The sequence below is a fragment of the Streptomyces sp. NPDC050548 genome (assembly GCF_044457385.1).
GTDB lineage: Bacteria > Actinomycetota > Actinomycetes > Streptomycetales > Streptomycetaceae > Streptomyces.
Genome location: NZ_JBITGV010000014.1, coordinates 170,304 through 225,751, shown reverse-complemented (window position 1 = coordinate 225,751; position 55,448 = coordinate 170,304). Strand labels below are relative to the sequence as shown.

Below are 55,448 nucleotides of genomic sequence, written 5' to 3'. Positions count from 1 at the left end.
CCCGCGGACTGCCACTGCAGCGCGTCCAGCACCATCTGACGCGCTACGGGGTCAAGGTCGGCGTCACCAGCCTGAGTTACTGGCAGCAGGGCGCCCGCCGCCCGCAGCGCCCCGAGTCGCTGCGGGCCGTACGGGCGCTGGAGGAGATCCTCCAGCTCCCGGAGGAGTCCCTGATCCGGCTGCTCGCGGAGGCCGAGGAACGCGCGGTCGCCGCCCGCCCCGCGGCCCGCTCCTACCGCTCCTTCGTCGAGGCCTCGGGCGTCCTGGAACAGCTCCTGGCCGAACTGGAGTCCACGCCCGACAGCGGGCTGCACACCTTCGGGCACCACGAACGGGTGCGCGTCGGCCCGCGCCGCGAGCTGGCGAGCCGTGAGTCGCACCACATCGTGCGCGCCCACCGGGACGGCGTCGACCGCTTCATCGCCGTCCACTACGGCGACCCGGGCTGCACCCCGGAGCACATGACCGTGCACGCCCTGGAGAACTGCCGCACGGGCCGCGTCCGCCGCCACCACGACACCGGCATGCTGGTCGCCGAGTTCCTCTTCGGCACCCGGTTGCGCTCGGGAGATACGTTCCTCTTCCGCTACGGCGTCGAGGACGGCACCGCCGGTGTCTCCCGCGAGTACGTCCGCGACTTCGGTTCCGCGGGCGGCCAGTACGCGCTTCAGGTGAGCTTCGACGAGAGCGCTCTGCCGACGCGCTGCCACCGGTTCACCCAGCACTCGGCGGCGGCCCCGCGCAGTGGTCGTCAGGAGCTGCGCCCGACCGGACACCACTCGGTGCACCTCGTGGAGCCGCGGATGCGGTCGGGGATCGTGGGCATCGGCTGGGACTGGGAGTGAGCCGCCGCGGCCCGGACGCCCCAGGGGTCAGGCGCCCGGTCCCGCGACGATCCTGCCGTTCTCGGCCGTCACCTTCAGCTCCGTCAGCGGCTCGGTGGCCGGGGACTGGAGCACCTTGCCCGTGGTGGCGTCGAACTGGCTGCCGTGGCACGGGCAGATGAGAGTCGTGCCGTCCAGCTTGTTGATGGGGCACTGCGCGTGCGTGCAGATCGTGCTGTACGCCTTGAGGGTGCCGTTCGCGGCCCGGCTGACGACCACGTTCTGATCGCGGTACAGCTTGGCGCTCCCCTTCGCGACCTCGCTCTCCGCGCCGAGGTCCACGGGCGCGGTCGGCGTCGTGGAGGCCCCTGAGCCGCCGCCCGAGCAGGCGGCGAGCCCGAGCCCGGCGACGGGTGCGAGGGCCGCTCCGCGCAGGACGGTACGACGGCTCGGGACGGGGCGGCCGGGCATGCGGGTCTCCAGTTGTTCGGGCTGCGTTCGGGCTGTTCAGAGGTCGTGCAGGCCGACCATACCGGTGGAGTTCCGCCCGCTTTGAGTCGGGTTCACCCCATGAGTGCTCACAGTACGTAAACGTTTGCGCAAGCGTTTACGTCGGGCACCGGATGAGATAGGTTCCCGGCCGGAAGACCTGCCGTGCTGCAGACAGGGGGACTCACGGTGGCCACCATGGTGGACGTCGCACGCAGCGCCGGTGTGTCCGTCGCGACCGTCTCGCACGTCCTGAACGACACGCGCCCGGTGCTGCCCGGCACCCGGCAGGCCGTGCTGAGCGCGATCGAGGAACTGGGCTACACCCCCAACACCCTCGCCCGCTCCCTGGTGACGTCCCGCACCCGCTCCATCGGCCTCGCGGTGGCGGCGATCAGCAACCCGTACTTCACGGAGATCCTCCAGGGCGTCGAGGCCGGCGCCCTGGAGCACGGCTACAGCCTGCTCATCGCCGACCCGCACGACGACCCGGAGCACGAACTCAAGGTCGGCCGACTCCTGCACGAGCGCCGGGTGGACGGCATGATCGTCGCACCGTCGGCAGACCCCGACGCCCTGGTCGCCTACCTCGGGCGGCACGCCGTACCGACGGTGTTCCTGGACCGGGTGGTCGAGACGCCCCCGGACGCCCCGTCCCCCTCCGGCCGGGCGAGCGCCTCCGACCGAGCGGGCGCCTTCGACCAGGTGTGCGCCGAGAACATCGAACCGACGGCGCAGCTGGTCACCCATCTCGCCGGACTCGGCCACCGCCGCATCGGCCTGGTCGCGGGCCTGCCCGGGCTCAGCACCACCGGCGAGCGGATCGCCGGATACCGGCACGGCCTCGCCGCCGCCGGACTCCCTTACGACGAGCGGCTGTTGGCGCACGGCGACTCCGAGTCGGCCGCCGCCGAGCGGGCCACCGCGACCCTGCTCTCCCTCGCCGCCCCGCCGACGGCCCTGGTCACCGCCAACAACGCGATGACCATCGGCGCACTGCGCGCCCTGCGCGAGCGCGGTCTGTCCGTCCCCGGCGACCTGGCGCTGTGCTGCTTCGACGACTTCGCCTGGGCCGACCTGTTCGAGCCCCGGCTCACCGCGATCGCCCAGCCCAGCAAGGAGATCGGCGCCGAGGCCGTACGGCTGCTGCTGGACCGGCTCGCCGCGCCGGACCGGCCCGGCCGGGTGCTGCGGCTCCCCTGCGCGTTCGTCCACCGCACCTCGTGCGGCTGCCCCGACCAGCCCGAGAAGTCCACGAAGGGAAACGTCTCGTGATCGTCGTCGCCGGTGAGGCCCTGATCGATCTGGTACCGCAGGGCCCGGGCGCCCTCGCGGTCCTCAAGCCGGCGCTCGGCGGCGGCCCCTACAACACCGCCGTCGCCCTCGGCCGGCTCGGCTCCGCCACCGCCTTCTGCTCGCGCGTCTCCCAGGACGCCTTCGGCGAGGCCCTGCTCACCGGGCTGCGCCAGGCCGACGTGGACGTCCTGGACGTACAGCGCGGCCCGGAGCCGACCACGCTCGCGGCGGCCACCCTGGACGCGAACGGCTCGGCCACCTACTCCTTCTACGTCGACGGCACCGCCGACCGGCTCTTCGTGATGCCCTACACGCTCCCCGCCGAGACCGAGGCGGTGTCCTTCGGCACCTGCTCGCTCGTCCTGGAGCCGGGCGCGAGCGCCTACGAGGAGCTGATGCGGACCGCCGCCGCACAGGGCGTGTTCACCGCGCTCGACCCGAACATCCGGGCCGGCTTGATCCCCGACGCCGATGCCTACCGGGCGCGCTTCAAGAGCTGGCTGCCGCATGTGTCGCTGCTGAAGCTCTCCGAGGAGGACGCGCTGTGGCTCGGGGGCAATCCCGTCGAGTGGCTGGACGCCGGTCCCTCGGCCGTCGTGATCACCCAGGGCGGCGACGGTCTCACCGCGTTCACCCGGGACGGCAAGGTGTATCCGGTGCCGGGCGAGAAGGTCGACGTCGTGGACACGATCGGGGCCGGCGACACCGTCAACGCGGCGCTGCTGCACGGTCTGTCCGCCCGGAACGCGCTGTCCCCGGACGGGCTGGCCGGCCTCGGCCGCGACGGCTGGACCCGGCTGCTGCGGTACGCGGCGCGGGCGGCGGCGATCACCTGTTCCCGGGCGGGGGCGGAACCGCCGTACGCCTCCGAACTGGGCGATCTGTAGCGGGTGTTGAGCGAGTGCGGCGCCCTACGGGAGTTCCCGTGGGGCGCCGCATCCGTGTAGCCGCTCCGCGATGGTCAGGCCTTGCGGGCCCGCGTCGTCTTCTTCGCGGGCGCGGCCTTCTTGGCGGGCGCGGCGGTCTTCTTCGCGACTGCGGCGGTCTTCTTGGCGGCGACCTTGCGCGGGGCCTTCACAGGGGCTCCGTCGCTGATCCGGTCGGCGTCGAGGATCTCGCGCAGGAACTTGCCGGTGTGGCTGGCTCCTACCGCGGCGACCTGCTCCGGGGTGCCCTCGGCGATGACGAGTCCGCCGCCCGCGCCGCCCTCGGGACCCATGTCGACGACCCAGTCGGCCACCTTGATCACGTCGAGGTTGTGCTCGATGACGATGACCGTGTTGCCCTTGTCGACCAGTCCGCCGAGCACGGTGAGGAGCTTGCTGATGTCCTCGAAGTGCAGGCCGGTGGTGGGCTCGTCCAGGACGTAGACCGTACGGCCGGTGGAGCGCCGCTGCAGCTCGCTGGCGAGCTTGACGCGCTGGGCCTCACCGCCGGACAGGGTGGTCGCGGACTGGCCGAGCCGGACGTAGCCGAGACCGACGTCCTTGAGGGTGTTGAGGTGACGGGCGATACCGGGGACCGCCTCGAAGAACTCCGTGGCCTCCTCGATCGGCATGTTCAGGACGTCGGCGATGGACTTGCCCTTGTAGTGGACGTCCAGCGTCTCCCGGTTGTAGCGGGCGCCGTGGCACACCTCGCACGGGACGTAGACGTCCGGCAGGAAGTTCATCTCGATCTTGATGGTGCCGTCGCCCGCGCAGTTCTCGCAGCGACCGCCCTTGACGTTGAAGGAGAAGCGGCCGGGCAGATAGCCCCGCACCTTCGCCTCGGTCGTCTCCGCGAACAGCTTGCGGACGTGGTCGAAGACTCCGGTGTACGTCGCCGGGTTGGACCGGGGGGTGCGGCCGATGGGCGACTGGTCGACGTGCACGACCTTGTCGACGAGGTCGTCGCCGTCCACGCGCGTGTGCCGTCCCGGTACGTTCCTCGCGCCGTTCAGCTCGCGGGCCAGGTGCGTGTACAGGATGTCGTTGACCAGGGTCGACTTGCCGGAGCCGGAGACGCCGGTGACCGCGGTGAACACGCCCAGGGGGAACGAGACGTCGATGTCCTGGAGGTTGTTCTCCCGGGCGCCGTGCACCGTGAGCCGGCGCGAGGGGTCGAGCGGGCGCCGGATCTCGGGCAGCGGGATGGCCTTCTTGCCGGACAGGTACTGCCCGGTCATCGACTCGTCGTTGGCGAGCAGTTCCTTCAGGGAGCCGCTGTGCACGACCTTGCCGCCGTGCTCGCCCGCGCCGGGGCCGATGTCGACGATCCAGTCGGCGACCTTGATGGTGTCCTCGTCGTGCTCGACGACGATGAGCGTGTTGCCCATGTCGCGGAGCCGGACCAGGGTCTCGATCAGCCGGTGGTTGTCGCGCTGGTGCAGGCCGATGGACGGCTCGTCGAGGACGTACAGGACGCCGACGAGTCCGGAGCCGATCTGGGTGGCCAGGCGGATGCGCTGGGCCTCGCCGCCGGAGAGGGTGCCGGCCGCGCGGTTCAGGGAGAGGTAGTCGAGGCCTACGTCGACCAGGAAGCGCAGCCTCTCGTTGCACTCCTTCAGCACTCGCTCGGCGATCTTCTTGTCGCGGGCGTCGAGTTTCATCCCGCCCAGGAACTCCGCGCAGTCGCTGATGGACATGCCGGAGATCTCGGCGATCGACTTGTCCATGATCGTGACCGCGAGGACGACGGGCTTCAGGCGGGTGCCGTGGCAGGTGGGGCAGGGCACCTCGCGCATATAGCCCTCGAAGCGCTCCCTGCTGGCGTCGCTCTCCGCCTCGCCGTGCCGGCGCTTGACGAAGGGGACGGCGCCTTCGAAGGGCGTCGTGTAGACCCGCTCGCGGCCGTACCGGTTGCGGTACCGCACCTCGATCTGCGTCTTGTGGCCGTAGAGCAGGGCCTTCTTGGCGCGCTGCGGGAGGCCCGCGAAGGGGATGTCGGTGCGGAAGCCCAGCGCGTCCGCGAGGGCGCCGATGAGGCGGCCGAAGTAGTCCTTGGTGTGGCCGTGCGACCACGGGTGGATGGCGCCCTCGTCCAGGGACTTGTCCTCGTCCGGGACGATCAGCTCGGCGTCGACCTCCATGCGGGTGCCGATGCCGGAACACTCGGGGCAGGCGCCGAAGGGCGAGTTGAAGGAGAAGGAGCGGGGCTCCAGCTCCTCGAAGGACAGGTCGTCGTACGGGCAGTACAGGTGCTCCGAGTACATGCGCTCGCGCTCGGGGTCGTCCTCGGGGAGGTCGACGAAGTCGAGCACGACCATGCCGCCGGAGAGCCCGAGGGCGGTCTCCACGGAGTCGGTGAGGCGGCGCTTGGCGGAGTCCTTCACCGTGAGGCGGTCGATGACCACCTCGATGGTGTGCTTCTCCTGCTTCTTCAGGACGGGCGGTTCGGAGAGCTGGATGGTCTCGCCGTCCACACGCGCGCGGCTGTAGCCCTTGGTCTGGAGGTCCGCGAACAGGTCGACGAACTCGCCCTTGCGCTCGCGCACCAGCGGCGACAGGACCTGGAAGCGGCTCCCCTCCGGCAGCGCCAGGACCTTGTCGACGACGGCCTGCGGCGACTGGCGCGTGATCGGCCGGCCGCACTCCGGGCAGTGCGGCTTGCCGATGCGCGCGAAGAGCAGACGCAGATAGTCGTAGACCTCGGTGATGGTGCCGACCGTCGAGCGCGGGTTGCGCGAGGTCGACTTCTGGTCGATGGAGACCGCCGGGGAGAGACCTTCGATGAAGTCGACGTCCGGCTTGTCCATCTGGCCGAGGAACTGGCGGGCGTACGAGGAGAGCGATTCCACGTAGCGCCGCTGGCCCTCGGCGAAGATCGTGTCGAAGGCCAGGGAGGACTTGCCCGACCCGGACAGGCCCGTGAAAACGATGAGCGAGTCACGTGGCAGATCGAGCGAGACATTCTTCAGGTTGTGCTCGCGCGCGCCACGGACGATGAGACGGTCGGCCACGCCGGTCCGCACCTTTCTTGAGAGAAGTGACAGGGGCGGGGCCCCCGTCGTTCTCAGACTAGGGGGAGCCACTGACAACGCCGGTCGGAATCCCGGCCGAGGCATAACAACCTCCGGCCTTCCAGCATGCCCGACGCCGCACCCGACGATATAGCACGCGCATTCGATTTACGGCACTGCTTCACCACCTTCACCCAAAGGTGTGGCGGGACTAGGGTCAGCAGCATGATTGATCACGCTCATGACCTGGCCTCTGTACATGACGCGACCGAACGGCTCCTCACCGCAGCCGCCGCACTGGACAACGCCTCGGCCGCCGAGCCGTCACGGCTCCCCGGCTGGAGCCGCAATCACGTCCTCGCCCACATCGCCCGCAACGCGGACGCCCTCGTGAACGTCCTCGAAGGGCGCCCCATGTACGCGACGGCGAGCGTCCGCGACGCCGACATCGAGCGCGACGCCCCGCGCCCCCTCGACGTCCAGCTCGCCGACGTGCGCGAGAGCGGGGCCCGTTTCCAGGCAGTCGGCGCCGCTCCGGCGGACTGGTCGCGCACCGTGGAACTGCGCAACGGGGTCGTCGACACCGCGTCGCGCGTGCCGTTCCGGCGGTGGGTCGAGGTCGAGCTGCATCACGTGGACATGGGGATCGGGTACGAACTGGAGGACCTGCCCGAGGAGTTCACCCAGCGGGAGATCGACTTCCTCGCCGAGCGGTTCACCGGGCACCCCGAGGTGCCGTCGACACGTCTGACGGACGGCACGCGCGCGTGGAGCACGGGCCGGGCCGCCGAGAAGCCCGAAGTCACGGTCACCGGCAACCCGGCGGATCTTCTCGGCTGGCTCTGCGGCCGCGGCGACGGGTCCGACCTGACGGTCGACGGCGACTCCTTGCCGACGCTTCCTCCGCTATAGGCGCGCGGCCCTGCGGTGGAGCCTCCGATGCACGCGAACGTCCGGTGGACACCGGCCACTTCGGAACGTCCTCCGGAAACGGATTAGGCTGACCGCCATGACGTACAGCGGCGAGGTCACGGTCGGTGGACCGGCGGACGTGCACGAACTCACGGACCTGATGATCACCAAGATCGCGGTCGGGCCCATGAACAACAACGCGTATCTGCTGCGCTGCCGGGCCACGGACGAGCAGTTGCTGATCGACGCGGCCAACGACGCGGAGACCCTGCTCGGCACGATCGGTGACGACGGCATCGCGTCCGTCGTCACCACCCACCAGCACGGCGACCACTGGCAGGCGCTCGCCGAGGTCGTGACGGCCACGCGCCCGCGTACCTACGCGGGCCGCGAGGACGCCGACGGCATCCCGGTGCCGACCGACGTCCTGGTCGACGACGGCGACACGATCCGGGTGGGGCAGGTCGAACTGACCGCGCGTCACCTCGTGGGCCACACCCCGGGCTCAATCGCGCTCGTCTACGACGACCCGCACGGGCATCCCCATGTGTTCACCGGGGACTGCCTGTTCCCGGGCGGCGTGGGCAACACCTGGAAGGACCCCGAGGCGTTCGCCAGCCTGATCCGCGACGTCGAGACGAAGATCTTCGACACGCTCCCGGACGAGACGTGGGTCTACCCGGGGCACGGCAACGACACGACGCTGGGCGCGGAGCGCCCGCATCTGCCGGAGTGGCACGCGCGCGGGTGGTGAACCACCGGGTGTGAAGTGGTTCCCGTGCGCCCCGTGTGAATCCTTCGCACGCGCCGGTGTCGTACGCGCGCTCCCGGCACACATGGTTGCGCGGTCAACTGGAAGCAGCCCCGCTCAGGACGACGGCTCCTGCGCGGATGGGCCGCCGGTCCATCGATCCCCGCCCTCGACCGGCGGCCCCGGCAAGCGTGTCGCGGGCGGGATCACACAGGCGTTGTTCACGAAAACGCAACACCCGTTCCCAATATGCGGACATTGAGGGCTGTGACCTCGACAAACAGGACGTTTGGCTGTCACTCTCCCGCCATGCACCTTGCCCCTCGCGCACCGCGTCGCGCGATAGCCGCCGTCACCATAGCCCTCTTCGCCACCGCTGTCGGCTGTGCTCCGCAACCGGACGACAAGGCCTCCGACAAGGCCTCCACGTCCGCCGGGGCCACCTGCGCCAAGGGCAAGCTGGCCACCCAGACCTCCGGCAAGCTGACGATCGCGACGGACGAACCGGCGTACGAGCCCTGGTTCGAGGACGACAAGCCGGCCAACGGCAAGGGCTTCGAGTCGGCGGTCGCCTACGCCGTGGCGAAGCAGCTCGGCTACGACAAGAGCGCCGTCGTCTGGCAGAGCGTCCCCTTCAACAAGGCCTTCGCGCCCGGTGTGAAGACCTTCGACTTCGACATCAACCAGGTGTCGATCAGCGCCGAGCGCAAGAAGGCCGTCGACTTCTCGTCCGGCTACTACGACGTCCGCCAGGCCGTCATCGCGCTCAAGAGCAGCAAGGCCGCCAAGGCGACGACCATCGCGGGCCTGAAGGGCCTCAAGCTGGGCGCCCAGGTCGGCACCACGAGCCTGAACTACATCAGCGACGTGGTGAAGCCGACGCAGCAGGAGGCCGCGTTCTCCAAGAACGACCAGGCCGTGTCCGCGCTCAAGAACGGCCAGGTCGACGCCATCGTCGTCGACCTGCCGACCGCCTTCTACATCACCTCTGCCGAGGTGACCAACGCCAAGATCGTCGGCCAGTTCGAGAACCAGGGCGGCACGCCCGAGCAGTTCGGGCTCGTCCTCGACAAGGGCAGCGATCTCACCTCGTGCGTGACGTCGGCCGTAGACGCGCTCCGCAAGGACGGCACCCTGGCGGCGCTGGAGAAGCAGTGGCTGTCCGACGCCGTCGACGCCCCGGTCCTCAAGTGACCGTGGTGAAGGACGAGTCGGGCCGGGAGGGCGCGGACGACAAGGGCGACATGCCCGGCGGGGGCGACGCGTACGTCCCCTCCGAGCGCCGCCTGGAGCGCGAGCGCCACAAACGCGCGCGTGCCCGCCGCGCGACCGCGATCGCCGCGGTGTCGACCCTGGTCACAGCCGTCGTCCTGTATGTGGTCGTGGTCAGCGCGCCGGGCTGGGAGCGCACCAAGGAGACGTTCTTCGACGGGCACTACGCGCGCGAGGCGTTCCCCAAGGTCCTCGAAGGCCTGTGGCTGAACATCCGGCTGCTGCTGATCTGCGGTGTCCTGGTGCTCGTCCTGGGGATGCTGATCGCCGTCGCGCGCACCCTGCGCGGCCCGGTGTTCTTCCCGCTGCGGGTGCTGGCGGCGGCGTACACGGACTTCTTCCGCGGACTGCCGCTCATCATCAACCTGATGATCGTCGTCTTCGGAGTGCCCGCACTGCGCCTCCAGGGCGTGACCGTCGACCCCGTGTGGCTGGGCGGTACGGCGCTGACGCTGACGTACTCGGCGTACGTCGCCGAGGTGTTCCGCGCCGGCATCGAGTCCATCCACCCCTCGCAGCGTGCCGCGGCCCGCGCCCTGGGTCTGACCAACCGGCAGGCGCTGCGGCACGTGGTGCTCCCCCAGGCCGTACGCCGACAGGTGCCACCCTTGTTGAACGATCTGGTGTCCCTCCAGAAGGACACCGGGCTCGTGTCGATCGGCGGCGCGATCGACGCCGTACGGGCGTCCGACATCATCGCGCAGCGCGCCCTCAACTACACGCCCTACATCGTCGCGGGGCTCGTCTTCGTGGCGCTGACCATCCCGATGACCCGCTTCACGGACTGGGTGACCGCGCGGATGGACCGGCAGCGCGCCCAGGGAGGCACGACATGAGCACCGACGACACCGCTCCCGTGCTGCGCATGGAGTCCGTCCGCAAGACCTTCGGTACGTCCGTCGTCCTGCGGGACGTCGACCTGGAGGTCCCGCAGCACACCGTGACCGCGCTGATCGGCGCCTCCGGCTCCGGCAAGTCGACATTGCTGCGGTGCGCGAACCTCCTGGAGGACATCGACGACGGCGCGATCTGGCTGGACGGCGAGGAGATCACCGATCCGCGCGTCGACCAGGACGCGATACGGCGCCGTATCGGCGTGGTGTTCCAGGCGTACAACCTGTTCCCGCACATGACGGTCCTGGAGAACATCACTCTCGCCCCGCGCCGGGTGCACGGCGCGTCCCGCGCGGAGGCCGAGGCACACGCGCGTGAGCTGCTGGAGCGGCTCGGGCTCGGGGACAAGGCGGGCGCCTACCCGGACCGGCTCAGCGGCGGTCAGCAGCAGCGGGTCGCGATCGTGCGCGCCCTTGCCGTACGGCCCCGGCTGCTGCTCTTCGACGAGATCACCGCCGCGCTCGACCCCGAGCTGGTCGGTGAAGTGCTCGCCGTCGTCCGGGACCTGAAGGACGAGGGCATGACCATGGTGCTGGCCACGCACGAGATGGGCTTCGCCCGGGACGTAGCCGACCAGGTCTGTTTCCTGGACGGAGGCGTGGTCCTGGAGCGCGGGACCGCCCAGCAGATCTTCGGCGACCCGCAGCAGGAGCGCACCCAGCGCTTCCTGCGACGGATCGTGGAGGCGGGCCGGCTGTAAGGGGCGTAGGCCTGGAGGCCGGTGCTTACGCCTGACGTGCCGGCCTTAGGCGTCGGCCTTCCCCGCCCCCGCCAGCGCGGCGACCCGCTCCACGCCGAACACGTACCCCTGCACACCGCACCCCGCGATGACACCGTCGGCGCGCAGCGAGACGTAGGAGTGGTGCCGGAACGACTCGCGCTGGTGGATGTTGGAGATGTGGACCTCCACCACCGGTAGACCGTCACAGGTGTTGAGGGCGTCCAGGATCGCGATGGACGTGTGCGAGTACGCCCCCGGGTTGATCACGATGCCGCAGTGGTTGAGCCGCGCCCCGTGGATCCAGTCGACCAGCTCGCCCTCGTGGTTGGACTGCCGGAAGTCCACCGTGCCGCCGTGCCCGGCCGCCGCCTTGACGCACAGCGCCTCGACGTCGGCGAGCGTGTCGGAGCCGTAGATCTCCGGCTGGCGCTGGCCGAGGAGGTTCAGGTTGGGGCCGTTGAGGATCATGATCGGGGCGTTGGCCAGGGTGCGGGGCACGGTTCCTCCGGTCCGTTCGGACATGTTGTTCGAGGTGGGCCGCCGGTTGGCGACCGCTGCTCGGACCCGGTCTATCACGCCGCCTCCGCACCACCGCGCGCCCCCGTAACCGACGTTCACTGTGGGTAGTTGACGCGGCATGCGCGATGCACCCACCGTAAACACCCCGTCCATGCTCCGCCTCGCGACCGCCTCGCTCGCCGGCACCGCGATCGAGTTCTACGACTTCTTCGTCTACGGCACGGCGGCGGCCCTGGTCCTCGGGCCACTGTTCTTCCCGACGTTCTCGCCCGTGGCGGGGACGCTGGCCGCCTTCGGGACCTTCGGTGTGGGCTTCGTGGCGCGACCGCTGGGCTCGATCCTGTTCGGGCACTTCGGGGACCGGCGCGGGCGGCGGCCGGTGCTCGTCGCCTCGCTGCTGCTGACCGGCGCCTCGACGGTCGCGGTCGGCTGCGTACCGTCGTACGCCTCGATCGGGGTGGCCGCTCCCGTGCTCCTTCTGGTGCTGCGTTTTCTGCAGGGCCTGGGGCTCGGTGGGGAGTGGGGCGGTGCGGTGCTGCTGACCGCCGAGCACGCGCCCGCCGGGCGGCGCGGACTGTGGTCGAGCTTTCCGCAGATCGGGCCGGCGGCGGGGTTCCTGCTGGCCAACGGTGTGATGCTCGCGCTGTCGGCGACCCTGACCGACGCGCAGTTCGCGCAGTGGGGCTGGCGTGTGCCGTTCTGGGTGGCCGGGGCGCTGGCCCTGGGCGGGCTGTGGCTGCGTTCGTCGCTCGTCGAGAGCCCCCGGTTCCTCGAAATCGACGACCACGCGCGCGTGCCGCTCGCCGAGGTCGTGCGCGAGCACTGGCGGCTGGTCCTGCTGACCGCCGGCGCGCTGTCCGTGGGCTACGCGATCTTCTACGCGGTGACGACGTGGTCCCTCGCCTACGGCACCGAGCGGCTGGGGGTCGGCCGTACCGAGATGCTGGCCTGCATCATGGCCGCGGTGGTGGTGAAGGGCTCGCTGACCCCACTGGTGGCGCTGCTGAGCGACCGCTACGGGCGCCGACCGCTGTGTCTGCTGGGGTGCACGGCCGCCGCGCTGTGGATGTTCCCGATGGTCGCGCTGCTCGCCACGGGAGCGCCGCTGCTGATGTTCCTCGGCTTCCTGGGGGCGCTGCTCGCGTTCGTGACGATGTTCGCCGTGCTGGGCGCGTATCTGCCGGAGCTGTACGAGCCGCGGGTGCGCTGCACAGGTGCCGCCGTGGGCTACAACCTCGGCGGGGTGCTCGGCGGCGCGCTCACCCCGATCGTGGCGACGGCGCTCGCCGAGCACAGCGGGCGCGTTCCCTGGAGTGTGGGCGCCTATCTGACGGGGGTCGCGCTGTTCAGCCTGGGCTGTTTCGCGCTGCTGCCGGAGACACGGCCGGTGCGGGTCGCGGTCCCGGAACCGGCCACCGGGTGACACGGCTACGGGTTGATCGCCAGCTCCAAGTACGCCGCGAACAGCACCAGATGGACGCCGCCCTGGAGCGGTGTCGCCCGTCCGGGCACCACGGTCAGGGAGCTGACCACCACGGTCAGGGCGAGCAGCACCATGTGGGTCGAGCCGAGGCCGAGGACGAGCGGTCCGGAGAGCCAGATGGATGCCAGGGCGACGGCGGGGATGGTGAGGCCGATGCTGGCCATGGCCGAGCCGAGCGCGAGGTTGAGGCTGGTCTGTACGCGGTCGCGGCGGGCTGAGCGCAGGGCGGCGATGGTCTCGGGGAGCAGGACGAGCAGCGCGATGATCACGCCGACGACGGCGTGGTGCAGCCCTGCCGCCTCGACTCCGGACTCGATGGTCGGCGAGACGCCCTTGGCCAGGCCTACGACGCCGATGAGGGCGAGGCCCAGCAGGCCCAGGCTGATCAGGGCGGTGCGGGCGGTCGGCGCGTCCGCGTGGTGGTCCTTGGTGATCACCGCGCCCTGGCGGGAGACCGGCAGGAAGTAGTCGCGGTGCCGCACGGTCTGCGTGGCCACGAAGAGGCCGTACAGGGCGAGTGAGGACAGTGCGGCGAAGGTGAGCTGGGCGCCGGAGAACTCCGGGCCCGGCTTGCTGGTGGTGAAGGTCGGCAGGACCAGGCTGAGCGTGGCCAGGGTCGCCACGGTGGCGAGGGCGGCGCCGGTGCCCTCGGGGTTGAAGACCGCCGTGCCGTGGCGCAGGGAGGCGACGATGAGAACCAGGCCGACGATGCCGTTGCAGGTGATCATGACGGCCGCGAAGACGGTGTCCCTGGCGAGGGTCGAGCTCTTGTCGCCGCCGTCGGCCATCAGGGTGACGATCAGGGCGACCTCGATGATCGTGACGGCGACGGCCAGGACCAGGGAGCCGAAGGGTTCGCCGACGCGGTGGGCGATGACCTCGGCGTGATGCACCGCGGCCAGGACCGCTCCGGCGAGGACCAGGGTCACCAGGGCGACGACCACGCCGGGCAGGTCCTTGCGCCCCCAGGTGAAGATCAGCAGGACGACTGCGAGCACCGGTACGAAGGTCGTCCACCGGGTGGTGAGCGACCTGAGCCGAGTGATCATGAAGAGATCCTCGCAGAGGCGTACGGGCCCCGCACTCCGGCGCCGCGGAGCCCGTCGCGCGCTACTTGAACTCGGTCATGTCCAGTACGTCGCAGTCGGTGAAGGACGGCGGCCTGGTACACAACGCGGCCATCTGCTGGGCGAATTCGGTGGTACCGGGATCGTTGCTGTTGCGCATGGCGTCCTCGTACGAGTCGAACTCGATCACGACGAGGACGTGGCCGGGCTTGTTCCGGTCCCGCAGGACGAGGCGATGGGTAGGCCCGCCGTCGCGGCCGGCCATGCGCTTGTCCGCCTCCTCCGCCAGTGCTCGCATCTCGTCGAAACGGTCGGTCTCGAAGTCGACGATCTGCACGAACTTCATCGATGCGTCCATGAATGCCTCCACCCGGCCGTGACGCCCCCGGGGCGGGGGCGCTCGGTATCCAACGAAGCACCGGGAGCGGTGGTCGGCAATTCATCGTGCGGTGCTCCCGGTGATCGTTGTTCCTACGTCCGGCGTGGTCAGGCGTCGATGCTGTCCTTCGGAGCGCCTTCGGTCCCCGCCTGCGCCGCCTCGGCCGCCGCCGTCCTCTTGTTGGCCATCAGGCTGGTGATCGTGGTGACGACCAGGACCCCGCAGATCACGCCGAGGGAGACCGGGATGGAGATCTCCGGGACATGGACCCCGGACTCGTGCAGCGCGTGCAGCACCAGCTTCACGCCGATGAAGCCGAGGATCACCGACAGGCCGTAGCTGAGGTGGACCAGCTTCTTGAGCAGGCCGCCGATGAGGAAGTACAGCTGCCTCAGGCCCATCAGGGCGAACGCGTTGGCCGTGAACACGATGTACGGGTCCTGGGTGAGGCCGAAGATCGCGGGGATGGAGTCGAGGGCGAACAGGACGTCCGTCGTACCGATGGCGAGCATCACGACCAGCATCGGGGTCATGACCCGCTTGCCGTTCTCCCGGATCCACAGCTTGGTGCCGTGGTACCGGTCGGCCACGCCGAAGCGGCGCTCGGCGGCCTTGAGCAGCTTGTTCTCCTCGAACTCCGCGTCCTCCTCGTCGGCCCGGGCCTCCTGGATGAGCTTCCAGGCGGTCCAGATGAGGAAGGCGCCGAAGATGTAGAAGACCCACGCGAAGTTGGCGAGGACGGCCGCGCCCGCCGCGATGAAGATGGCCCGCAGGACCAGGGCTATGAGGACGCCGACGAGCAGCACCCGCTGCTGGTACTGCGAGGGCACGGCGAACTTGGCCATGATCAGGACGAAGACGAAGAGGTTGTCGACGCTCAGCGATTTCTCGGTGATGAATCCGGCGAAGAACTCGCCGCCGGCCTGGCCGCCTCCGAAGACGAGCAGGCCGAGTCCGAAGAGTCCGGCCAGGGCGATCCAGACGACGGTCCAGATTCCGGCTTCCTTGATCGACACGTCATGCGGCTTGCGGCCGATGAAGAAGTCGACGGCGATGAGGGCGGCCAGCCCCACGATGGTCAGGACCCACAGGGTCACGGAAACATCCACTACTGCTCCTCCGGCGGTATTAACGGCAAATGGTCAGCGTCGTCGCTACCGGAGGTCTCTTCCACCTTGGACGGGCGTCCAGGGCCGACGCCCCGGGATCTGGCCTGATCCGTATTGACGGGTACGCCGCAGCAGATAGGGAGTACTCCCCTCCGTACGGAAGAGCTTACCCCAATCACCAAGGAAAGGTAAAGAGATGGGCAAAAGAAAGGCAACCCAGCAGGTGAGGGCTCTTTACCTGTACTTGGTGCGAGCCGTCGCGACCTCGGTCAGCACCCGCTGGAGCACCTGGCTGCCGGGCGGCACGGACGAGGGCTCGTACGTCCAGGCATGACCGACCCACGGGTCGGCGAGATGGTCGTCGGGCAGCGGGGTGAGTCGCATCAGCGAACGCCAGAGCGGGTCGAGCAACGGGCCGTAGCCCGCCGCGTCCTCACGGTCCGCGACCATCATCAGGTGGACGCCGACGGACGGACCCTCGTCCGCGAGATAGCGCAGCTGGGTCACGGCACGGTCGTCGAAGCCGTGCGGGAAGTCGTTGACGATCAGCAGCTGTTCGGCCGTGTCGAGGCCGGGCGGCAGCGCGTCGGCGGCTCCGCCGCGCACCGCCATCTGCACCAGATCCACCCGCTGCGTGAGCCGGGCCAGCACGTCCGCGACCCCGGCGGCCCCCACGGCGGGCGGCGCCGCGAGCACACCCGTGTGCACCAGCGGGACCAGCGCCTGCGCCGCCGAACCGGCCGGGTCGATGACGTGCACGGCGAACTCGCCCACCGGATAGACGGCCAGCAGCCGGGCCGCGTGCGCCACGGCCGTGTCGAGCGCGAGGCGCCTCAGCTCGTGGGAGTCGGCGAACGAGCCGTCCAGGGACTCCCCGCCACCGCTGTCGATCCACAGACCGCGCTCCAACGGCAGCCTGACCAGCATCGGGATCCGCAGGTCGGGGCTCTCCGGGAGATGGAGGTCGCCCAGGCGCAGCGCCATGGGGATCTCCATCGGGACGCGGTAGCCGTGCCAGACCGGGTTGTCCCAGCCGGCGAACGCGAGCGGGAGCGCGGGTTCGACCACCTCGGACTCGGCGGCCAGCTGGGCGAGGTCCCGGTCGAGGGCCGCCCGCGCCTGGTCGACGAGTTGGGCGTGCTTGGCCTGGGCCGCTTCACGGGCCGCGTCGCCCTGACCGCCGATCCGGCTGCGCGGGTCGGACAGCGCCTGGTCGAGCTCCTTCTCCATGCGCGAGTCGGCGAAGTCGACCGCGCTGCGGTAGGCGGCCATGGTGCGGGCCAGGTCCTCGAACATGCCCCACACCTGGTTGTAGAGCCGCTCCTCCATCGACCACCCGGTCGCGTCACCGGCGACGGGCTGCGCGGCCTGTCCGGGCGGAGCCGGGGGCACGGTCGGCGCGGGCGAGGGGGGCGCCCCGGTCTGCCGACGCGGGTGGCTGTAGTCGATCGGGCCACCGGTGGCGGGGGCGGCGGGCTGGGTGGCGGCCGGGTCCGCCGGGTATCCGGACGGCGGCGCCACAGCACCTTGTGCACCGTACGGCGAGGTCGACGGCTGCGGTCCTACGGCACCGGAGGCACCCGGTGTCGTAGCGCCGCTCCCCTCCGGGCCGATTCCCGGTGTGGTCGTCTGGCGGGTGCGGTCGCCGTCCGCGGTGCGCGGCGGGGGCGTTGCCACGGAGCGGGCCAGGCCCCGGGCCACCGCTTCGTTGATGCCGCCCGCGAGGTGGGCGGCCTGGGGCAGGCCCTGGTCGGTGAGGAGTTCGGCCAGACCGCCCGCGTAGCCCTGGCCGACGGCGCGCACTTTCCAGGCGCCCTGTCTGCGGTACAACTCCAGGGCCACGACGGCCGATTCGGCGTCCAGGCCGGTGATCGTGTAGCTGGCGACCTCGGTGCCGTCCAGGCCCGTGACCGCCACGAAGGGTGCGGCGACGGCCCCGAAACGGGTGGGGCCGTCGGCGCCGAGGGGCAGCGCGAGCAGCACGCTGACGCGGTGCACGGCCTCCGGCATGGCGCCGAGGTCCACCGCGAGGCGGTGGTCGGCGGCGGCCTGCTTGGAGACCTCAAGGCCGGGCAGGGTGGGTGTGCCCGGGTGGGCCACCCACTCGACGCCGTGGATCCTGCCGCGCTCGTCGCCGAGCGTGGCGGCGGCCACGACCGGCTTGCCGGCCGCGACCCGGATCTCCAGACGCATCTGGGAGAGCGGGTGGTTCTGCCCTCGCACCAGCTCGGCCGCCATCGCTCTCGTCCCCCTGCTCAGCCGTGTCGTCTCGTGTGCCGGGCCGCCCTAGAGGTGCGGCAGGATCGCCGGCATCAGGTCCTGGAAGGTGCGGCCGTTGGTCGGTGTGCCGAGGGCCGTCAGTGTCCAGCCGGAGCCGGAGCGGTGCACCTTCGCCATGATCTGGGCCGTGTACTGGCCGCCGCCCGCCAGTGTGTAGCGGGCCAGTTCCTGGCCGTTGGTCTCGTCGACCAGGCGGCAGAACGCGTTCTGCACCTCCTGGAAGGTCTGGCCCGTGAAGGAGTTCACGGTGAAGACGATCTGGTCGATGTGGACCGGCACGCGCGCGAGGTCGACGAGGATGGCCTCGTCGTCCCCGCCCTGGCCGACACCGCCGACGAGGTTGTCACCGGTGTGCCGGACGGAGCCGTCGTCGCTCACCAGGTGGCGGAAGAACACCACGTCGACCGGCTGCTTGTCGGCGAACAGCACGGCGGACGCGTCGAGGTCGATCTCCCGGGTGCGCGAGCCGAACAGACCGCGCCGGGGTGCCGCCTGCCAGCCGAGACCCATGCGCACCGCGGTCAGGCCGGTCCCGTCGTTCTTCTCAAGACTGATGGCCTGACCCTTGGTCATGTTGACGGTCACGGCTGTTCCCCTCTCGAACTGTCCCCTGTTGCCGCGGAATCCGCGGCTGCCCAGAACCCTACGCAGCGGCACTGACAGTGCCGAACCCCGCATCGGACTTTGTGTCGGTCTTGCAACACAGAGCGCATATCCCGAGGTCCGGCACTCCCCCGAGGAGGTCAGGCGATACCCGCCTCCCTCATCTGCCGCAGCTCCTTCTTCATCTCGTGCACCTCGTCGCGCAGCCGGGCGGCGACCTCGAACTGCAGGTCCGCGGCGGCGGCGCGCATACGCGCGGTCATCTCCTCGATCTGCTCGGCGAGTTCGGCCGCGGGACGGTCGGTCGGCACCCCGTCCTTCGCCTTCCCCTTGGCCGACTTGGACGCCTTGGCGGCCTTGCCGCCGAGCGCGGGCACGGGGGCCTTGGCGCCCTTGCCGTCCTTGGCCTTGCGATAGCCCGAGCCGAGCAGCTGCTCCGTGTCGACGTCCTCGCGGGCGATCTGCGCGACGATGTCGTTGATCTTCTTGCGGAGCGGCTGGGGGTCGATGCCGTGCGCCGTGTTGTACGCGACCTGCTTCTCCCGGCGGCGGTTGGTCTCCTCGATGGCCTTCTCCATCGCCGGGGTGATCCGGTCCGCGTACATGTGGACCTGGCCGGAGACATTGCGCGCCGCGCGGCCGATGGTCTGGATCAGGGAGGTGCCGGAGCGCAGGAAGCCCTCCTTGTCGGCGTCCAGGATGGCCACCAGGGACACCTCGGGCAGGTCGAGGCCCTCACGGAGGAGGTTGATGCCGACCAGGACGTCGAACTCGCCCGAGCGCAGCTCGCGCAGCAGCTCGATGCGGCGCAGGGTGTCGACGTCGCTGTGCAGGTAGCGGACCTGGATGCCGAGTTCGAGGAAGTAGTCGGTGAGGTCCTCGGCCATCTTCTTGGTGAGGGTGGTGACCAGGACGCGTTCGTCCTTCTCGGTGCGCTTGCGGATCTCGTGCACCAGGTCGTCGATCTGGCCCTCGGTGGGCTTGACGACGACCTCGGGGTCGATGAGGCCGGTGGGGCGGATGATCTGCTCCACGGCGCCGTCCGCGCGCGAGAGTTCGTACTTGCCGGGGGTCGCCGACAGGTAGACCGTCTGTCCGATGCGCTTCTGGAACTCCTCCCACTTCAGGGGGCGGTTGTCCAGGGCGGAGGGCAGTCGGAAGCCGTGGTCGACGAGGGTGCGTTTGCGGGAGGCGTCGCCCTCGTACATCGCGCCGATCTGCGGGACCGTGTTGTGCGACTCGTCGATGACGAGCAGGAAGTCCTCGGGAAAGTAGTCGATCAGGGTGTTCGGCGCGGAGCCGGGTTCGCGGCCGTCGAAGTGCATCGAGTAGTTCTCGACGCCGGAGCAGGAGCCGATCTGGCGGAGCATCTCCAGGTCGTACGTGGTGCGCATCCGCAGGCGCTGGGCCTCCAGGAGCTTGCCCTGCTTCTCCATCTCGGCCAGCCGCTCGCCGAGTTCCTTCTCGATGTCGTTGACGGCCCGCTCCATGCGCTCGGGGCCCGCGATGTAGTGGGAGGCCGGGAAGACGTAGAGGTGCTCGTCCTCGCTGATGATCTCGCCGGTCAGCGGGTGGAGCGTCGAGAGGGCCTCGATCTCGTCGCCGAACATCTCGATGCGGACGGCCAGTTCCTCGTAGACCGGGAAGATCTCGATGGTGTCGCCGCGGACCCGGAAGGTGCCCCGGGTGAAGGCCACGTCGTTGCGCGTGTACTGGATGTCCACGAAGCGGCGCAGCAGCTGGTCGCGGTCGATCTCGTCGCCGACCTTGAGGGGGACCATGCGGTCCACGTACTCCTGCGGAGTACCGAGGCCGTAGATGCAGGAGACCGAGGCGACCACGATGACGTCGCGGCGGGTGAGCAGCGAGTTGGTCGCGGAGTGGCGCAGGCGCTCGACCTCCTCGTTGACCGAGGAGTCCTTCTCGATGTAGGTGTCCGACTGCGGGACGTAGGCCTCGGGCTGGTAGTAGTCGTAGTACGAGACGAAGTACTCGACCGCGTTGTTCGGCAGGAGCTCGCGGAACTCGTTGGCCAGCTGGGCGGCCAGGGTCTTGTTCGGCGCCATCACCAGGGTGGGGCGCTGGAGCTTCTCGATCATCCACGCGGTGGTGGCGGACTTGCCGGTGCCGGTCGCGCCGAGCAGGACGACGTCCTTCTCACCTGCCTCGACGCGCCGGGCCAGCTCGGCGATGGCCGCCGGCTGGTCGCCGCTGGGCTGGTAGGAACTGACGACCTCGAAAGGCGCCACCGTGCGTTCGATGTGGGAAACGGGCCGCATGGAACCAACCGTACGACCCGCCACTGACAACGGGGTCGGATCAGCGGTTCTGCGGGGTGCGGGAGCGGCGGTGTCCGAGGTCGCGGTCGGCGCGGACCGGGGTGCGCCGGGGGTGCGGGACGACGGCGCCGGCCGGGACGCCGGGCTTGTGCTCGACGGGGAGCCGGGCGGGCCTGCCCATGACCATCAGCGGGTCGAACATCACGACGACGCCGGCCAGGAGGAGGAAGGCGAGGGGGCCGATCATCATGGGCGCGAGCAGTGACGCGGCGGAGACTCCGTCGGTGGTCGCGGCCGTGCCGTGGACGTGGACGGTGAGGGCGGCCATCCCGGTGTAGTGCATGCCGGTGACGGCGAGCCCCATGACGAGGCTCGCGCCCACGCTCCACAGGAATCCGCGGACCTGTCCGGCCGCCCACAGGGCGCTGATCGCGGCGACGACCGCTATGACGACGGAGGCGGTGACGGTGAAGGTGTTGTATTCGAGCTTTCCGTTGAGGCGCATGCTGGCCATGCCCAGGTAGTGCATCGAGGCGATGCCCAGGCCGGTGAGGGTGCCGCCGGTGAACAGGGCCGTTCCCCTGGCCCCCCGGTAGCCGACGATGAAGATCCCGACGCCCACCATGACGATGGCGACGGCGAGGCTCGCGAAGGTCATCGGTTTGTCGTAGTGGACCGGTGTCTGGCGGACCGAGAAACCCATCATCGCGATGAAGTGCATCGTCCATATGCCGGAACCGATCGCCGCCGATCCCAGGGCGAGCCAGCCGGGCCTCCAGGACTGGGTCACGAGCATCGATCTGGTGGTGCAGCGCAGGCCGAGCGCACCGCCGAGGCAGGCCATGAGATAGGCCACCAGCGGTGTGACGAGTCCGTAGCTGAAACCGTCGACCGTGCCCTGCATGCGCAGTAACCCCTTCCGCCCTGTTCCGTCCCGCAAATTCCTGAAACCCGCCCAGCCCCAGGACCGCAGGAACGGTCAGGGTCGACGCAGAGAGTATGACCCCCACCGGAATGGTCGAACGATTTTCCGGCAAAGAAACACGGCCCTGCCCCACTTGTGCGGCACCGGTGAGCGGACTTGGGCAACTCCATTCATTCTGTGTCCATCCTGTACCCCACGGGTAGTGACGTTCCGCTGTCACTCTTGAGCTGTATGTGATCGCTCGACGCGAGGAGTACGCATGCACCTGCGCGCAGTTGCCGCCTCGACCACCGCGCTCCTGGGGGCCGCCGCCCTCCTGCTCCCCTCCCCCCGGGCCAGTGCCGGTGACGCCACCCAGTGGCCCACCGTGGTCGCCCATCGCGGCGCGTCCGCCTACGCCCCCGAGAACACCCTGGCCTCCATCGACAAGGCGGCCCGGCTCGGTTTCCAGTGGGTGGAGAACGACGTCCAGCGCACCAAGGACGGCGAACTCGTCGTCATCCACGACGACAGCCTGAAGCGCACCACCGATGTCGCGAAGGTGTTCCCCGACCGGGCCCCCTGGAAGGTGAAGGACTTCACGGCCGCCGAGATCGCCCGCCTCGACGCGGGCAGCTGGTTCGGCCCCGCGTTCACGGGCACGCGCGTGCCCACGCTCACGCAGTACATGCGCGAGGTGGAGCACAACCACCAGAGCCTGCTCCTGGAGATCAAGAACCCCGAGCTGTACCCCGGCATCGAGCAGCAGACCCTCAAGGTCCTGGGCAACGAAGGGTGGCTCGACCAGTCCCACCTCGACAGCCGGCTGATCGTCCAGAGCTTCAGCGCGGACAGCATCCGGATCGTGCACGACCTCGCCCCGGGCATCAGGACCGGCTTCCTCGGTACGCCGCCCCTGTCCGCCCTGCACGAATACGCCGCCTACACCGATCTGATCAACCCCTCGTACGGCTCGATCTCCACGAGCTACGTCTCCGCCGTGCACGGGTTCACGGGCCCGCACGGCACTCCGATGGAGGTGTACGCCTGGACCGTCGACGACGCGCCCACGGCGTGGAAGGTCGCCGGGTACGGCGTGGACGGCCTCATCACCAACAGACCGGACGTGGTGCGGTCCGCGCTGAACGGGTTCTGAGAGCGCTCGCGGGGCGTTGTCAGTGCCGGGTCGTACGGTGGGCGCATGGACAGCCATGGGCAGAACGAGCAGCGGATCGTGTGGACCGTCGTCGGCACCGACATCGGTCCGCTGCTGCTGGCCGCGACACAGGACGGCCTGGTCAACGTCGTGTTCCATGCCACGGACGCGGTGCGCGAGAGGACACTCGACCGGCTGGCGTCCCGGCTGGGCACCGAACCGGTCGAGGCGCCCGGCTCCCCCTTGCTGGCCGAGGCGATACGCCAGTTCGAGGCCTACTTCGCCGGAGCCCGGCGCGACTTCGACCTGCCGCTCGACTGGTCCCTGATCTCCGGCTTCAACCGCCAGGTACTGCGCGAGCTGGCGTCCGGCGTCCCGTACGGCTCGGTCGTCGGCTACGGCGACCTGGCCGGGCGGGTCGGTCAGCCGCGCGCGGCCCAGGCGGTGGGGGTGGCGATGGGTTCGAACCCGCTGCCGGTCGTCGTGCCCTGCCATCGGGTCGTCGAGAGCGACGGCGGCATCGGCGGATTCGGCGGCGGCCTGGAGACGAAGAGGAAACTGCTGGCACTGGAGGGGGTCCTGCCCGAGCCGTTGTTCTGAGCGCTCGGGCAGGGGCTGGGCCGGGCGCCGGTCGGCCACTCCTGAAAAGCCCGGTTTCCGATGCCCCGCGAAGGGTGGCCGGGAGGCCGAGCCGGTAGCAGACTCCGCCATGCGCGCGCACAGCCACTGGCATCCGGGGGATCGGAGCCGAAGGGACGGCGATCACGCATGAGTGGAAGCGGAAACAGGGCAGTCGCGTATCTCAAGCCGGGAGCGGTGGAAGTCAGGACCGTCGACCACCCGACGCTCGAACTGCAGGACGGGCCGGGAGTCGCCCGCGCCAACGTCGGCCGCAAGGTCCGGCACGGGGTCATCCTGAAGGTGCTCGCCAGCAACATCTGTGGCAGCGACCAGCACATGGTGCGCGGTAGGACGACCGCGCCCGAGGGGCTGGTCCTGGGACACGAGATCACCGGAGAGGTCGTCGAACGGGGTCCCGACGTCGAGTTCATCGACGTGGGCGACATCGTCTCCGTACCGTTCAACATCGCCTGCGGGCGGTGCCGCAACTGCAAGGAACGCAAGACCGGCATCTGCCTGAACGTCAACCCGGCCCGTCCGGGGGCGGCCTACGGCTATGTCGACATGGGCGGCTGGGTCGGCGGTCAGGCCGAGTACGCCATGGTCCCGTACGCGGACTTCAACCTGCTGAGGTTCCCCGACCGGGACGAGGCACGCGAGAAGCTGCTCGATCTGACCATGCTCTCGGACATCTTCCCGACCGGTTTCCACGGCGCGGTCACCGCGGGCGCCGGGGTCGGGTCCACGGTGTACGTCGCCGGGGCGGGTCCGGTCGGTCTCGCGGCGGCGGCGTCGGCGCAGCTGCTGGGCGCCGCGGTCGTCATCGTCGGCGACCTGAACCCCGAACGCCTGGGCCAGGCAAGGAGTTTCGGCTGCGAGACCGTCGACGTCTCGCGTGGTGACATCGGGGAGCAGATCGCCGAGATCATCGGCGAGCCGGAGGTGGACGCGGCGGTCGACGCGGTCGGCTTCGAGGCACGGGCACACGGCCCGAACGCCCCGGAGGCGCCGGCGACCGTCCTCAACTCGCTGATGGGCGTCACGCGCGCGGGCGGTGCCCTGGGCATCCCCGGGCTGTACGTCACCGATGACCCCGGCGGGGTCGACGAGGACGCCAAGAGCGGCACCCTGAAGGTGCGGCTCGGCCTCGGCTGGGCCAAGAGCCACCGGTTCACGACCGGTCAGTGCCCGGTGATGACGTACCACCGGAGTCTGATGATGGCGATCCTGCACGGGCGCGTGCACATCGCGAAGGCCGTCAACGCGACCCCGATCGCGCTGGAGGACGCACCGCGCGGCTACGCCGAGTTCGACCAGGGCGCCAGCCGCAAGTACGTGCTCGATCCGCACGGGACGCTGGCCGGCATCAGCCCGGTCTGACGCACGGGAACGCGGGGGCCACGCACGCGTGGCCCCCGTTTTCCATGTCGGACGGTGATGATGTCTCCCACAGCCCGCGAGGGTTTGACCGGGGGCCGAGCCCGCCAGGGATGAGGGAAGACCGAACGACAGGAGGCGCGTGGTGCTGGTGGTGTCCGAGGAAGTACGCGAGGCGATCGACGCGCGTCGACCCGTGGTGGCCCTGGAGTCGACGATCATCGCGCACGGGCTGCCGCGCCCGCGCAATCTGCAGGTGGCACTGGAGCTGGAGGCGGCGGTACGGCAGGAGGGTGCCGTACCCGCGACGATCGCCGTGCTCGACGGACGGCCCCATGTCGGCCTGGACAAGGAGCAGTTGGAGCGGGTCGCCAACGAGGACGGGATCCGCAAGCTCGGCCACCGCGACCTGCCGCTCGCGGTGGCGGCGGGGGCCAGCGGGGCGACCACGGTGTCCGCGACGGCGCTGCTGGCGGCGCGGGCGGGCGTCCGGGTGTTCGCGACCGGCGGGCTCGGCGGGGTGCACCGGGAGTGGACGGTGACGCAGGACGAGTCCGCCGACCTGGGGCTGCTGGCGTCCACCCGGATCACGGTGGTGTGCGCGGGCGTGAAGTCGATCCTGGACGTGCCGGCGACCTTGCAGCGCCTGGAGACGCTGGGCGTGGCCGTCGCCGGATACGGCACGGACCGCTTCCCCGGCTTCTACCTCTCCGACTCCGGATACCCCGTGGACTGGACGCTGGAGACCCCGCAGCAGGTGGCGGCCGTGATGCGGGCGCAGGACGCGCTCGACGCCCCGGAGTCGACGCTGATCGTCGCCAACCCCGTGCCCGAGGACGAGCAGTTGGATCCCGCGCTGCACGCGCGCGTGCTCGCCGACGCCCTGCACGCGTGCGAGGCGGAGGGCATCACCGGGCAGGCGGTCACCCCGTTCCTGCTCGGCTACCTCGTGGAGCACACCGACGGTGCCTCGCTGAGCGCCAACCTGGCGGCCGTGCGCGGCAACGTACGGCTGGCGGGGCGGATCGCGGCGGCCTGGGCCGAGGAGGCGTGACGACCGGGCCGGCCGGCGCGCTCCTGGTCGTCGGGGACGTGATCACGGACATCGTGGCCCGGCATCGGGGTCCGCTCGCCCCGGGCACCGACACGGCCGCCGTGATCCGGACCGTGCCGGGCGGCGCGGGCGCCAACGTGGCGTGCTGGGCGGCCCATTGGGGCTGTGCGGACGTACGGCTGCTCGGCCGCGTGGGCGCGGATGCGGCGGCGTGGCACGAGCGGGAACTGGTCGCCTCCGGGGTACGGCCCCGTCTCGTCGTCGATCCGGAGGCGGCGACCGGGACGGTGATCTGCCTGGTCGACACGGGGGCGTCGGCCGAGCGGACGTTCCTCACCGACAGTGGCGCGGCGCTACGGCTCGGCCCCGAGGACTGGTCGGACTCGCTGCTGGACGGCGTCGTACGGCTGCATCTGTCGGGGTATCTGCTGTTCTCCGAGCCCAGCCGGGCGTTTGTGGCCGCGGCCGTGGAGTCGGCACGCGCGCGTGGGGTGCCGGTGAGTCTGGATCCGGCGTCGGCGGGGTTTCTCGTGGAGCTGGGTGTGGACCGTTTCCTGGCGCTCGTCGAGGGGGTGGACGTGTTGCTGCCCAGCCGGGACGAGGCGTGTCTGCTCACCGGGTTGCCCGATCCGGCGGACGCGGCGGCCAAGTTGAGTCGTCACGTGCCCCTGGTGGTCACCAAGCAGGGCGCGCAGGGGGCCTTGGTGGCCCACTCCGGGACGGTCCACGCGCGCGTGCCGGCCGAGCCCGCCACGCCCCGGGACACCACGGGCGCGGGCGACGCGTTCACGGGGGCGTTCCTCGCGACGCTGCTGACGGGCGCCGATCCCGAGAAGGCGGCGCGGGAGGGGTGCCGGGCGGGGGCGCAGGCGGTGGAACGGGTGGGAGGGCGACCACCCGGGCGGGAGTGACGCAGCGCCCCCGCCTCTCTCACCTGCCCGCCTCCCTCACCCGCTCGGCGTCAACTCCCGCCCGTCGCCTACGCCTTCCGCCCCCACGTCGAGATCATCGGTGCCGTAGCCAGGTCCATCGTGCCGGAGGCGACGTTGGCCAGATGGCGGTCGATGTCCTCGTCCGTGGCAAGGCCGGCGTCGACGAGTTGGTCGCGGATCTGGCGGACCGTGGCGGACTCCAGGGCGGCGCAGGCCGGTGAGGTGACCGGGAAGTACGCGTCGGCCTCCACCCGGCGCAGACCGGCCTCGCGGAGCAGTCGCGGGAGTTTGCGGCCGTAGGCGAGGTCGGCGCCGCGGTCGGCGAGGAGGGCGCGGAAGCCGTTGCGGAGACGGTTCGCGAGTTGCTGCTCGGGGCCGTGTTCGTCGGGGCAGAGCAGGGGTTGCAGGGCAGGGTCGGCGTCCTCGATCAGGAGGCGTCCGCCGGGGCGCAGGGACTTGATCATCGAGCGCAACGCCCGTTCCCGGTCCGGGACATGGACCAGGACGAGCCGCGCGTGCACGAGGTCGAAGCCCTCCCCCGGCGGTTCCTCGGCGCCCACGTCATGGACGCGCACCTCGATCGGCGTGCGGGCCACCGAGGCGACCTGGGAGGTGTCGATGTCGGTCGCGAGAACCTTCCCGGTCGGTCCGACCTTCTTGGCCAGCCAGGACACCACCGACGTGCCGCCGACGCCGACCTCCCAGACCCGCCAGCCGGGTCCGACGCCGAACCCCTCCATGTGCCGGAACGTCGTGGGGTCGAAGAGCGTGGCGAAGGCGTCGAAACGCTGCCCCGCCTCTGACTGCCGGTTGTCGAGGAGATATCCGTCGGATCGCGTCATGCCGCGATCATCCCAGTTGCTCCGCTTGTCGGCAGGGGTCGACGCTCCGGTTCGGAACGCCCGCGCACGGCTTCGTCCACAGGCGGGAACAAAGCGGAGGATTCCGTTCCCACAGGCTTACCCGCCGCTCACGTCGGCCTGGCAAACTGGCACGCCAAGGCGCAGAAATGCGATGCGAGGGGATCCAAGCAAGGAGATCCGGATGTCCATGGCAGGGAATCTTCGGAAGGTCACGGGCCTGGGCAGGGTCGGCGGCCTCCGCAAGGTGGCGCGGCTGGCGCGTCGGCGCCCCCGGGTCGACCTGAGCCACCACGCCCGGTCGCCCCTGGGCTCCTCGGTGGTGAAGTGCGTCACGTATCAGGACGGCGCCCGGGTCCCGGTCGGCGGCGATCTGGTGGACGCCGTCGAGCGGATCCGCAAGAAGGACGACGGGTTCGTCTGGCTCGGTCTGCACGAGCCGACGAACGAGGAGTTCGCGGGCATCGCCGAGCTGTTCGACCTGCACCCGCTGGCGGTCGAGGACGCGATCGAGGCCCATCAGCGTCCGAAGGTGGAGCGCTACGGCGAGACGCTGTTCGCGGTGTTCAAGACGGTCTGCTACGTCGAGCACGAGAAGCTGACGGCGACGAGCGAGGTCGTGGACACCGGCGAGATCATGGTGTTCGTCGGCGCCGAGTTCGTCATCACCGTGCGGCACGGACGGCACGGCTCACTGGGGCCGCTGCGCGAGGAGTTGGAGTCGAACCCCCGGCAGCTCGCCAAGGGGCCGGCCGCGGTGCTGCACGCGATCGCGGACCACGTGGTCGACGACTATCTGAGCGTCACGGACTCGGTGCAGGCGGACATCGACCAGGTGGAGACGGACGTGTTCGCGGAGAACGGCGCGCGGGCCGACCCGGGCCGTATCTACCAACTCAAGCGAGAACTGCTGGAGTTGAAGCGGGCGGTGGTCCCCCTCAGCGGCCCGCTTGAGGCGTTGTCCACCCGGCCGATGCGAGTGGTCGGACCGGAGATACAGGCGTACTTCCGCGATGTCTCCGACCACCTGCTGCGGGCGAAGGAACAGATCGCGTCCTTCGACGAACTGCTCAACTCGATTCTGCAGGCGCACCTCGCCCAGGTGACGGTCGCGCAGAACGAGGACATGCGGAAGATCACGGCCTGGGCAGCGGTGATCGCCGTACCGACGATGGTGTGCGGTGTGTACGGCATGAACTTCGACCACATGCCGGAGCTGCACTGGCGGTTCGGCTATCCCCTGGTCCTCGGCGTGATAACCGTGGCCTGTCTGGCGCTGTACCGCGGTTTCCGGCGCAACGGCTGGCTCTGAACCACCCGGCGGCTCAGAGCACAACCGTCCAGGGGCTCAGCGCATGCCGCTCCGGGCGTAGACGCTCTCGACCCATCCGGCGAGCTGTTCCTCCGTCAGATGCTGGGCGAGGTCGGCCTCGCTGATCATGCCGACGAGGCGTTTGTTCTCGATGACGGGAAGCCGGCGGATCTGGTGTCCCTGCATCTCCTGGAGCACCTCGCCGACATCGGCGCCGGCGTCGATCCAGCGGGGCGTGCCCTGGGCCATCTCGCCCGCGGTGATCTTCGCCGGATCGTGGCCCATGGCCACACAGCCGACGACGATGTCCCGGTCGGTGAGGATGCCGCAGAGCCGTTCGTTCTCGTCGCTGATGGGCAGGGCTCCGACGCCCAGTTCGCGCATCAGCTGGGCGGCGCGGTCCAGGGTTTCATGTGCGGGGATCCACTGGGCGCCCCGGTGCATGATGTCTCCGGCGGTGGTCATGAAGTACCTCCCGGTGCCGGACGGCCGGCGCGGCACAGAACGTTCCGCTAGTCCCGGCGACCTACATTCTCGCCGCGCGACGGGACGAACGCACCCGGACGGTCGGGACTTCCGGTGCGCCGACCCGGTCGTCCCGCTCGGTGGGCGAGTCGGTGCCGAGGTACTTGTGCGGCCCCCTCGCCCCTCAGCCCCCCGGGCCCTCGGACCCCTCACCCCGTGGGCAGCCCGCCCCACGCCGGGTGCCGTGGATCGTCGGCGCGCACCAGGACGTCCGCCGTGCCGGCCGGGTCGGTCTCGTCCTCGTAGCGTTCGAAGACGGGCAGGGCCCAGTGCTCGGTCTCGGGGGTACGGCGGCGCAGGGCGCCCGGTGAGAGGAGGACGTGGAGGGTCAGGTCGAAGGGGAACCAGTGCCGCAGGAGGAGGGGGCCGTGCAGCAACAGGAGGGCGCCGGGCGGGAGTTGGACGTAGGGGCTGCGGGTGGCGCGGTCGGCGGCCGGGTCCCACAGGTCGGGCAGGACGCGGCCGTCGCCGTCCGGTTCGAGCGGGCCGAAGACCTCCCGCCACAGGGCCCGGGTGTCGAACCAGCCGTCGTAGTAGGCGTCGGCGTCCTGATGCCCGTACTCCAGGCGCAGCGAGGCGGGGCGCAGAAAGCCCTCGGTGCCGACGACGAGCGAGGGGCGGCCGCGGACGCGCAGCGCCTCGGCGACCCGTTCGGCGAGGTCGCCGGGGCGGGCCGCCGGGGCGCCGTCGAAGGCGATGCGCGGCCAGGGGCTGCCGTCGGCCGGCTTCAGGTCGAGCAGACGCTCGGCGAGGAGGTCGCCGAGCCGGTCCCAGGTGATCGCTTCCAGTCGCACAGGGCCCATGATGCGTCAGGCCTCGGTCAGCGGGTGTCGCGCGGGCGGCCCGCGCGAGGCGCGGGTGCGGCGGAAGTACAAGGTCGGGACAGCGTGAAGACAGGAGAGAGGTGGTCGGTGGCAGGGAATGTCTCTCGTATGGCATCGCTCTCGACTCCCCCGATCCGCAACGGACTTGTGGCCGTCGGCGGACTCGTGGTCGTCCAGCCGCTCAGGAAACGGCACTGTGCGGGGTGTCGGTGTGGGCCGTTGGCGCTGCTGGTCGTCGAGGGCGGGGTGCCGCGCTGTCTCGACTGCGTGGACCTCGGGCATCTGGTGTTCCTGCCGCGCGGCGACACGGCGCTGACGCGCAGGGCGCGGGAGGAGAGCGCGCTGTCGGCGGTGGTCGTGCGCTTCAACCGGCGCCGGAGCCGGTACGAGCGGCAGGGCGTCCTCGTCGAGGAGGCGGGGCTCGCCCGGGCCGAGGAACGGTGCCTCGCGGACGCGGAGGCACGGCGGCGGCGCCGGGTGCGGGACGCGGGGCGGCGGGCCGTGGAGGACGTGCGGTTCGCGGAGGCGTTCGCGGCGGAGATACGACGGCTGTTCCCCGGCTGCCCCGAGGAGCGGGCCCGGACGATCGCCGCACACGCCTCGCTGCGGGGCAGCGGGCGGGTGGGGCGGAGCGCGGCGGGACGGGCGCTGTCCGAGGGCGCGGTGGTCTCGGCGGTGGCGGCGTCCGTACGGCACGGGGACACGCCGTACGACCAGTTGCTGATGAGCGGGGTGCCGAGGCACGAGGCACGACGGCGGATCGCGGTGGGGGTGGAACGGGTGCTGCGGGACTGGCGGGATGTCCCGGCATGACGTCCGTCGGCGTCGGCGAGCGGTGTCGTGGACGCTCGCGCATGGTCCGGCGATTCTCGGCCATGGTCGCGCGGGCCGGGATGGGTTCGACTTGTCGTGATGGTTGGTGGTGGGCAGGATCTCGGCTCTACGGGCGGGAGTTGGTAACGGCATGATCGGTGAACCGTATTTCGCGCTGACGGTTCTGGGGGCGCTCACCACCGGGGTGATGGCCGGTGTGTTCTGTGCCTTCTCCGTGCTGGTCATGCGGGGGCTGGCCGAGCTGCCGCCCGCGCAGGGGGTCGCCGCGATGAACGCGATCAACAGGGCGGCGCTGACTCCCGCGTTCATGCTGCTGTTCGCCGGTTCGGCGCTGGTGTGCGCGGTGATCGCGGTCGTGACGTTCGTGCTGTGGCCGGACCAGGGGACCGCGGAGCTGCTGCTGGGCAGCGCGCTGTATCTGTTCGGGGCGTTCGGGCTGACCCTCGTCGCGAACGTGCCCCGCAACGAGGCCCTGCTGAAGCTGGACCCGGGGACCCCGGAGGCCGCCGCGTACTGGCCGTCGTACATACGCGAGTGGACGATGTGGAATCACGTCCGCGCGATGGCCTCGGCCGCCGCCGCGCTGGTCTACATGCTGGCCCTCACCTGAGTGAACCACCAAGATCAACCGGGCGCGGGCTGAGGAACACCGGGATAAGGCGGCGGGAGCACGCGGAAACCCCGTCGAGAAAGCCGTCTCGCCCACTCTGCGCGCTCGGCCGGGGGGCCTTATCGTGGCTGAAAGAGTGCCGCTCGATGACGCACGGCCTGTCGCATGCGGACGCGAGGAAGACCGCCATGGCCGATCCCAAGGGTTTTATGACCACTCCGCGCGAGGAGTGGCCCGGCAGGCCCGTCGACGAGCGGGTACGGGACTGGGACGAGGTGTATGTCCCGGGCGCGCTGCTGCCGATCGTGAGCAGACAGGCCGACCGGTGCATGGACTGCGGTGTCCCCTTCTGCCACGACGCCTGTCCGCTCGGGAACCTGATCCCCGAGTGGAACGATCTGGTCAGCCGGGAGGACTGGCGGGCGGCGGCCGACCGGCTGCACGCCACCAACAACTTCCCCGAATTCACCGGGCGGTTGTGTCCGGCGCCGTGCGAAGCGGGCTGCGTGCTCGCCATCAACCAGCCCGCGGTCACCATCAAGAACGTCGAGGTGGCCATCGCCGACCGCGCGTGGACCGACGGTTTCACGCCACCCCGGCCGCCGGACCGCTTGTCCGGGCGGACCGTCGCGGTGATCGGCTCCGGGCCCACCGGCCTCGCCGCGGCACAGCAGTTGACGCGCGCCGGGCACACGGTCGCCGTGTACGAGCGGGACGACCGGCTCGGCGGGCTGATGCGGTACGGCATCCCCGCGTTCAAGATGGAGAAGAGGCATCTGGAGCGGCGGCTGGAGCAGATGCGGGCCGAGGGCACCAAGTTCCGTACGTCGACCATGGTCGGGCGGGATGTCGGAGCGGCCGGACTGCGGGCGCGCTACGACGCGATGGTGATCGCCACCGGAGCGACGGCGTGGCGTGAACTCGCCGTGCCGGGGCGGGAGTTGACCGGCATCCACCAGGCGATGGAGTATCTGCCGCTGGCCAACCGGGTGTGCGAGGGAGACCTGGCCGAGTCCCCGATGTCCGCCGCCGGGAAGCACGTCGTCATCGTCGGCGGCGGTGACACCGGGGCCGACTGTCTCGGTACGGCGGTGCGTGAAGGGGCCGCGTCCGTCACCCAGTTGGACATCTACGCCCAGCCGGACGCCGAGCGCGACGAGGACGCGGAGCCCTGGCCGACGTATCCGAAGATCTACCGTCTGTCGGCCGCGCACGAGGAGGCGCGGGACCTGGAGACGGCACCCGCGGCGGACGCCGACGCCCGGCTGTTCGCGGCGTCCACGCTCCGCTTCGAGGGGGACGCCGAGGGGCGGGTGCGGTCGCTGCACCTGGTCGAAGTGGACGCGGAGCGGCGCCCGTTGGACGGTTCCGGGCGCAGCCTGCCCGCCGATCTCGTACTGCTCGCGCTCGGGTTCTCCGGGCCCGACCGGGCCGACGGACTCATCGATCAGCTGCGGCTGGCGATGGCACCGCGCGGCACGATCACCCGCGACGCGGACTTCGCGACGAGCGCGCGGGGCGTGTTCGTCGCGGGCGACGCCGCCCGGGGCCAGTCGCTGATCGTGTGGGCGATCGCGGAGGGGCGGGCCGTGGCGGCGGCCGTGGACCGCTATCTGACGGGGAGTTCGCAGCTTCCGGCGCCGATCGGGCCGTACGACCGGCCGATGACGGTGTGACGGACCGCGTCAGCGTCGCTGGTCCGTGCCCGCCGCCTTGGCGGTCGCCAGGGCCACCCGGTTCCAGGTGTTGATCGTGAGGATCAGGGACAGGACGTGGGCCAGTTCCGCCTCGTCGAACCGGTCGGCCGCCCGCGCGTAGACGTCGTCCGGGACACCGCCGTCGGCCACCAGGGTCACCGACTCGGTGAGGGCGAGGGCCGCCTGCTCGCGCTCGGTGAAGAAGTGCCGGGCCTCGCGCCAGACGGCGACCATGTGCAGCCGGTCCTCGCTCTCGCCGGCCTTGCGGGCGTCGTTCGTGTGCATGTGGAGGCAGTACGCGCAGTGGTTGAGGTGCGAGGCGCGGATCTGGATCAGCTCGACCAGGGCCGGGTCCAGGCCCTCGCGGGCGGCGGCGTCGAAGCCGATGAGGGATCGGAAGACCTTGGGGGCGGAGCGGGCGAGGTCGAGGCGGGGGGTCGTGGTGGTGACCTGGGCGTTCGTGTTCGTGTTCGTCGTCATGCGACAAATCTACGAGTCGGAAAGACCCCCTGTAGGGTGCATTTCCATGGAGGAATCGTGGGTCAATTTGGCGGAGCGGATCGGGGCCGATCTGCATCTGGAGCTGTCGGGCGGTGGTGGCCGGCGGGCCGCCCTCATCGACGCGCTGCGCGAGGCCGTGCGCGGCGGGCGGCTCGCCCCGGGCACCCGGCTGCCGCCGTACCGCTCGCTCGCCGCCGACCTCGGGGTCGCCCGCAACACGGTCGCGGACGCGTACGCGGAACTCGTCGCGGAGGGCTGGCTGACCGCGCGCCAGGGCTCGGGCACCCGGGTCGCCGACCGAACCCGGCCCCTACGGGAGCAGCCGACGCGACACGCCGGGAACGGCCCGGTTACGGCACCTCCACGCGCGCGTGCGCCCCGGCACGACCTGCGGCAGGGCACGCCCGACGCGTCGGCGTTCCCGCGCGCGGCCTGGCTCGCGTCGTACCGGCGGGCGCTCCAGCAGGCGCCCGACGAGGTGTTCGGCCCCGGTGACCCGGCCGGCCGGGTCGAGCTGCGGGAGGCGCTCGCCGAATACCTGGCACGCGCGCGTGGCGTACGCACCGCGCCCGAGCGGATCGTGATCTGCTCCGGCTTCGCGCACGGGCTGCGGCTGCTGTTCGGCCAGGGCGGCGGAGGGGTGCTGCGCGGACCGCTGGCCGTGGAGGCGTACGGACTCGGCTTCCACCGGGAGCTGCTGCGCGCGGCCGGTGTGCGGACCGTGCCGCTGCCGGTCGACGAACACGGCGCGCGCGTCGAGGAGTTGGCGAAGGAGCGGGCCGTACTGCTCACGCCCGCGCACCAGTTCCCCACCGGCGGTCCGCTGCACGCCGAGCGCAGGACCGCCGTGATCGACTGGGCACGCGCGCGTGGCGGGGTGGTCCTGGAGGACGACTACGACGGCGAGTTCCGCTACGACCGCAAGCCCGTCGGCGCCGTCCAGGGCCTGGACCCGGAGCGGGTGATCCTCCTCGGCTCGGTCAGCAAGAGCCTGTCCCCCGCACTGCGCCTGGGCTGGCTGGTCCTGCCGGAGCGGTATGTCGAGGGCGTGCTCGCGGCCAAGGGCGAACGCGAGGCCTGGGCGAGCGTCCCCGACCAGCTGGGCCTCGCCGACTTCATCACGTCGGGGTCCTACGACCGTCATGTGCGGCGGATGCGGCAGCGGTACCGGAGCCGCCGTGACCGCCTGGTCGCGGCGCTCGCCGCGCGGGCCCCGCACATCGAGGTCACCGGGGTCGCCGCGGGCCTGCACGCGGTGCTGCGGCTGCCGCCCGGCACGGAGCGCTCCGCCCTCAAGGCAGCCGCGTGGCAGGGCGTCGCGCTGGACGGGCTGGCCGCGTTCCGGCATCCGGAGGAGGCAACCACGGCTCCGGGTGCGGGAGTTCAGGACGGTCTCGTCGTGGGCTACGCGACGCCCTCGGAGGCCAGGTTCGGTGCCGCGCTGGAGGCGCTGTGCGAGGCGCTCCCGCCCGGCGAAGCCGCCCATGGCCTGTGACGCGCCCCGCTCCTGCGGCTAGCCGCGCACATGCAGGCCGAACCCCTTGCGGCCCGGTGCCTCCAGGCCCTCCTTCAACCGCAGTGACGGGATCTCGTAGTCGCCGAAGTTCTGGCGCCGGAACGGGATCGGCTCGGTCGTCTCCAGCGACAGCAGCCGCTCCTGCCAGGCCTTCGCGGCGTCCTCGAAGTCGCTGTCGGTGATCTTGTCGGTGCCGTACAGCACGAAGGGCGGCAGCACCTCCACGCCCGGGTAGTACAGGATCCCGTGGTGGATGGGGAACAGCAGGTCCTCGATCGGACCGTTGATCCCGCGATCGCTGTAGTGGGACTCCGGTCCCCCGACGGTCACCGACAGGATCGCCCGGCGCCCCCGCAGCGTCCCCTCACCGAAACGCTCGCCGTACCGCGTCTCGTCGTGCACTCCGACGCCGTAGGCGAAGTGGAAGGAGAACACCCGGTCCACCCAGCCTTTCAGGATCGCCGGCATGGTGTACCACCACAGGGGGAACTGGAGGACGACGGTGTCGGCCCACAGGAGTTTCCGCTGCTCGGCCACCACGTCGGGGGTGAGCGCACCGGCGTCGTACGCCCCGGCCGAACTCGCCACCACCCGCAGCGGGTTCGTGGCGTGCTCGCCGAAGTCCGCCGCGTCCACCACGGCCTTCCAGTTCATCGCGTACAGGTCGCTCACCCGCACCTCGTGCCCGGCGGCTTCGAGAGTGGACACGGCGAGGTCCTTCAGTGCGCCGTTCAGCGAACGCGGCTCGGGGTGGGCGTGGACGATGAGCGTCTTCATGGCTGTTCCCTTCGACAAGGTGTGTCGCCACAGATGCTCGGGCGCCGGGGCCGCGTCGCGACAGGGGCGCTCCTTCCGTCGGACGGGACTTCCTGGTATCGGCAGGGCCACCTTCAAGTGCCTTGGCCGAGGCGATACTTGGGGGCATGGATGATCTTGCGGGCTTTCTGCGGACCCGGCGCGCCCGGGTCGACCCGGCGGCCGTCGGTATCCCCACCGACAGCCGTCGCCGGGTCGAGGGGCTGCGCCGCGAAGAGGTCGCGCATCTGTCCGGGGTCAGCGTGGACTACTACGTGCGCCTGGAGCAGGGCCGCGCGACCCAGCCCTCCGGGCAGATCCTCGACGCGCTCGCCCGTGTGCTCGGCCTCGACGAGACCGAGCGCGGGCACCTCCACCGGCTCGCCCGGCAGCGCCGACGGCGCGCGAGGACGCCGGGCGGACGGGTCCGGCCTGAGCTGCTGCGGGTCCTCGACCTGGTCGCCGGCGCACCCGCGCTGATCATGGACCACCGCCTGGACGTGCTCGCCGGGAACCGTCTCGCCGGGCTTCTCCTCGACCGGCCGCTGCCGGGCCTGAACACCGCACGGCACATCTTCCTGGAGGAGGCCGAGCGCGGCCTCTACGCGGAGTGGGAGCAGTGCACCCTCGACGTGGTCGGGCATCTGCGGCTGGCCGCCGGCAAATATCCCGAGGACCCCCGACTGGCTTCCCTCATCGGCGAGTTGGCGATGGGCAGCGAGCGTTTCCGCCGCCTCTGGGCCCGTGCGGACGTGCGCGCCCGCACCCATGGGCGCAAGGTGTACCGGCACCCGCTGGTGGGACTACTGGAACTGCACCAGGAGAACTTCGCGCTGCCGGACGAGTCGGGCATGGAACTGCTGGTGCTGTCCGCGGCTCCCGGCAGCCCCGCCGAGGACGGGCTGCGCCTGCTCGGGAGCCTGGGCGCGGACAGCGATGGGGCGCATCCCATCCCTTCGGAATCAACGGATTCGATCAGAACCAATGGTGACTGATAGCAAAATGAGCAGGTTCGTTAAGGAAAAAGCATTCAGCACAGCTGGGTCACAGGCCGGGTCATGAGAGCAGGAAATCCGCCTCGCCGGCTTTCGCCCCCTCGATGAAGGCCGTCATCTCGTCGGTGGTGTAGATCAGGGCCGGACCGTCCGGGTCGGTGGACTGACGGACGGCGATCCGGCCGTCGGCGAGCTTCATCGCCTCCAGGCAGTTGCCGCCGTTGCCGCCGCTCCACGGCTTGTGCCAGCCTTCGCTTCCCAAGTCCCGCGCGGGCATACCGTTGTAGACGCTCATACGCGGCTTGATGCGATCCATTCACAGCTCCTTGCGGAGATCCTTGAGGATCTCCTTCGTGCGATGTGCCGTAGCGGCCTGCGCCGCCATGCGGTCCATGACCTCAAGGTGGGTCGCCACCTCTTCGCGCGCGTCCAGATAGACGGCGCCGGTCAGGTACTCGCTGTAGACCATGTCCGGCAGTTCCGGCATGGCAAATCGGAACAGCACGAAGGGCCCGTACGTGCCCGGGTGCGGCCCCGAGGAGAACGGGGCGACCTGCAGGGTCACGTTGGGCAGCTTCGTGGCATCGAGCAGTCTGTCGATCTGGGCACGCATCACCTCCGGGCCGCCGACCGGGCGGCGCAGGGCGGTCTCGTCCATCACGGCCCAGAAGCGGGGCGCGTCGGGACGGGTCAGCAGGTCCTGGCGCTGCATGCGCAGCGCGACATGGCGCTCGATCTCGTCGGGCTCGGTCTGGCCGATGGCACCCGACAGCAGCACACCGCGCGCGTACTCCTCGGTCTGCAGCAGCCCGGGCACGAAGTGCGGCTCGTACGACCGGATGAGCGCGGCGGCGCCCTCCAGGCTGACGTACATCGAGAACCAGCCGGGCAGGATGTCGTGGAAGCGCTGCCACCAGCCGGGTCGGTTGGCCTCCTCGGCCAGCCGGACGAAGGCCCCGGCCTCCTCCTCGGAGACGCCGTAGGACTTCAGGAGGAGCTGGAGGTACGGGATCTTGAGGGAGACCTCGGCCATCTCCATACGGCGGACCGTGGCAGGCGCGACGCGCAGGACCTTGGCGGCCTCCTCGCGCTTGAGCCCGGCACGTTCCCGCAGGTCCAGCAGGCGCCGGCCGAGGACGACCTGGCCGACCGTCGGTGCGGACCGCGGCTCGCTCACGCTCCACCTCCCCCCATGAGTCCCGTTGAGTCCCGTACGGCGAATGAGCCCGGCAATCGAATCCTGACAGCCCTGCGGCGCCATTCGAAGACTCATTCGAAGATCAGGAGGGACCTCCGGAGATTCCAACTGGCGCCGCGCGACGTTCTGTTGCGAGCAGTGTGCCACGACCGTGCAGAGCGTCATACGGCACTCTGCATTTTTCATAGTGACACTTGCCAAGTGTTCACGGCGGGGCGATAGTGGCAAGCGTGATTCCGTCCGCGCCCTTAGGAACAGACGCCACCGCAGGCCGCCTCGGTCTCGGTGCCGCCACGGGAGCCGCCCCAGGTGGGGCCGCTGCCGAGCGCCGGTTCCGGTTCGAGCTGGCCGCCCATCCGGGTTCCCCCGCGCAGGCGAGACGCCTGACGCGGGCCCGGCTGTCCGGCTGGTCCGTGTGCGAGGACACCTGCGACACGGCGGTTCTGGTCGTCTCCGAGCTGGTCACCAACGCCATCGTGCACACCGCGAGCAGCCACATAGTCTGCGAGCTGCACGACGGCGACGACCTGGTGCGGATAGCCGTCCGTGACGAGGGCTGCGCTCCTGGCGAGTCGTATCCGTCCCCGCAGCGGCCCGATGAGGAGCACGGGAGGGGATTGCTTCTCATCGACGGGCTGTGCCGGGCCTGGGGCGCTCAGGAACACGGCCCCGGCCTGCTCGTCTGGGCCGACCTGCCCCGGCAGGCCGACCCGACCCACGGCCACCACCCGGCCCCCGGCCACGACAGCTCCGTACCGCGCAACGACCTGGGGTGGGGCGCACGACCCAAACCGGTGCCGTCGGGCGGTTCGGGCGACGAGGACGAGGCGACGGCACACTTCGGGGCCTTCGAGAATCTGGGCGTATATCCGGCACGGGGGCATGGGGATGCCTCCCGCGGGCATGGGGGTGCCGGCGAGTTCGGAGGCCTGGATCTCGGCGGCTTCGGGGGCCGGGAACACGGAAACGGAGTCGGCCCCGACAGCGGGACCGGCTCCGTGCACCGGAGCCGGGAGGTCGCCGGACACTTCGGGGAGCCGGGCCGGGAGGAAACAGGATCCTCCAGAGGCCGGGGCCACCTGGACGCAGGCGACCTCCCGGACTCCGCGGACACGGCGGACACCGGCGATTCCAGTGGGCTCGTGAATCCGGGTGCGCTGGGCGGTTCCAGCGGATTCGGAGACTTCGGGTCGGGGGTCGAATGGGTCTGAGCGGCGCTTCCGGTCCCGGCCAGGTACTCAGTCTCGACACACTGGTCCGCCTGGGGCGCGCGCTGCACGGACCGGGCACGCCCCGGCGACTGCCCGTACCCGAGGGCATGACGGCCCCGCTCGGCTGCGACGCGGTGGCGGTGCCCGCACGTTTCGGACCGCTGGTCCTGCCCCGCCTGCCGCGCGTCGGCTGTGTCTACGCCGACGAGGCGCACTGGTGGTGGATCGTGCCGTCCGACTCCGACTACGCGCTGGACTGGCCGGCGCCGGCGCGGTACACGGCCGGGGCGCTGGTTCCGGACGCGCCTCGCGCGCCCGGGCTCATTCATCGGCCTGACGGGAAGCTGCCGTATACGCCGCCGATTCCGTTGTATCTGGCTGTGTGCCGGGTTACGGGGGCTACGCCTTCTTGGTCTCGGCCGATTAGCGCGTAGCGGATTGTTTTTATCGGCGGGCCGGTGGGGGCTGGTCGCGCAGTTCCCCGCGCCCCTGACGGGGCGCACGCCCGCGCGTCCGTAACGCCCTTCCCATGCGCTCTCCCCCGCACCGCCCCACCCCCGCGATAGTGGCCGTTCGTCCGCTATCGGGGGAGGTCGACGGTGGCAAGCAAGGGTGACTCGGGGCAGGCGGGGCCGTCCGCGTCGGAGCAGCTGCTCTTCGGTGGACCCTTGCGGTACGACATGGGGTGGAACCAGCACACGGACGCGTTCCTGGAGCTGAGTTTCCGGGCCATGGTGACGCGGTTGCCGGCGATGCTGGGGTCGAGTTTCCGGCTGGCCTGGCAGGCCGATCCACGGGCCGCGCGGATCGTGCTGGCGGCCGAGGCGGGCCGGGGTGTCACGCAGGCGGTGAGTCTGCTCGCGGTCAACAGCGTGCTGGGGCGGCTGATCACCGGGGGCGCGATCGCGGACCGGCTGCACGGCGCCGTACCGGCGCTGGTCACGATGGCCGCCGTCCTGCTGGTGGGCGCGCTGCTGCGGGCCGCGTCGACGTACGCGACCGGGCGGCTGGAGCCGAAGGTGGAGCGGGTCGCCACCGAGCTGTATCTGGAGCGGGCGGCGGCCGTGGAGCTGGCCGCGATCGAGGACCACGCGTTCCACAAGCTGCTGGACACCGCGCAGTACGGTGCCTCCTCGGCCCGCCGCATGATCTCGCTGGCGACGCGGGTGATGAACGCGGTGATCTCGTTGATCGCGGCGGCCGGTGTGCTGACCGTGCTGCATCCGGCGCTGCTTCCGCTGCTGGTGACGATGACGCTGCCGAGCGCGTGGGGCGCCCTGACGAACGCGCGCCGCCGCTACGAGTCGTTCCACATCTGGGTGCAGCACGCCCGCGCCGGCCATCTCATCAGCGGTCTGCTCACCGAACCGGAGGCGGCGCCGGAGATCCGCGTCCACGGGGTCGGCCCGTTCCTGCTGCGCCACTTCCACGCGATGTCGGAGAGCGCGGAGGCGGAGCAGGCCCGGCTGGCCCGGCTCGCGGCCCGTACCGGGCTGATCGCGGCGACCTGGACGGGCCTGGCGACGGCGGCGACGTACGCGACGCTGGGCGGGCTGCTGCTGTCCGGTGCGATGGCGCTGTCGGTGGCGGGTACGGCGGTGATCGCGATCCGCACCGGGTCCGGGAGCCTCGACACGCTGGTGCTGGCGGTGAACCAGCTGCACGAGGAGGCCCTGTTCGTGGGCGATCTGGAGAAGCTGTACAAGGAGGCGGCGGAGCGGGCGATTCCGGTCGGCGGGGCGGCGCTGCCCGAGGAGCCGCGGGAGATCCGCTTCGAGAACGTCACGTTCAGTTATCCGGGCGAGTCGACCCACCCCGCGCTCGACGACGTCACGCTCAGGCTGCCGCTCGGCCGGATCATCGCGCTGGTCGGCGAGAACGGCTCCGGCAAGACGACCCTGGTCAAGCTGCTGGCCGGGCTGTACCGGCCGGACCGGGGCCGGATCCTGTGGGACGGCGTCGACGCGGCGACGGCCGACCGGCACCAACTGGCCGACCGGATCGCGATGGTGGCGCAGAACTTCAAGCGCTGGCCGTTCACCGCCCGCGTCAACGTGGCCGTCGGACGGTCCGCCGCGCCGCTCACCGAGGAGCGGCTGGCGGGCGCGCTCGCCGAGGCCGGCGCCGAGGACGTGGTCGCGGATCTGCCGCGCGGCCTGGACACACTGCTGGCCCGCAACTTCAGCGGCGGGCACGAGCTGTCGGGCGGCCAGTGGCAGCGGCTCGGTATCGCCCGGGCCGCCTACCGCAAGGGCCGCATCCTGATCGTGGACGAGCCGACCGCGGCCCTCGACGCCCGCGCCGAGCTGGAGGTCTTCGAGAAGATCCGCGCGCTGGCCGGCACCGGCCAGACGGTGGTCCTGATCACCCACCGGCTGGCGTCCGTACGCCACGCGGACCTGGTGCACGTCCTCGACCAGGGGCGGCTGGTGGAGTCCGGGACTCCCGACGAACTCCTGCTCAGCGGCGGTGTCTACGCGGAGCTGTACGCGCTCCAGGCGGACCAGTTCACGGCGAAGGTGCCCGCCCCGAAGGCGGGCTGACGGGTCAGGCGGCCACGTCCACGGTGTCGGCGCTGCGCACGATCACCAGGAACATGTCGGTCGCGATGTCCATGACGACCTCGGCGGGCAGCCCTTCAAGACGGCGTGCCTGCGCGAACTCCTCCGCCGGCCAGGAACCACGCGGCCCGCCGGCGGGGAAACGCTGAAGCACCGTTCGCCCGTTCACCCTGTACCTCCCTGTCGTGCTGAACTCGGAGAGCTTCGTGAAGCCTCGTAGAGTTAAACGCCGACAGTACGGTGAACGGCTCGCGAAGTGACGGTACTGAGACATAGTCGACACCTGGCCACACACCTTCGACACAGGTTCCCGTAACAAGTTTCGCGTATCAGTCCTCGTACTCGTCGTGATACAGAACACGTGCGCTGCCGGCGGGCGCCCCCAGCACCGACGCGCGCCCCTTCGGCTCCTCCCACTCCTCCTGCCGCCCCAGCGCGGTCAGATCGAGGAACGAGGTGGTCGAGCCGAGCCCGTCGAGCCCGCGCTCATAGGTCGAGTAGGTGTGGAACACCCGGTCGCGCTCCCGCAGGAAGCAGCTCACCCCGGGCCGCTCGACGGGCTCCCCGTCCCCGACGAGCGTCACGTCGAAGTCCCAGTTGAACTCCCCGCCGAAGGACGAGTACCAGGGCACCGTCCACCCCATCCGCGCCTTGAACGGCAGGATCTTCGTGTACGGCGCCCTCGACACGGCGGCGAACGTCGTACCCCGCGCCCGCAGATGGGCGAGATGTCCGATCTGGTCGAGGAACGCCGAACAGCTGCGGCAGCCCGCGTCCCACTCGGGCGCGAACATGAAGTGGTAGACGACGAGTTGGCCGCGCCCCTCGAAGAGGTCGAGCAGGGTGGCCTTCCCGTCGCCGCCCTCGAACAGATACTCCTTGTCGATCTCCACCATGGGCAGCCCGCGCCGCTCGGCGTTGAGCGCGTCCCGCGCGCGCGTGGCCGCCTTCTCCTTGACCAGCAGTTCCTCGCGCGCCGCGCGCCACTGCGCACGCGAGACGATCTCCGGAAGCGACATGGGCCCTCCTGTGACAACGGTCCGTTGAGGGGTGGACCGGGGCACGGACCGGAACTCATCGCTGCCGCGAAAAGAATTTCAGGTCGAGTGCTTCCCGTACGACACCGGGAGCGTGAGCAGTCCCCGCGCGCGCAGCGAGGGCCGCCACCGCACCTCGCCCTCCCCCAACTCCAGCCGGGGGAAGCGCTCCAGCAGGGCGGCGAGCGCGATCTCGGTCTCGGCGCGAGCCAGCGGCGCGCCCAGGCAGTAGTGGATGCCGTGGCCCAGCGAGAGATGCCCGGTGGTGTCGCGGGCGAGGTCGAGCCGGTCCGGGTCGGGGAAACGGTGCGGGTCGCGGTTCGCGGCGGACGGGGACACCCAGACCGTCTCGCCGGCGGGGATGGTGACCCCGCCGATAGTGACGTCCTCGACGGGGAAGCGCCGGATGGCGAGCAGCGCGGGCCCTTCGTAGCGCAGGAACTCCTCGACGGCGGCGGGGAGTTGACCGGGGTCCTTGCGCAACGCGGCCAACTGCTCGGGGTTCTGCAGCAGCGCGAGCACGGCATTGCCGATGAGCTGGACGGTGTTCTCGTACCCCGCGAAGAGGATGAGGAAGGCCAGCGACATCAGCTCGTCCTCGCTGAGCCGGTCGCCCTCGTCGCGTACGGCGATCAGGTCGGAGAGCAGGTCGTCGCCGGGCTCCTCCCGTTTGTCGGCGAGGAGTTGGGTGAAGAAGCCGAGCATCGCGACGACCGCGTGCTTGCCGGCCTCGGGCGGTGTCCCGGGGGCGGGCGCGACGAGGGTGTCGGTCCACACCCGGAAGTCCCGCCGGTGCCGGTCGGGCACGCCGAGCAGGTCGCAGATGACGGTGATGGGGAGGGGCGCGGCGTAGGAGGCGATGAGGTCGGTGTCGCCGTTCTCGCCCAGTGCGTCGAGGAGTTGGTCGGCGGTGCGCCGAACGGGCGTACGGAGCTGCTCGGTTCGGCGCGGGGTGAAGGCCCGGCCGACCAGGCGGCGGATGCGGGTGTGGTCCGGCGGGTCCATGTTGAGGAGGTTCGCGTCGAGCGCGGGCGGCAGCGCGAACCCCTTGTAGGTCCCGGCCGTGGCATGCCTCTTGTCGAGCGAGAGCCGCGGGTCGGCCAGCGCCGCCCGGACGTCCTCGTACCGGGTGACGAGCCAGGCGGGGGTGCCGTCGGGGCCGGCGATGCGGTGCACGGGGGCACTGTCGCGCAGGCGCCGGTACACGTCGTACGGGTGGTCGAGAAGGCCGTCCGCGAGATCCATGGGAACAGCCTAGAGGGGACTTGGGCGCGGCTCAGGTGTCGTATTCCTGAATGCGCCGGCCGTGACTCCGGTCGACGAGTGCGGGCAGCCGGTCCCCCAACTCCCGTACGACGGCGGGCACATCGAGGGTCAGCAGCTCGCGGTCGCGCATCAGGACGCGGCCGTCGACGATCGTGGTGCGGACGTCGGCGGAGCGGGCGCTGTGCACGAGGGTGGCGGCGAGGTCGTGGACGGGTTGGGTGTGCGGCCCGGTGAGGTCGACCAGGATGATGTCCGCCCGGCGGCCCGGCGCGATGGACCCGATCGAGTCGCCCAGTCCGACCGCCCGGGCGCTCTGGAGAGTGGCGTGGTGCAGCGCCTGACGGGATGTCAGCCAGCGTGGATCGCCCTCGGTCGACTTCTGGACGAGGGACGTGAGGGCCATCGACTCCCACACGTCGAGTGAGTTGTTGGAGGCGGCGCCGTCCGTGGCGAGGCCGACCGGGATGCCGAGGGCGCGCAGGGCGCGGATCGGAGTGGTGCTGGGCCAGCCGAACTTGAGGTAGCCGCGGGGCGCGGTGGCGACCGCGACACGGCCGCTCGCGCGCTCCAGGACGGGCAGGTCGCGGTCGACGATGCCGGTGCCGTGGGCGATGAGCAGGTCGGTGGCCAACAGGCCGGTGCGGTCGAGGACTTCGATCGGTGTGAGGCCGTGGCGGGCGAGGCTGGTGTCGGTCTGGTCGCGGTTCTCGGCGGCGTGGAGATGGACGGGGAGGCCGTGTTCCAGGGCGAGTTCGGCGGTGGCGGCGAGGTCGGCGTCGGTGACCGTGTAGGGGGCGTGCGGGGCGAGGGCGGTGGAGATGCGACCGCCGGCCGCGCCCCGGTGCCGTAGCGCGAACTCCACCGTATTCTCCCGGCCTTGGGGTCCCTGGGAGGAGAAGTAGGCCTCGCCGAGGTGGGCGCGGATCCCGCACTCGGTAACCACGGCGGCCACCGTGTCCATCGAGAAGTAGTGGTCGGCGAAGCAGGTGACCCCGGCGCGGATCATCTCGGCACAGGCGAGCCGCGCCCCCAACTCGACATCTTTTTCAGCGAGGTTGGACTCGACGGGCCAGACCACGTCGTTGAACCACTCCTCGGTGGGCAGGTCCTCGGCGAGCCCGCGCAGCGCGACCATCGGCGCGTGGGTGTGGCAGTTGATCAGCCCCGGCAGGGCCACCTGCCCGCGCGCGTCGATGCGTTCGAGGGCGGCGAGGCCGGCCGCGTCCGCCGCGCTCGTCACCGACGCGACGAGCCCGTCCCGTACGACGATCGCGGCGTCCTCCCGGAACCCGATCCGCTCTTGATCGTCGTGCACGAGGACGGTGCATCGGGTGATGATGAGATCGGCGGCAGCTTCGGTTCGAGAGGGCCTCATCACGCCAACGTACGACGCCGTCCTCGTGTCGGGTGAGCCGAACCGCGCATCCCGGCGTTGTGCTGTCGCGGACCGGTCCGGGCCCACACCCTTGGCTCAGGACAAGGCTTCTGGAAGGAGCCCGACATGCTCCTCGGCACCTGGAACCTGGAGAACCTGTACCGCCCCGGCGGCCCGTTCGGCCCCAAGGACAAGGCCGCCTACGAGGCGAAGCTCGCCTCCCTCGCCGCGGTGATCACGGAACTGGACCCGGTGCTGCTGGGCGTCCAGGAGGTCGGAGAGCCCGAGGCGCTCCAGGACCTGGCCGGGATGCTGGGCGGCGAGTGGCACATCGCCCTGTCCGCGCACCCGGACGGCCGCGGCATCCGGGTCGGCTTCCTCAGCCGCACGGCACCGCAGGTGATCGCCGACACGAACGCGTTCCCGGCGAAGCTGCGCCCCGTGCAGTCCGACGACTCGGGGGCCGTGGAACCGACCGCGGGCCGGGGCTTCCTGGCCGTGGAGGTCACCACGGACACCGGCACGCTCACGGTGGCGGTCGCCCATCTGAAGTCCAAGCTGCTGACCTACCCGGGTAACCGTTTCTTCCCCCGCGACGAGGGCGAACGGGCCCGCTACGGCGCCTACGCCCTCTACCGGCGGGCCGCCGAGGCGGCGACCCTGCGGGCGCTGGCCGACGAACTGCTGGCCGGTGACGGCCGTACCCGGGACGTGGCCGTGCTCGGCGACATGAACGACGAGGTGCAGGCGGCCACCACACAGATCCTGCTCGGCCCGCCCGGCTCCGAGATCGGCACACCCGGCTACGACCGCCCGGACCAGGGCGACGCGGTCCGCCTCTGGGACGTGGCCCCGCTCATCCCCGCCGACCAGCGCTACTCCCGCATCAACTCCGGGCGCCGCGAACTGATCGACCACATTCTGGCCAGCCACCACCTGGTGCACCGGGTGACGGCGGCGGGGGCGGGACTGCCCGGCGCGGAAGCACCCCAACTGCCGTCCGTGGGACCGGATCCGGCGACGCGGCGCGAGGCACCGGGGTCGGACCACGCACCGGTGTGGGTGCGGGTGGAGTAGCCAGGACGGTCCAAGTGGCTATACGGCGACCGGGAGTTCGATGGCACGCAGCCCGACCCGTCCCCGCCCCCGCTCGAACTCCTCCAGCAGTTCGGTGAGTTGCTCGATGTGCCGGCGGGTGAGCCGTCCCGTTTCGTCGAGGTGGACGGCGCAGGCGGTGGTGGTGTCGACGAGCCGTTCGAGGACGGCGGCGACCTCGTCGGTGCCCTCCGTGTGCCGGGCGAGGGCGGGGAGTTCGGCGGCCGAGACGGCGATGGCGCCACGGGCCTCGGCGAGCGTGCGGTAGGCCTCGCGGCGCAGGGTCCAGCGCTCGGCGCGGTCGCCGGACTCACTCAGCACGTGCACGAGATAGGCGCGCGCGGCGTCACCCGCCGCCGCAAGCCGCGCCCGCACTCCCCCACCACGCTTCCCCGGTATCGGCAGATGCCCGACGATCAGCACGATCGCGCAGGCCATCAACGTCTCCCCGATCCGCCCGGCGGAGGCCTGCGGTTCGCCGCCGACCATCACGAGCGAGAGCACGAGGACGGTGACGACGGCGGTCTGCGCGGCGAAGTGCCGGGTGGCGACGGGAATGAGCGCCCCGCTGAGCGCCACGAGCGCGACGAGCCCTTCCGGCCGGGGCAGCACGGCGGCGAACCCGGCGAAGAGGACCGCCCCCAGCACGGTCCCCGCCGCCCGGCACAGCACCCGGGAGGCGAGCGGTCCGAGATCCGGCTTGACGAGGAAGACGGCGGTGGCGGGCAGCCAGTACCAGTGCTCGTGCAGCCCGTACCAACGGGCCTGGTGCAGCGCCTGCGCGACGGCGACACTGGCCCCGAAACAGAGGGCGACCCGGAAGCCGTACTCACGTCCTCCGGCACCAAATGCCGTACGGAACAGATCAGTTGTGGTCCTCCGACGGGTGTGCAGATCACTCCCCTCCGCCTGGTCGAAGGCGTCGGCGGCGTGCAGCAGGGCGTCGTCGAGGGCGCGCAGCGCGGGCGCGGAACGGTTCGGTGCGGGCAGCGGCCCGGTGTGCGCGTTGTCGCGCACGGCGGCGGCCAGCCGACGCGGCCCCTCGCCCACCCGGGCCGAGACCGCCTCCCCCGCCCACGCGAGCGCGGTCGCGGCCTCGGCGAGCGGCAGCGCGGCGGCGTACTGCCCGTGCAGCCGCCGCTCGGCCGCGGAACTGGCGTACCGCCGCAGCCGGGGCCCGGCGAGGGCGTCCTGCGCGTGGTCGAGAGCGGCGGTGAGCGCGGCGCGCCGGGCCGTCGCGTCCGGACCGCCGGTGGCGTCGAGCAGCGCGGCGATCGCGTCGTAGACGGCGGCCACGGCGTCCCGCTCGCCGTCGAAGCGGTAGTCGCCGGCGATGGCGCCGGGCGTGGGCAGCGCGAGCCGCAGCCCGACCAGCCAGGCGGCCCCGGCGAGAAACGCGAGGGCCCGCTGCCAGCCCGGTTCGGGCAGGGGCATCCCGGCGCCGATGGCGGAGGCGACGAGCAGTTGCGTACCGGCACCGGACGCGACGGGTCCGACGGCACTGAAACTGCCGGCGACCAGCCCGATCCCGGTGAGGAGCAGCGTCAGCACGACGGCTCCCACGTGTTCCCCCGCATACGTCCCGACGAGCAGCCCCGAGGCGCCCGCGAGGGCGGGCCCACCGAGCCGCTTGACGGAGGCCCGCCGGCTGCCGGGCCGGTCGTTGATCCCGGCGAGCATGGCACCGAGCGCGGCCAGCACACCGAGGGACGTCCTGTCGACGAGTACGGCGACGAGGAGAAGCGGCCCGGCGGACAACGCCCCTCGCGTGACCGCGCTCCAGGGAACCGGCCCGCGCTGGGCACGCAGGGCGTGGGCGAGCCAGGGCGGAAGGGACGGCGCGACGGTACGTCGGGACACGGGGCTCCTGTCGTGGCGAGGGCGGGGCGGGCCTTCGGGCGACGGTGGCCGGGGCGGAGACTGAGGCTGTGTGTCCACGGTAGTCCGGGGACTTGTGCGGAACGGGCCGGTGGTATTTCGGGGGTGTGAAGGTTGGCCGTAGCGGCGCCTTCTTTATGAACGCAACGCCCGGAACGCAGCGTCCGGTTCTTTATGTGCGCAACGCCCGGAGGACGGTTGACGCCTTTTTGCGCGCGACGCCCGCACGGGAGAACGGTCGCCGCTTCCTTGTGCGCGCAACACCCGGCCCGGAGGACAGTTGCCGCTTCTCTGACCGCGCGACGCCCCGAGGACGGCGTCCGCGTCGAGGCCCGCGCGGGCGAGCGCCTCGGGTTCCGGGCGCAGCTCCGCCACGATGTCGTCGATCCGCCGCAGCCCGGCCCGCTCCAGCAGCCGCTTCTCGTTCGTCACCCACTCCCCCCGCCCCGCCGACACACCGTGCCCGGCCTGCACGGCGGTCACGGCGAGCGCGCCGACCACCTCCGTGAGGTTGCCCTTCGGCGCGTGGTTGGCCCGCGCGTAGGCGAGGGTGGCGCGGACGGTGCCGTGCCGGCGTTCGGCGGCGGAGTGCCGCAGCTTCTCGGGACAGGCGCCGGGGCACGGCAGTTCACCTCGCAGCACACGGTTGATCGCGAGTTCGGCGACCACCAAGTAGCTGGGGATTCCGGCGAGATGGAACAGCAACGGCTCCCCCGGAAGCGCCCCTCCTCCGCCTCCGCCAACTCCCGCTCCACCACGGCCGGATCGCGATAGTGCACATCGACCCGCCGCCCGCCGTGGACCGGCGAGAAGGTCACCAACGCGGTGCGGACAGCTTCGCATCCACCAAGTCCAGCCCCTTTGCGTGGTGTCAGGAACCGGGCTTGTCGGTCGAGGAGGACTCCTTGTCCTTCCCGTTCGGCTGGTGGGTGAAGACAGCCAGGTGCCACACGCCCTTCTCCCGCGTCACGGTGAAGGTGTCGCTCAGGGACTTGCCCGCCTTGCCGTCGGCCAGAAGGCGAGCCGACCCGGTGTCAGGACCCATGTCGTGGTCGATCCGCACATCCTTGATCTTCCACTCCTGCCCACCTCGGTCCTTGAGGATCTGCGCGGCCTCCTGCCGCGACCAGCTCTCGTCCTCGACCCCGCCGACCTTGATCAGACCGGTGGCGCTGCGGGAGTTGAGGGCAGACACATAGGCGTCGACGGCCTGGCGTGCCCCGTCGGAGGATGCGGATGACGCCGAGCGGGAGGGTTCGGACTTGTCGTCATGGGTCGAGCAGCCGGTGGCGACGGCCAGGGTGGCCAGCACAGCCAAGAGACGTCGACGTTCCACAGCGCGCTCCTTGTTCGGCTACGGGTTCTCCTGTGGGGCGATCCGCATGCCCACCAACGCCATGGCCCAGGGAATCGCCCGCTGATCGACGAGTGACCACAGGTCAACCCGTCGCCGCCACCCCGAAGTCCGCCCCCGAGATGTCCCCGAGCGCCTCCGTGATGCGGAGCAACGGCTCGCGCAGTGCGGTCAGTTCGGTGCGCATCGTGTCGGCCTGGGGCCAGGCGGCCTCGTGGTCGAGGGGGGCGGTGTCGGCGGGGCAGCGGGCCTCGTACGCGGCGAGGCGGGGATGCCAGGTGCTGGTGAAGGGGCGGATGGTGTCGTTGACGAGGGCGTAGGCGAGGCTCTGGACGGTCGGTGCGCCGGAGCCGCGTTCCAGACCGACGCTGTACGTGTGCAGCGTCCCGCGCGTGAAGTCGATCAGCGACTTCAGGGACGTCAGCGCCTCCCGCAGACTGCCGGTGCCCGGCGCCAGTTCCTGCACGCCGATCCGGGTGACCAGCTCGACCTGGATGTCGAAGGCGGCCATCCGCTCCGACTCGCTGGGTGCTGCCATGGGTGCCTCCCTCCGGCTGCCGGGGAAGGCCAGCGTAGCCGGGCCACGGTGACCGCACAGGCTGCGCAGCGCAGCGTGCCGCAGGGACTCGGTGCGGGCGGGGGCCGGGTCGTGGTGGTGCCAGGCGTGCAGGGTGACGGGGTGGAGCCGCCAGCCGCCGTCGGCCGCGGGTGCCAGCAGGCTGCGTACGCGCAGCTCGGCGACGCCGTTCGCGGCCCGCCGGGCGGCGACGGCCCTGGGCACCCGGTCGGCGGCGGCGAGCACCCGCTCCGCGTCCTCCGCGGTCAACGGCAGCGGATGCAGTACGGCGGCGCAGCGCAGCACGTCGGCGGCGTCCGCCGTGTCGACGTCCCGCACGAGCGCACCGGTCACGTCCCCCTCGGAGAGGGCGTCGAGAAGCGAGCCCCCGCGCGCGTGCAGCCTGCCGTACAGCTCGCGCGGCTGATGACCGGCCCGGATCGCGCGGGCCAGCAGGCCCAGGGCGAGGGGGTGTCCGTCCAGCGCCTCGGCCAGTGCCTCGTCCCCGCCGACGAGCACGCGCGCGTGCGGTGCGTCGAGCGGTCCCAGGTCCACGGGGGTGCCGATCCCGTCGTAGGCGCGGCTGCGCAGGGTGAAGACGGTGTGGCCGAGCGGGTGGGGCGCGGCCATCGCGGAGATGTCGCGGGCCGTCGGGCGGTCGGCGGGGACGGCGTCGACGATCCACAGGAACGGTTCGGCGGTGCGGAAGGAAGCGGCGCCGGAATCGGACAGCGCGCGGACGGAGTCGTCGTACGTCCGCCCGCTCACCCAGAAGACACCGCCGGGGTAGGCCGCCTCGAAGCGGAGGGCGTACTCCTGGGCGAGGGCGGACTTGCCGATGCCGGCCATACCGCGGATCTGCACGGCGCGCGGGGCGGCGCGGCCGGTGACCAGGGGCGCGGAGTGGGCGTGCAGGGCGGAGTGCACCTGCCAGAGTTCGGAGAGGCGGCCCAGGAAGTCGGGGCGCGGTTCCGGCGAGCCCAACAGCCATCGCCGTGGGGCGCGTTGCTGGATCGCCATCGGACCGTCGAGGCGGGCGACGTGCTCGCGTACGTCGGCCACCAGGGCGGTGAGGTCGTCGGCCGGGGCGTGCCGGGCGTCACGGAGTTCGACGGGGTGGATGTGGTCGGTGGTCGCCTCGGGGTTGACGACCATGACGCGACCGCGCGGATCGCCCTCCCGCAGGCCGGCCAGGTAGGCCGTCGTCAACTCCCACTGGCAGGCCTCGCGTTCGGGGTAGCCGACGGAGTAGTAGGCGAGCAGTGCCTTGGAGCGGGCCAGTTCGCGCCGGATGGTGTCGCTGATGCCGGCGAAGGACGCGACCCCGGTCTCGTCCTTCGAACACGTCGAGCCCGCCGTCGCGCAGGACCCGCGCGAGCGGTCGCACCCGCTCCACGTCACCGCGGCTGTAGCTGAGAAAGACGTCCCACACGGCGACTTACCCTACTGTGGGTACCGGGGAGGGCGATCATGAGACACAGGCAGCGCAGGCGGCGAGGTCCGGGCGGTCCGTCGCAGATCACGGCCAGGCTGACGATCCCGTTCGTCGGCGAGATCTCGGGGACCTGGGAACCGGCCGACGCGGAACGCAGCGCGGCCTGGGAGTTGTACCTGGAACTGGTCACCCGCGTCTCGGTCGAGGAACTCTCCGCCGACGAGGGCTTCCTGCGCGAGGCCCTGTCCTCCCTCTACACCTTCTTCGGCACCACCCGGGACATACTCCGCCGCTACGGCCCCGACATCGCCCCGCCGTTGGCCCCCGGCCACGTCAGCTTCGCCGTCCTCGCGGTCACCGTCCTCAACCGCGTCCTGCGTCCCCTGCTCGCGTCCTGGCATCCCCGCCTCGCGGCCTACGAGTCGCAGCGGCCCGAGGGCCGGGACCCGGTGGCGTGGGAGCGGGAGTGGGAACACGAGGAAGTGCTGCGCCGGGCGATCTCCGAGGTGCGGAGTTCGCTGATGTCACTGGCCCGGACCTTGCAGGAGGTGGCGGGAGTCAGCGACCTCATCGACCTGCCCGCACCACGAGGTCCCGAGAACGCGCCGACAGGGCCGGTTCGGGGCACCCCCCCCCCAGCGCTCAGAGGGGTCCTGACACTTTCGGCACCCCCGCCTCCCCTTCGGATCCCGTCGGCTGAGGTCGCTCTCGCGGCCTGAGAGCGGGCCCTCGGACCGATTGTCAGTGGTGCGCGCTTCAATGGAGTGGTCACTGAGAGTCACCACAGGGGAGCGGTCGATGACAGCGCACGAGACGAATGAGGGCGGGCAGGCGCAGGGGCAAGCTGAGGGTGGCGGCGAGTCGCAGGCCGCGCGTTCGCATCTTTCGGCGGCCGGGCTGCGGGCACGTGGTTGGACCGTCGGCATGGTGCGTCAACTGCTCGGCGAACCCGACCTGTTCCGGGCCAACCCGCATGTCAGGTCGTCCCCGCCGACCCGCCTGTACTGCGTCGAACGGGTCGAGACCGCCGAGCGCAGCGATGCGTTCCGGGCCGTCGCGGCGGCTGCCGCACGACGGTCCGCCGCGGCCAGGAGCGCCGCTCGGCGCAGGCGGCGGGAGGTCCTGACGCGCATCACGACCGAGCCGATCGACGTACCGCGCCTGACCCCTCAGAGGCTGACGGCACTGGCGGTCGAGCACCGCAACCGCCGGGACGAGGAGCGGACGTATACAGCCACAGTCGAAAGTGCCGATCCCACCGAGCTCGACCGGTGGCAGGTCGACTATCTGTGCCATCGCCTGACTCGCTACGACGAACTCCTGACCGGGCTGTACGGCAGCACCGGCCGCGCCGCGGCGGAGGAGCTGCTCCGGCGCCGGCTCTACGCGGCCATCGGCGAGGCGTACCCGCTCCTTGCGCAGGAGTGCGAACGCCGGCTGGCCGCGGTCCGCCGGTAATTCGGATGCGGGTGCCGCCGTCCACGTGATCCGCTGGCGTCCCGCAATGCGACGCCCGCCGCCAACCCCCGCCTCTGGGAGACCCCGTGCTCGAACGCGTCACCGCCCACGCCCTCTTCCCGCCACCCACGTACTCGCACGCCACCGTCGTCGAAGCCGGTACGAGGCTGGCCTTTCTCTCCGGAGCGGTGCCGCTCGACGCCGGTGGCAAGGTGGTCGGTGAGGGGGACGCGGTACGGCAGGCCGAGCAGGTGCTCGCGAATCTGGGTGAGCAACTGCGGGCGGTCGGCAGCGACTTGGGGCATGTCGTGGCGACGGACGTGTACGTCGTGAGCAGTGAGCCCTCGGTGCTGTCCGCCGTGTGGGAGGTGGTCGAGGCGTCCGGGCTGAGCACGGGGCCGCACTCGTCCACACTCGTCGGCGTGGCCTGCCTCGGGTACACCGGGCAGCTCGTGGAGATCACGGCGACGGCCGTCGTACCGCCCGCGCCGCCCGCGCCGGCCGTTCCGTCCCCGCCGTCCGCACCGGAAGAGGTGGCGCAGCCGTGAATCCCGTCCCCGAGACCGTCGTCACCCTCCGTCGCGCGACCACCCCGGACGCGCGCCCCGCTGCCGACGTGTGGCTGCGGTCCTTCGCCGCCGCGCTGCCGACCGTCGTCAGCCCGCGGTCCGCCGACGACGTGCGCGACCACTTCCGGAACGTCGTCGTGCCGCTGCGCGAGATCTGGGTGGCCGACGCGGGGGACGGTGGCGGAGTTGTGGGGCTGATGGTGCTCAACGGCGATCTGCTGTCGCAGCTCTACCTCGACCCGGACTGGCGTGGGCGCGGCCTCGGGGACCGGTTCGTGGAACTGGCCAAGGAGCGGAGTCCGGAGGGGCTGCACCTGTGGACCTTCCAGGTCAACAAGCCCGCCCACCGGTTCTACGAGCGCCACGGTTTCGTCGCCGTCGAGTTCACGGACGGCAGCGCCAACGAGGAGCGGGAGCCGGACGTGCGGTATGTGTGGGAGCCCGAGTCCTAGGTCAGGGGCCTGCGTTGCGGGCCAGCTCCAGGGCGTACGCCGGCCACCACCGGCCCGCTGCCGGGCCGCCGCGGCAGGCGCCGTCGGACTCGCCGGGGCGTTTGATCCACAGGTAGGCGTCGAGGAGAGGGTTGCCTGTGCGGGTCGTGGGCGGGGTGCCCAGGGCGCGGCCGGGCGGATTGCACCATGCGTCGGTGCCGGCGTAGGGGCCGTTGCCGTTGCGGCTGGTGTCGATGACGTAGTGGGTGCCGGCGAGGTCCTTGGAGAGCTGGTCGCCGTATGCCGAACTCGCCTTGTTCGTCTGGAAGTTGGAGACGTTCAGGGCGACCCCGTCGGCACGGGCGACGCCGGACGCCTTCAGCGCGTCGACCAGTCGCCAGGCCTCGGGGATCCAGCCGGAGTTGCCGGCGTCGAGGTAGACGTGGGTGTGCGGTCGGCGTTCGAGGCGGTCGACGGCGTAGGCGAGCAGGGCGTAGCGGTCGGTCGCCACCACCCGGGTGCAGCCGGCGACCACCTGGGCGACGGCGTCCGGTTCGACGATGACGTAGGCGCCCCGGTCGCCGAGGGCGGTCGCGAACTCGTCGATCCAGGTGCGGTAGGCGGCCGCGGTGGGGGCGCCGCCGAGTGAGTACTGGCCGCAGTCGCGGTTCGGGATGTAGTACGCCACGAGTA

General features: G+C 71.1%; 52 protein-coding genes and 2 pseudogenes (2 of these 54 cut by a window edge). 28 read left to right on the top strand and 26 right to left on the bottom strand.

Features of this window, described 5'->3' with window-relative positions; translation table 11 throughout:
- Positions 1-845, top strand: the 3' portion of a protein-coding gene (locus ACIBJH_RS33510) for a hypothetical protein (protein WP_399120658.1). It extends 100 nt beyond the left edge of the window; only the last 845 of its 945 coding nucleotides appear in the window; its start codon lies off the left edge, out of view; its stop codon occupies positions 843-845.
- Between the two features lie 27 nt (positions 846-872).
- Here ACIBJH_RS33510 and ACIBJH_RS33505 read toward each other — a convergent pair whose 3' ends face one another.
- A complete protein-coding gene (locus ACIBJH_RS33505; protein ID WP_399120657.1) occupies positions 873-1,295 on the bottom strand; it encodes a Rieske 2Fe-2S domain-containing protein in 423 nt (140 codons plus the stop codon).
- A 207-nt stretch (positions 1,296-1,502) separates the two neighbouring features.
- Here ACIBJH_RS33505 and ACIBJH_RS33500 point away from each other — a divergent pair, with 207 nt between their 5' ends.
- Both ACIBJH_RS33500 and ACIBJH_RS33495 read left to right on the top strand, forming a co-directional pair.
- Positions 1,503-2,588 (top strand): LacI family DNA-binding transcriptional regulator, encoded by a 1,086-nt coding sequence (locus tag ACIBJH_RS33500; RefSeq protein ID WP_399120723.1) that lies wholly within the window; start codon positions 1,503-1,505, stop codon positions 2,586-2,588.
- Positions 2,585-3,496, top strand: coding sequence for a carbohydrate kinase (locus ACIBJH_RS33495; protein ID WP_399120656.1), 912 nt, complete (start codon positions 2,585-2,587; stop codon positions 3,494-3,496). Before ACIBJH_RS33500 ends, ACIBJH_RS33495 begins: the two co-directional genes overlap by 4 nt.
- Positions 3,497-3,570: 74 nt before the next feature.
- Here ACIBJH_RS33495 and uvrA read toward each other — a convergent pair whose 3' ends face one another.
- Positions 3,571-6,549: an excinuclease ABC subunit UvrA gene (uvrA, locus tag ACIBJH_RS33490; protein WP_399120655.1), complete on the bottom strand. Its 2,979-nt coding sequence runs from the start codon at positions 6,547-6,549 to the stop codon at positions 3,571-3,573.
- Between the two features lie 225 nt (positions 6,550-6,774).
- Between uvrA and ACIBJH_RS33485 the strand changes: the two genes are divergently transcribed.
- The 5 genes from ACIBJH_RS33485 to ACIBJH_RS33465 all read left to right on the top strand — a co-directional run bounded on the left by ACIBJH_RS33485 (position 6,775) and on the right by ACIBJH_RS33465 (position 11,078).
- A complete protein-coding gene (locus tag ACIBJH_RS33485) occupies positions 6,775-7,461 on the top strand; it encodes a maleylpyruvate isomerase family mycothiol-dependent enzyme (protein WP_399120653.1) in 687 nt (228 codons plus the stop codon).
- Between the two features lie 97 nt (positions 7,462-7,558).
- Positions 7,559-8,215, top strand: coding sequence for an MBL fold metallo-hydrolase (locus ACIBJH_RS33480; protein WP_399120652.1), 657 nt, complete (start codon positions 7,559-7,561; stop codon positions 8,213-8,215).
- 306 nt (positions 8,216-8,521) lie between these two features.
- Positions 8,522-9,406, top strand: a complete 885-nt coding sequence (locus tag ACIBJH_RS33475) for an ABC transporter substrate-binding protein (RefSeq protein ID WP_399120651.1) — start codon at positions 8,522-8,524, stop codon at positions 9,404-9,406.
- Positions 9,403-10,320 carry an amino acid ABC transporter permease gene (locus ACIBJH_RS33470; protein ID WP_399120650.1) on the top strand — a complete coding sequence of 306 codons (918 nt, stop codon included), beginning with the start codon at positions 9,403-9,405 and terminating at the stop codon, positions 10,318-10,320. The genes ACIBJH_RS33475 and ACIBJH_RS33470 overlap by 4 nt, the downstream gene beginning before the upstream one ends.
- Complete coding sequence (locus tag ACIBJH_RS33465) at positions 10,317-11,078, top strand: amino acid ABC transporter ATP-binding protein (protein WP_399120649.1); 762 nt, start codon at positions 10,317-10,319, stop codon at positions 11,076-11,078. The genes ACIBJH_RS33470 and ACIBJH_RS33465 overlap by 4 nt, the downstream gene beginning before the upstream one ends.
- A gap of 45 nt (positions 11,079-11,123) precedes the next feature.
- On the opposite strand, the gene aroQ is transcribed toward ACIBJH_RS33465, so the two are convergent.
- On the bottom strand, positions 11,124-11,597 hold the full coding sequence (gene aroQ / locus ACIBJH_RS33460; RefSeq protein ID WP_399120648.1) for a type II 3-dehydroquinate dehydratase: 474 nt from the start codon (positions 11,595-11,597) through the stop codon (positions 11,124-11,126).
- A 172-nt stretch (positions 11,598-11,769) separates the two neighbouring features.
- Between aroQ and ACIBJH_RS33455 the strand changes: the two genes are divergently transcribed.
- On the top strand, positions 11,770-13,041 hold the full coding sequence (locus tag ACIBJH_RS33455) for an MFS transporter (protein WP_399120647.1): 1,272 nt from the start codon (positions 11,770-11,772) through the stop codon (positions 13,039-13,041).
- Between the two features lie 5 nt (positions 13,042-13,046).
- On the opposite strand, the gene ACIBJH_RS33450 is transcribed toward ACIBJH_RS33455, so the two are convergent.
- From ACIBJH_RS33450 to ACIBJH_RS33420, 7 genes are all read right to left on the bottom strand, one after another.
- The gene (locus tag ACIBJH_RS33450) at positions 13,047-14,150 is read right to left on the bottom strand and encodes a calcium:proton antiporter (protein ID WP_399120646.1); all 1,104 of its coding nucleotides are present in this window, start codon (positions 14,148-14,150) and stop codon (positions 13,047-13,049) included.
- A 61-nt stretch (positions 14,151-14,211) separates the two neighbouring features.
- Positions 14,212-14,526 (bottom strand): hypothetical protein, encoded by a 315-nt coding sequence (locus tag ACIBJH_RS33445; RefSeq protein WP_399120645.1) that lies wholly within the window; start codon positions 14,524-14,526, stop codon positions 14,212-14,214.
- A gap of 128 nt (positions 14,527-14,654) precedes the next feature.
- Positions 14,655-15,656, bottom strand: coding sequence for a TerC family protein (locus tag ACIBJH_RS33440; RefSeq protein ID WP_399120644.1), 1,002 nt, complete (start codon positions 15,654-15,656; stop codon positions 14,655-14,657).
- A 234-nt stretch (positions 15,657-15,890) separates the two neighbouring features.
- Entirely contained in the window at positions 15,891-17,894 is a 2,004-nt protein-coding gene (locus tag ACIBJH_RS33435) for a TerD family protein (protein ID WP_399120643.1), read from the bottom strand.
- A gap of 48 nt (positions 17,895-17,942) precedes the next feature.
- Positions 17,943-18,521: a TerD family protein gene (locus ACIBJH_RS33430; protein ID WP_200710494.1), complete on the bottom strand. Its 579-nt coding sequence runs from the start codon at positions 18,519-18,521 to the stop codon at positions 17,943-17,945.
- 158 nt (positions 18,522-18,679) lie between these two features.
- Complete coding sequence (uvrB, locus tag ACIBJH_RS33425; protein ID WP_399120642.1) at positions 18,680-20,818, bottom strand: excinuclease ABC subunit UvrB; 2,139 nt, start codon at positions 20,816-20,818, stop codon at positions 18,680-18,682.
- Positions 20,819-20,858: 40 nt separating this feature from the next.
- Positions 20,859-21,722 (bottom strand): MHYT domain-containing protein, encoded by an 864-nt coding sequence (locus ACIBJH_RS33420; protein WP_399120641.1) that lies wholly within the window; start codon positions 21,720-21,722, stop codon positions 20,859-20,861.
- Between the two features lie 280 nt (positions 21,723-22,002).
- On the opposite strand from ACIBJH_RS33420, the gene ACIBJH_RS33415 reads away from it, so the two are divergent.
- From ACIBJH_RS33415 to ACIBJH_RS33395, 5 genes are all read left to right on the top strand, one after another.
- Positions 22,003-22,878 carry a glycerophosphodiester phosphodiesterase gene (locus ACIBJH_RS33415; protein WP_399120640.1) on the top strand — a complete coding sequence of 292 codons (876 nt, stop codon included), beginning with the start codon at positions 22,003-22,005 and terminating at the stop codon, positions 22,876-22,878.
- A 45-nt stretch (positions 22,879-22,923) separates the two neighbouring features.
- A complete protein-coding gene (locus ACIBJH_RS33410) occupies positions 22,924-23,478 on the top strand; it encodes a methylated-DNA--[protein]-cysteine S-methyltransferase (protein WP_399120639.1) in 555 nt (184 codons plus the stop codon).
- A 168-nt stretch (positions 23,479-23,646) separates the two neighbouring features.
- Positions 23,647-24,879, top strand: coding sequence for a formaldehyde dehydrogenase, glutathione-independent (gene fdhA, locus ACIBJH_RS33405; protein ID WP_399120638.1), 1,233 nt, complete (start codon positions 23,647-23,649; stop codon positions 24,877-24,879).
- A gap of 139 nt (positions 24,880-25,018) precedes the next feature.
- Positions 25,019-25,930 carry a pseudouridine-5'-phosphate glycosidase gene (locus ACIBJH_RS33400; RefSeq protein WP_026178375.1) on the top strand — a complete coding sequence of 304 codons (912 nt, stop codon included), beginning with the start codon at positions 25,019-25,021 and terminating at the stop codon, positions 25,928-25,930.
- Positions 25,927-26,841 (top strand): carbohydrate kinase family protein, encoded by a 915-nt coding sequence (locus ACIBJH_RS33395; RefSeq protein WP_399120637.1) that lies wholly within the window; start codon positions 25,927-25,929, stop codon positions 26,839-26,841. The genes ACIBJH_RS33400 and ACIBJH_RS33395 overlap by 4 nt, the downstream gene beginning before the upstream one ends.
- A gap of 68 nt (positions 26,842-26,909) precedes the next feature.
- Here ACIBJH_RS33395 and ACIBJH_RS33390 read toward each other — a convergent pair whose 3' ends face one another.
- Positions 26,910-27,704 (bottom strand): methyltransferase domain-containing protein, encoded by a 795-nt coding sequence (locus ACIBJH_RS33390; protein ID WP_399120636.1) that lies wholly within the window; start codon positions 27,702-27,704, stop codon positions 26,910-26,912.
- Positions 27,705-27,906: 202 nt separating this feature from the next.
- On the opposite strand from ACIBJH_RS33390, the gene ACIBJH_RS33385 reads away from it, so the two are divergent.
- Positions 27,907-29,034, top strand: coding sequence for a magnesium and cobalt transport protein CorA (locus ACIBJH_RS33385; RefSeq protein WP_399120635.1), 1,128 nt, complete (start codon positions 27,907-27,909; stop codon positions 29,032-29,034).
- A 36-nt stretch (positions 29,035-29,070) separates the two neighbouring features.
- On the opposite strand, the gene ACIBJH_RS33380 is transcribed toward ACIBJH_RS33385, so the two are convergent.
- Together ACIBJH_RS33380 and ACIBJH_RS33375 are read right to left on the bottom strand one after the other, a co-directional pair.
- The gene (locus ACIBJH_RS33380; RefSeq protein WP_019067604.1) at positions 29,071-29,499 is read right to left on the bottom strand and encodes a CBS domain-containing protein; all 429 of its coding nucleotides are present in this window, start codon (positions 29,497-29,499) and stop codon (positions 29,071-29,073) included.
- A 209-nt stretch (positions 29,500-29,708) separates the two neighbouring features.
- On the bottom strand, positions 29,709-30,362 hold the full coding sequence (locus ACIBJH_RS33375) for a uridine kinase (RefSeq protein WP_399120634.1): 654 nt from the start codon (positions 30,360-30,362) through the stop codon (positions 29,709-29,711).
- Between the two features lie 129 nt (positions 30,363-30,491).
- Here ACIBJH_RS33375 and ACIBJH_RS33370 point away from each other — a divergent pair, with 129 nt between their 5' ends.
- The 3 genes from ACIBJH_RS33370 (at position 30,492) to ACIBJH_RS33360 (ending at position 33,503) form a co-directional block, all read left to right on the top strand.
- Positions 30,492-31,196, top strand: coding sequence for a DUF2293 domain-containing protein (locus ACIBJH_RS33370; RefSeq protein WP_399120633.1), 705 nt, complete (start codon positions 30,492-30,494; stop codon positions 31,194-31,196).
- A gap of 151 nt (positions 31,197-31,347) precedes the next feature.
- A complete protein-coding gene (locus ACIBJH_RS33365; RefSeq protein WP_399120632.1) occupies positions 31,348-31,827 on the top strand; it encodes a DUF1772 domain-containing protein in 480 nt (159 codons plus the stop codon).
- 188 nt (positions 31,828-32,015) lie between these two features.
- Positions 32,016-33,503, top strand: coding sequence for a glutamate synthase subunit beta (locus ACIBJH_RS33360; RefSeq protein ID WP_399120631.1), 1,488 nt, complete (start codon positions 32,016-32,018; stop codon positions 33,501-33,503).
- A 9-nt stretch (positions 33,504-33,512) separates the two neighbouring features.
- On the opposite strand, the gene ACIBJH_RS33355 is transcribed toward ACIBJH_RS33360, so the two are convergent.
- Positions 33,513-34,004 carry a carboxymuconolactone decarboxylase family protein gene (locus ACIBJH_RS33355; RefSeq protein WP_399120630.1) on the bottom strand — a complete coding sequence of 164 codons (492 nt, stop codon included), beginning with the start codon at positions 34,002-34,004 and terminating at the stop codon, positions 33,513-33,515.
- Between the two features lie 46 nt (positions 34,005-34,050).
- On the opposite strand from ACIBJH_RS33355, the gene ACIBJH_RS33350 reads away from it, so the two are divergent.
- Positions 34,051-35,520: a PLP-dependent aminotransferase family protein gene (locus ACIBJH_RS33350; RefSeq protein WP_399120629.1), complete on the top strand. Its 1,470-nt coding sequence runs from the start codon at positions 34,051-34,053 to the stop codon at positions 35,518-35,520.
- An 18-nt stretch (positions 35,521-35,538) separates the two neighbouring features.
- On the opposite strand, the gene ACIBJH_RS33345 is transcribed toward ACIBJH_RS33350, so the two are convergent.
- A complete protein-coding gene (locus ACIBJH_RS33345) occupies positions 35,539-36,318 on the bottom strand; it encodes an NAD(P)H-dependent oxidoreductase (RefSeq protein ID WP_399120628.1) in 780 nt (259 codons plus the stop codon).
- Positions 36,319-36,464: 146 nt separating this feature from the next.
- Between ACIBJH_RS33345 and ACIBJH_RS33340 the strand changes: the two genes are divergently transcribed.
- Entirely contained in the window at positions 36,465-37,331 is an 867-nt protein-coding gene (locus tag ACIBJH_RS33340; RefSeq protein WP_399120627.1) for a helix-turn-helix transcriptional regulator, read from the top strand.
- A 61-nt stretch (positions 37,332-37,392) separates the two neighbouring features.
- On the opposite strand, the gene ACIBJH_RS33335 is transcribed toward ACIBJH_RS33340, so the two are convergent.
- Both ACIBJH_RS33335 and ACIBJH_RS33330 read right to left on the bottom strand, forming a co-directional pair.
- The gene (locus tag ACIBJH_RS33335) at positions 37,393-37,647 is read right to left on the bottom strand and encodes a DUF397 domain-containing protein (protein WP_019060458.1); all 255 of its coding nucleotides are present in this window, start codon (positions 37,645-37,647) and stop codon (positions 37,393-37,395) included.
- Entirely contained in the window at positions 37,648-38,508 is an 861-nt protein-coding gene (locus ACIBJH_RS33330; RefSeq protein ID WP_399120626.1) for a helix-turn-helix domain-containing protein, read from the bottom strand.
- Between the two features lie 242 nt (positions 38,509-38,750).
- On the opposite strand from ACIBJH_RS33330, the pseudogene ACIBJH_RS33325 reads away from it, so the two are divergent.
- The 3 genes and pseudogenes from ACIBJH_RS33325 to ACIBJH_RS33315 all read left to right on the top strand — a co-directional run.
- A pseudogene (locus tag ACIBJH_RS33325) lies at positions 38,751-39,359 on the top strand (ATP-binding protein); the annotation flags it as partial.
- 371 nt (positions 39,360-39,730) lie between these two features.
- The gene (locus tag ACIBJH_RS33320; protein WP_399120625.1) at positions 39,731-40,174 is read left to right on the top strand and encodes a hypothetical protein; all 444 of its coding nucleotides are present in this window, start codon (positions 39,731-39,733) and stop codon (positions 40,172-40,174) included.
- A gap of 246 nt (positions 40,175-40,420) precedes the next feature.
- On the top strand, positions 40,421-42,283 hold the full coding sequence (locus tag ACIBJH_RS33315) for an ABC transporter ATP-binding protein (RefSeq protein WP_399120722.1): 1,863 nt from the start codon (positions 40,421-40,423) through the stop codon (positions 42,281-42,283).
- A 4-nt stretch (positions 42,284-42,287) separates the two neighbouring features.
- Here the strand turns inward: ACIBJH_RS33315 and ACIBJH_RS33310 are convergent, their stop codons facing one another.
- From ACIBJH_RS33310 to ACIBJH_RS33295, 4 genes are all read right to left on the bottom strand, one after another.
- Positions 42,288-42,470, bottom strand: a complete 183-nt coding sequence (locus tag ACIBJH_RS33310; RefSeq protein WP_019067619.1) for a hypothetical protein — start codon at positions 42,468-42,470, stop codon at positions 42,288-42,290.
- Positions 42,471-42,630: 160 nt separating this feature from the next.
- Positions 42,631-43,320 carry a DUF899 domain-containing protein gene (locus ACIBJH_RS33305; protein WP_399120624.1) on the bottom strand — a complete coding sequence of 230 codons (690 nt, stop codon included), beginning with the start codon at positions 43,318-43,320 and terminating at the stop codon, positions 42,631-42,633.
- Positions 43,321-43,398: 78 nt separating this feature from the next.
- On the bottom strand, positions 43,399-44,583 hold the full coding sequence (locus ACIBJH_RS33300) for a cytochrome P450 (protein WP_399120623.1): 1,185 nt from the start codon (positions 44,581-44,583) through the stop codon (positions 43,399-43,401).
- A gap of 31 nt (positions 44,584-44,614) precedes the next feature.
- On the bottom strand, positions 44,615-45,979 hold the full coding sequence (locus ACIBJH_RS33295; protein WP_399120622.1) for an amidohydrolase: 1,365 nt from the start codon (positions 45,977-45,979) through the stop codon (positions 44,615-44,617).
- 126 nt (positions 45,980-46,105) lie between these two features.
- Here ACIBJH_RS33295 and ACIBJH_RS33290 point away from each other — a divergent pair, with 126 nt between their 5' ends.
- Complete coding sequence (locus tag ACIBJH_RS33290; RefSeq protein WP_399120621.1) at positions 46,106-47,056, top strand: endonuclease/exonuclease/phosphatase family protein; 951 nt, start codon at positions 46,106-46,108, stop codon at positions 47,054-47,056.
- Positions 47,057-47,074: 18 nt separating this feature from the next.
- Here ACIBJH_RS33290 and ACIBJH_RS33285 read toward each other — a convergent pair whose 3' ends face one another.
- The 4 genes and pseudogenes from ACIBJH_RS33285 to ACIBJH_RS33270 form a co-directional block, all read right to left on the bottom strand.
- A complete protein-coding gene (locus tag ACIBJH_RS33285) occupies positions 47,075-48,934 on the bottom strand; it encodes an FUSC family protein (RefSeq protein ID WP_399120620.1) in 1,860 nt (619 codons plus the stop codon).
- Between the two features lie 324 nt (positions 48,935-49,258).
- Positions 49,259-49,746, bottom strand: a pseudogene (locus ACIBJH_RS33280) (nucleotidyltransferase domain-containing protein); the annotation flags it as partial.
- A 77-nt stretch (positions 49,747-49,823) separates the two neighbouring features.
- Positions 49,824-50,288 carry a hypothetical protein gene (locus ACIBJH_RS33275; RefSeq protein ID WP_399120619.1) on the bottom strand — a complete coding sequence of 155 codons (465 nt, stop codon included), beginning with the start codon at positions 50,286-50,288 and terminating at the stop codon, positions 49,824-49,826.
- Between the two features lie 103 nt (positions 50,289-50,391).
- Positions 50,392-52,263 carry a TIR protein gene (locus tag ACIBJH_RS33270; RefSeq protein WP_399120618.1) on the bottom strand — a complete coding sequence of 624 codons (1,872 nt, stop codon included), beginning with the start codon at positions 52,261-52,263 and terminating at the stop codon, positions 50,392-50,394.
- Positions 52,264-52,332: 69 nt separating this feature from the next.
- On the opposite strand from ACIBJH_RS33270, the gene ACIBJH_RS33265 reads away from it, so the two are divergent.
- From ACIBJH_RS33265 to ACIBJH_RS33250, 4 genes are all read left to right on the top strand, one after another.
- Positions 52,333-53,016: a hypothetical protein gene (locus tag ACIBJH_RS33265; RefSeq protein WP_399120617.1), complete on the top strand. Its 684-nt coding sequence runs from the start codon at positions 52,333-52,335 to the stop codon at positions 53,014-53,016.
- Positions 53,017-53,095: 79 nt separating this feature from the next.
- Positions 53,096-53,755 (top strand): hypothetical protein, encoded by a 660-nt coding sequence (locus tag ACIBJH_RS33260; RefSeq protein WP_399120616.1) that lies wholly within the window; start codon positions 53,096-53,098, stop codon positions 53,753-53,755.
- Positions 53,756-53,841: 86 nt separating this feature from the next.
- Entirely contained in the window at positions 53,842-54,303 is a 462-nt protein-coding gene (locus ACIBJH_RS33255) for a RidA family protein (protein ID WP_399120615.1), read from the top strand.
- Positions 54,300-54,776: a GNAT family N-acetyltransferase gene (locus ACIBJH_RS33250; RefSeq protein ID WP_399120614.1), complete on the top strand. Its 477-nt coding sequence runs from the start codon at positions 54,300-54,302 to the stop codon at positions 54,774-54,776. Before ACIBJH_RS33255 ends, ACIBJH_RS33250 begins: the two co-directional genes overlap by 4 nt.
- 1 nt (position 54,777) lies before the next feature.
- Here the strand turns inward: ACIBJH_RS33250 and ACIBJH_RS33245 are convergent, their stop codons facing one another.
- Positions 54,778-55,448, bottom strand: the 3' portion of a protein-coding gene (locus ACIBJH_RS33245) for a glycoside hydrolase family 6 protein (RefSeq protein ID WP_399120613.1). It continues 274 nt past the right edge of the window; 671 of the gene's 945 nt are visible here — the last part of the coding sequence; the start codon falls outside the window, past its right edge; it ends in the stop codon at positions 54,778-54,780.

What these genes read in the sequence shown, in the direction of transcription:
- ACIBJH_RS33505 (WP_399120657.1), bottom strand. Translation starts at nt 1,295, where the DNA reads ATGCCCGGCCGCCCCGTCCCGAGCCGTCGTACCGTCCTGCGCGGAGCG.
- ACIBJH_RS33485 (WP_399120653.1), top strand. Translation starts at nt 6,775, where the DNA reads ATGATTGATCACGCTCATGACCTGGCCTCTGTACATGACGCGACCGAA.
- ACIBJH_RS33480 (WP_399120652.1), top strand. Translation starts at nt 7,559, where the DNA reads ATGACGTACAGCGGCGAGGTCACGGTCGGTGGACCGGCGGACGTGCAC.
- ACIBJH_RS33475 (WP_399120651.1), top strand. Translation starts at nt 8,522, where the DNA reads ATGCACCTTGCCCCTCGCGCACCGCGTCGCGCGATAGCCGCCGTCACC.
- ACIBJH_RS33465 (WP_399120649.1), top strand. Translation starts at nt 10,317, where the DNA reads ATGAGCACCGACGACACCGCTCCCGTGCTGCGCATGGAGTCCGTCCGC.
- ACIBJH_RS33455 (WP_399120647.1), top strand. Translation starts at nt 11,770, where the DNA reads ATGCTCCGCCTCGCGACCGCCTCGCTCGCCGGCACCGCGATCGAGTTC.
- ACIBJH_RS33450 (WP_399120646.1), bottom strand. Translation starts at nt 14,150, where the DNA reads ATGATCACTCGGCTCAGGTCGCTCACCACCCGGTGGACGACCTTCGTA.
- ACIBJH_RS33445 (WP_399120645.1), bottom strand. Translation starts at nt 14,526, where the DNA reads ATGGACGCATCGATGAAGTTCGTGCAGATCGTCGACTTCGAGACCGAC.
- ACIBJH_RS33435 (WP_399120643.1), bottom strand. Translation starts at nt 17,894, where the DNA reads ATGGCGGCCGAGCTGGTGCGAGGGCAGAACCACCCGCTCTCCCAGATG.
- uvrB (WP_399120642.1), bottom strand. Translation starts at nt 20,818, where the DNA reads ATGCGGCCCGTTTCCCACATCGAACGCACGGTGGCGCCTTTCGAGGTC.
- ACIBJH_RS33420 (WP_399120641.1), bottom strand. Translation starts at nt 21,722, where the DNA reads ATGCAGGGCACGGTCGACGGTTTCAGCTACGGACTCGTCACACCGCTG.
- ACIBJH_RS33415 (WP_399120640.1), top strand. Translation starts at nt 22,003, where the DNA reads ATGCACCTGCGCGCAGTTGCCGCCTCGACCACCGCGCTCCTGGGGGCC.
- ACIBJH_RS33410 (WP_399120639.1), top strand. Translation starts at nt 22,924, where the DNA reads ATGGACAGCCATGGGCAGAACGAGCAGCGGATCGTGTGGACCGTCGTC.
- fdhA (WP_399120638.1), top strand. Translation starts at nt 23,647, where the DNA reads ATGAGTGGAAGCGGAAACAGGGCAGTCGCGTATCTCAAGCCGGGAGCG.
- ACIBJH_RS33390 (WP_399120636.1), bottom strand. Translation starts at nt 27,704, where the DNA reads ATGACGCGATCCGACGGATATCTCCTCGACAACCGGCAGTCAGAGGCG.
- ACIBJH_RS33385 (WP_399120635.1), top strand. Translation starts at nt 27,907, where the DNA reads ATGTCCATGGCAGGGAATCTTCGGAAGGTCACGGGCCTGGGCAGGGTC.
- ACIBJH_RS33380 (WP_019067604.1), bottom strand. Translation starts at nt 29,499, where the DNA reads ATGACCACCGCCGGAGACATCATGCACCGGGGCGCCCAGTGGATCCCC.
- ACIBJH_RS33375 (WP_399120634.1), bottom strand. Translation starts at nt 30,362, where the DNA reads ATGGGCCCTGTGCGACTGGAAGCGATCACCTGGGACCGGCTCGGCGAC.
- ACIBJH_RS33370 (WP_399120633.1), top strand. Translation starts at nt 30,492, where the DNA reads ATGGCATCGCTCTCGACTCCCCCGATCCGCAACGGACTTGTGGCCGTC.
- ACIBJH_RS33365 (WP_399120632.1), top strand. Translation starts at nt 31,348, where the DNA reads ATGATCGGTGAACCGTATTTCGCGCTGACGGTTCTGGGGGCGCTCACC.
- ACIBJH_RS33360 (WP_399120631.1), top strand. Translation starts at nt 32,016, where the DNA reads ATGGCCGATCCCAAGGGTTTTATGACCACTCCGCGCGAGGAGTGGCCC.
- ACIBJH_RS33355 (WP_399120630.1), bottom strand. Translation starts at nt 34,004, where the DNA reads ATGACGACGAACACGAACACGAACGCCCAGGTCACCACCACGACCCCC.
- ACIBJH_RS33350 (WP_399120629.1), top strand. Translation starts at nt 34,051, where the DNA reads ATGGAGGAATCGTGGGTCAATTTGGCGGAGCGGATCGGGGCCGATCTG.
- ACIBJH_RS33345 (WP_399120628.1), bottom strand. Translation starts at nt 36,318, where the DNA reads ATGAAGACGCTCATCGTCCACGCCCACCCCGAGCCGCGTTCGCTGAAC.
- ACIBJH_RS33340 (WP_399120627.1), top strand. Translation starts at nt 36,465, where the DNA reads ATGGATGATCTTGCGGGCTTTCTGCGGACCCGGCGCGCCCGGGTCGAC.
- ACIBJH_RS33335 (WP_019060458.1), bottom strand. Translation starts at nt 37,647, where the DNA reads ATGGATCGCATCAAGCCGCGTATGAGCGTCTACAACGGTATGCCCGCG.
- ACIBJH_RS33320 (WP_399120625.1), top strand. Translation starts at nt 39,731, where the DNA reads ATGGGTCTGAGCGGCGCTTCCGGTCCCGGCCAGGTACTCAGTCTCGAC.
- ACIBJH_RS33315 (WP_399120722.1), top strand. Translation starts at nt 40,421, where the DNA reads ATGGGGTGGAACCAGCACACGGACGCGTTCCTGGAGCTGAGTTTCCGG.
- ACIBJH_RS33305 (WP_399120624.1), bottom strand. Translation starts at nt 43,320, where the DNA reads ATGTCGCTTCCGGAGATCGTCTCGCGTGCGCAGTGGCGCGCGGCGCGC.
- ACIBJH_RS33300 (WP_399120623.1), bottom strand. Translation starts at nt 44,583, where the DNA reads ATGGATCTCGCGGACGGCCTTCTCGACCACCCGTACGACGTGTACCGG.
- ACIBJH_RS33295 (WP_399120622.1), bottom strand. Translation starts at nt 45,979, where the DNA reads ATGAGGCCCTCTCGAACCGAAGCTGCCGCCGATCTCATCATCACCCGA.
- ACIBJH_RS33290 (WP_399120621.1), top strand. Translation starts at nt 46,106, where the DNA reads ATGCTCCTCGGCACCTGGAACCTGGAGAACCTGTACCGCCCCGGCGGC.
- ACIBJH_RS33265 (WP_399120617.1), top strand. Translation starts at nt 52,333, where the DNA reads ATGAGACACAGGCAGCGCAGGCGGCGAGGTCCGGGCGGTCCGTCGCAG.
- ACIBJH_RS33260 (WP_399120616.1), top strand. Translation starts at nt 53,096, where the DNA reads ATGACAGCGCACGAGACGAATGAGGGCGGGCAGGCGCAGGGGCAAGCT.